Consider the following 57671-nt stretch of genomic DNA (forward strand, 5'->3'; position numbering starts at 1 on the left):
TCTGCCAGCAGATCCGCCGCATTTTTGGCGATCATCACGACGGACAGTCGGGTCGACATCAGTGGCTCCGCTGCGGCAGATAGGGTTGCAGTAACTGTAGCAGACGCGAGAGCGCGCCCTGGTTTTGATGCAAGACTTCCACCGCGTGGCGGCCATACCACAGACGATAGTCTTCATCGGTGAGCAGATTGGAGACCTGGGTGACCAGCGAATTGACGTCGGTGACCGTAATCAGGCCATCATCCTGCTGCAACCTGGCGCAAATATCTTTGAAGTTGAACGTGTGCGGACCCATCAGTACCGGGATGGCATGCGCCGCCGGCTCCAGCGGGTTGTGACCGCCGCGCTCAACCAGACTGCCGCCGACGAAGGCGAGGTCGGCAATGCCGTACAGCAGCATCAGCTCGCCCATGGTATCGCCGATCACCACCTGGGTGCTGTTCGACGGGATTTCGCCGGTGCTGCGTAGCGTGAAGCTCATCCCCGCTTTCTGCACCATTCCTCGTGCGTCGGCGAAGCGCTCAGGGTGGCGAGGGACGAGAATCAACAGCAGGTCAGGGAAGGTATCGAGCAGCTTCCTGTGCGCCTGCAGAATAATTTGTTCTTCGCCGTCGTGAGTGCTGGTGGCTATCCAGACTTTGCGGTGCGGCGCCCACTGGCGGCGGAGAGTAATCGCGCGTGCGGCCAGCTCTGGCGTCACGGAAATATCAAATTTGAGGCTGCCGGTGACCGCCAGCTGATTGCGCTTCAGGCCCAAAGCCAGAAAGCGATTGCCGTCTTCTTCATTCTGCGCCGCAATCAGCGTGATGCGACTGAGCAGCCGACGCATAAATTTCCCCAGTCTGGCGTAGCCTTTGGCGGAACGTTCCGACAGACGGGCGTTGGCGATGACCAACGGGATTTTACGTTTATGCAGCGCGGCGACCATATTCGGCCACAGCTCGGTTTCCATGACGATAACCAGCTTCGGTTGCACCGTGTTGAGGAAGCGGTTCATTGCGCAGGGCAAATCGTAAGGCAGATAGACATGGTGAACATCTTTGCCGAAGGCGGACATGGCGCGCTCTGAGCCGGTCGGCGTCATGGTGGTGACGGTGATCGGCAGCGAGGGGTAGCGGTGGCGCAGCGCACGCACGAGCGGGATAGCGGCAAGCGTCTCACCCACGGAAACGGAATGCAGCAGAATCCCATCCGGCGCTACCTTGTTTTGACAGAAGCCATAACGTTCCGCCCAGCGTTTACGATAGGCAGGGGCTTTACGGCTGCGTAATAATAGTCGCAGCCACACCAACGGCTGTATAAGGTAGAGTAAAGTGGTATAAAGCAATTCCAAAGGATATATCCGTTTTTTTGTTTCAGCGGGCAAATTCTAAGCATTTAGTGTGCTTAAAGCTATCTCTTAAGGCGCTTTTGCCGACGGTGAGCGCAGGGCATCTACCGTAGCAGCATAAACCTCGGCAATGCTGACGCCTTTTATCCCGCTTTGATCTTCTGGCGAGCGAATGAACTGATGGATCGCCTGATCCTGAATCGGGGCGGCGCCATCGATAGCACTCTGGCTTCCATACAGCCCCACGCTGGGTGTTTTCACGGCAATGGCAATATGTAACGGGCCGGTATCGCCGACGACCAGGGCCTTAAACCCAGCCACTTTTGCCGCCAGCTGGATAAGGTTTGTTGTGCCGGCGACATTTTTAACTCTGTCGCTCGCGACCGACATGCCTTCAATAATGCGCTGATTCAGGGCCTTCTCGCCCGCCGCGCCGATCAGCTCAATCTGAATAGTGTCATGATTGCTGATAAGTTGCTCGATCAACCGTGAAAAATTTTCCTCCGGCCAACATCTTTCAGGCGTGGATGCCCCGGCATGAATCCCGATAACGGGGATATCGTGATGCTCAGGCGTAAAGGGTGCCGGAATAAACATCTCTTCTGATGGCGTGTCGATGCCAACGGCGTTCAGCAACTGGGTTTTCTGATGTATCAGATGGATATTGCCATTTTGCCTGTTATCGTAAAACGCGGACAGATACGGCGCCAGGAGGAAATCCGCTCTTCCCTGATAATCGTTGTAATACACGTCTTTCAGGATATAGCGGGAGCGAGCCAGAGACGCGGCGATGATATCGTAGGGGGTGTGTGAATGCAGAATAAATGTTGCATCAACGCCATGGCGACGCAACGTTTTTGCCAGCGGCAGCATGCCGTTGACTTTGCCGTTCCAGTACAGAATCTCATCGAAGAGCGGGCTGCCGGTGGCCAGGTCCTTGTTACGCTGATTGATAACCAACAGCAGCTTTGCATCCGGCCAACGGGCTTTTATGGCCCCGATGGCGGGCGTATTTAACAGGAAATCCCCTAACGCCGTTGTCGAGAATACCGCAATGGTATTCAGTCGTTCCTGCGCTGAAAAACGGGCAATTTTTTTTACGCTATAGCCGGTTGCCTTCAGGATAGTGAGGAAGACGCCAGCGGCGACTTGTTTCGCAATTTTACTCATACATCTCCAGAATATACTGCTCTTTTTCCGGCGGGTTACGGGGCACGGTACTTAGTTTGCCAGCCTTTTCTTCAAACGGAAATAACGCCGTCCCAGCCGCCAGCGCAAGCGCAGGTCGTGGGCATTTTTCCAGATGAGCTGCCATATGCCGCGCGCAAAAAATTCGGCAATCAGCTGCCGTTGTTTTTCGCGATCTTTCATCTCGTCTATCGTATGGATGATCCCTAACCCCTCTTTCGCTATTTGCCAGCGACAGGCGGAAATATCGCGAACCTTGTCCGGGTAGCGCTGGTTGATAGCGTCCAGCATCTCCAGAATTTTCATGTAGTGGCGCGCTGAGCGCATCAGCGTGTCGTCGTTGTCCGGTTTGTGCGACACCGATTGCGAGTGAATGTAGTAATCGTAGAACTGTTCGCTGGTGTACTGCACGCGTTCAGCCGCCAGTAGCACTTCCGTGGTCCACGGAATGTCCTGATGACGTAATCCGGGCTCGAAGCGGAACTTGTGCCGCATGATAAATTCGCGGCGATAGATATTCAGCCAGGTCACATGCAGGAACTTACGCGAATCCAGCGCCTGCTTTAACCACACGTGACCGGGCAAAACGCCGGTCGACTGCAGCCGGTCCAGCGGAAAAATGGGATGGATATCTTTTTTCGTCTCGTAGACGTAGCGGCCGTTGCAGGTGGCCACGTCAAGGTTGCCCTTTTCCGCCATCTCCAGCAGGGCGTGGTACATTCCGGGGTAAATATTGTCGTCGATATCCGGAAAGGTCAGGTACTTACCCGTTGCCACGGCGAGGCCGGTGTTACGCGCCACCGAGACGCCCTGGTTTTCCTGCTCCAGCACGATAATATGCGGTAAGCGCGCCTTCCATTCGTTGATAACCGCCAGGCTACCGTCCGTCGAACCGTCGTTGACCAGGATCAGCTCATAGCTTTCCAGCTGCTGTTGCTCAATGCACGCAAAGAATTGTGCAAGGAATTTTTCGCCGTTATAAACGGCAGCCACAATGCTCAGTAAAGGCGTTTGACTCATAAATCATTCGATCCTGGTTAAATAGCGGCATCAGCCGCGACGCAGCTGACGGTACTGCTGACAAATCGCATCCACGCTGAATCTTTCCAGCGCAGAAGGGTCGATGGCTGGTGGGTTATGGTAAATGCTTTGCATCGTCCGGGCCAGCGCCGGGCTGTTCAGATCGGCCAGGCCGCGGGCTAATTCGCCGGTGAGGATTTCCGTCACCCCGCCAGGACAGCGGGTACTGGCGACCGGAGTATCCAGCAGAAGAGCCTCAACCACCACGTTACCAAAGCCTTCGCTGTCGGAGCTGAGCACCAGCATCCGCGCGTGTTTAATCCACGGCAGCGGGTTTTTCTGGAAGCCTTTAAACAGAACCCTGTCGCCAACCTGTAGCTGCTGCGCCAGCTGGCGCAGGCGCTGTTCCTGCTCCGGTTTTCCCTGCCCCAGCAGCACCAGCGGCGCATCGATACCGCTTTGCGCGTAGGCTTCGATCAGGCGATCGTGGCGTTTGCCTGGGTGGAAGCGACCGACGTGAATAATATAGTCCCCCGCCGGCTGCTCGCCAGGCGCTTCGGCCCCGGCGCGCAGAGCGGGAATGTCGAACGGGTTATAAATGGTTTTTAACTGTGCCGGGCGTATGGCGAACTGTTCCACCAGATCCTCGCCAACCGCCGCGGAGACGGTGATGACGTTGCGTCCCTGGTAGACACGCTTAATCTTCCGCTGCTTCATCCAGCGATCGAAGCCGGTGCGATGGCCCAGATACGATGTGGAAAAGACACCATGCAGACAGAACCAGACGTTCCGGTTTTTCAACGTCCGGCTACGGGCGACAATACGATCGGTTTTATGCAGGTTGGAGAGCACCAGATCGAATTCACCCGCCTGCTCGGCTTTGACTATGGCTGCATCCAGCTGACGGGCGCGGCGCGAAAGTTCGGTGATTTTGCGCCACGGTTTGCGGCAATGGTCGCTAATGACCTGATAATCCAGCCCGTCCGGCAGAGGGTAATCGCAGACGTCACGCAGGGAAAACAGCGAGACCCGATCGCCCTGACTCAGAAAATGCTCTGCCAGCGTCAGCACCACTTTTTCCGCACCGCCGCCGGGCAGCCCGTCGATCACAAACAGTATACGCATCGTTATTTCACCAGATCCTGATAGAGGGAGAGCAGCTGCGTCGATAACCGTGCGCTGGTGCAGTCCATAATGCGTTCCCGGGCGCGGTTCCCCTCTGCGGAGCCCAGCGCGCGGGCAGGAAGCGCCGTCACCGCCTGTTGAAGCGCCGGAATATCGAGCGCATCGCAGACAAAGCCATTGCTTCCCTGGACGATAAATTCCGCGCCGCCGCAGCCGGTAGTGGTGATCACCGGCAGGCCGCAGGCCATGGCTTCCAGAATGACGTTCGGGAACGGGTCGTACAGCGTTGGCAGCAGCAGGCCGTCGGCCATTTGATAAAACGGCAGGGTTTCCGACTGCATGCCGAAAAAGCGCACCCGCTCCTCGCAGTGCAGCGTTTTCGCCAGCTGCTGATAACGGCCCTGCTCTTTATCTTTACCCACGACCAGCAGATAGCGGTTGGTCGGCGCGATGGCGCGAATCGCTGCATCCAGCCCCTTGCGCTCAAAGCCGGAGCCGACGTAGATCAGGCAGGTCGCCTGCAGCGGCAGATTCCATTGGTTACGGAGCGCGACAAAGGCCGCTTCCGTAGGCGGCAGGAAACGCTGGTTATCGATGGCGTTATAGATAACGTGGATTTTTTCCGCCGGCAGGCCGAAGTCTTCAATAATCTCGCGCTTTATCATTTCCGCGTTACAGATGACGCCGCGCAGGCGTGAATCCCGATACATCTCGCGTTCGGCCTGCATGACATAGCGGTGGTAGCGGTCGGCAAACAGCAGGCGGCTTTTCCAGCCGGGCAAAATACGCGAGCGCTGCTGCAACCAGCGACGGTGGACGCCGTCACCCGCGCGATACAGATCGCACCCGGGAATGCGCTCATGGCTCTGCACCAGATCGAAGTTTTCGCGCTGCCACAGCTGACGTGCGGCATCGGCGAAACCGCGTTCACGGCTGATGCGCCCCCATTTACGCGGGTTGCAGATGTGAATATTCCAGTCGGGTTTCACCGGCCCTTGCCATTCGCGAGTAATCACGTTCAGTTCAAGATTGCTGCTATCAAGGGCTTCCAGCGCGCGGGCGACAAAGCGCTCCGCGCCGCCGTCCGGGCGATATTTCTGGCGCACCAGGGCCAGCCTGAATTTGCTCATGCCAGTACCTTCTTCGCTGCCGCGATAACGGCATCGGTGGGGATTAAATCGAGGTAGCGTTCTTCCGTGCCGGTATCAATGTCATCCGGGTCGGGCAGAGGACCGAAATCACCCGCCCAGATGACTTCGCCTTTGGCCTGCCAGGGACGCCAGAAGGTCAGCTTTGACGGCCCGAACAGCGCCACCAGCGGCGTGCCCAGCGCGGCGGCCATATGCATTGGCACGGAATCGACGCCGATAAACAGACGGGCGTGGTCGATGACGGAGGCCAGCTGGCGAAGGGTTAGCTGCCCGGCCAGCGAGTGCAGGAGAGCGTTGGGGCAGCCCGCCATAATGGTTTCGATCATCTGCTTCTCTTTGGCATCAGGACCGGAGGTCAGCACGACCGGGTGGCCCGCGGCAGAGAGGGCGTTAATCAGGGCGCTCATCCGATCTTCGCGCCAGCATTTAAAGAACCAGCGGGAGGTCGGTTGAATGACGATATAGTGGTCCTGAAATCCTTCCGGCAGCAGCGCGCGGCTGGCGCTCCAGTCCTGTTCGCTGTAGCCCATCTTCGCCGGCGCATCATGGCTATCCAGCCCCGTCGGCACCAGAATCGACAGATTCTGTTGCACGGTGTGCAGCTGGTTATGCTGCTCGGTTGAGGCGAGGGCGGTATGGCAAAAACGCCATGCCGGGTGACGTCGTTTCGGGAAGTCAAAACCGATGCGGGTTGGCGCGCCGGTCAGTTTAGTGATAATCGCGCTTGGCCACTGATCGGCAAGATTGAGCACCATATCGTAGCGCTGCTGGCGCAGGGTGCGGATTAGCCTGAACTCCATCTTGAGCTGGTGGCCTTTCCCCTGTTTTTTCCAGCGCCGGTCAATGGCGAAAATCTGGTTGATATCAGGGTTAGCGGCGAGCATATCCCGGGTTTCTTCATACAGCAGCACATCGACGCTGGCCGCGGGATAGTGCTGTTTGAGGGTGTGAATGAGCGGCGTGATCAGCAGCATATCGCCATGATGGCGCAGCTTAATAACCAGGATTCGCGTCGGGGTCACAGGGCCGGAAGAGCGGGTTTCAGACGTCATTCTCTGTTCTTCATTCAATATCAGGTTTCCGATTCTAGGGGATCAGACAGATTGAGAGAAGCGTTGTATTGCTCTACCATGACCGGATACGTATGGTCTGAGGACGTTTTCGTGCACAATCCCGCATTTCTCATCACGATTGATACAGAGGGCGACAACCTCTGGCAAAAACATGACAGCATTACCACCGAGAATGCGCGCTATTTACCGCGTTTTCAGCAGCTCTGCGAAAAGTATGGCTTTAAACCCGTCTATTTAACGAACTATGAAATGGCGATGGATCCCTTCTATATCGAATTCGCCAAAGATGTGATTGCCCGTGGGACGGCGGAAATCGGCATGCATCTCCATGCCTGGAACAGCCCGCCGACGGACCCGTTGACCGATGACGACTGGCGCCATAAGCCCTATCTGATTGAATATCCCGTGGCGGCGATGCGCGAAAAAGTGGCTTATATGACGCACCTGCTGGAAGACACTTTCCAGACGAAAATGGTCAGCCATCGCGCCGGGCGCTGGGCGTTTGATGAGCGCTACGCCCGTCTGCTGGTGGAGCATGGCTATCTGGTGGACTGTTCGGTTACGCCGCGTGTCAACTGGAAGACGGCGAAAGGCGCCCCGCAGGGCGATGGCGGGACCGATTACCGCCGCTTCCCGCAGCAAGCCTATTTCCTCGATGAGAATGATATCAGCCGCGAAGGCCGCTCTTCGCTGCTGGAAGTGCCGATGAGTATTCAGTATAAGCACTCCGGCTGGATGAACAGCGTGAAGCAGGGCTACGATCGCTTGCGCGGTAAAGTGCGCTCGCCTTCCGTTCACTGGCTGCGCCCGATGGGGGGAAATGTCGACACCATGAAGAAAGTGGTGCAGCAGACCCTGGCTCAGGGCAACGACTATGTCGAATATATGCTGCACTCTTCTGAATATATGCCAGGCGGTAGCCCGACGTTTAAAAACCAACAGGATATCGAGCGTTTATATGACGATCTGGAGGCTTTTTTCAGCTGGCTGGCGCCGCAGGCAAAAGGGATGACATTGGCTGAATATTATCAGACCAAAATCTAGCTTATCGCCCTTTCCGTAACATCTGGCGGAGCCGGGAGGTTTTCTTCCAGATGTTCGGGTATCGCAGATGAAGCCGTCGCTTCAGAGACATCCCGTCCGCTGTCAGGAGTTTACTGGCAGCGGTGAGTGCCGCCATTGTCTCATCGCTGTAGTTATAAAAGCCGTAGATCTTGTCGTGCAACCCTTTTATCTCATTGAATAAATTGTTAATCAGCGCGGTGATCAATCGCGGCGGTAACTCAGATGGCGGTTGCGTGGCCACCTTCTCAATCAGCTGATTGAGTGCAAAGACCATATCGCTGATATCCGAGGTCTGAATATTGCGGGTAATGCCGAAGGCGTTATCGCGATACCAGTAGAGCGTCTCCTCCAGGCAAATAATGCGTCTGGCCTCGAGATATAACCAGGGGGTAAACATCATATCTTCATAGCGACGGCCAACATGGAAGCGATGGTTACCGATGAGTTCGCGCCGGTAGACCCGACTCCAGATATGCCAGTGGGAGCGGCGGAAGACGGCATATAACGCATCATGCTGTTTATCGGCGATCGTTGTCTGCTGCCCTGGTGCCGTTTGCGTGGGCGCAGGCAGCCGGTCTTTAAAATAGTGATAATGAAAGTCGATTAAATCACTATCGCCTTGCTGGAGGAGCGGTTTTATTGTTTGCCAGAAATGAGGGCTCCAGAGGTCATCGCCATCAATAAAGCCAATCCAGGCACCCTGTGCTTTATCCAGGGCACGATTACGCGTGCTGGATACGCCGGTATTCTCGTGGCTGTAAAAATGGATCTGGCCTGCGCCGCGATATTCATCAATGGCCTGCTGGATAACCGCTTTGCTATTGTCCGTCGAGCCGTCATTGCTAATGATGACTTCGACATCGCTATCAATTTGGGCAAACACCGAGTCCAGCGTCTGCCTGATATATTGCGCATTATTAAAGACCGGGATAATAACGCTGAACAGGCAGTGAGGGTTACGCATGCGCTTTATCCTGCCCGATGGCGATTTTCTGCTGTAATACGGAGAGTATCAGGGCCATTGAGAAGACAATCACCGCTTCTTTACTAAAGAAAATCACGTCGCTTAATCCGTAAACTATCACCGTTAGCGTGAGAACGCCTTGTATCGCGTTACGTTTGCGCCAGGCGTTGAGCAATAATACGGCGTATAAAAGGATCAGCGTGGCAACGCCGCCAATGCCGCGCAGGGAGAAGTTTTCAATAAACTCGTTGTGCATATGGACATTGATAAAATCCAGCGCCCCGGCAAGGCCAGGATTAGCCTGCACTTGCTGCTTGATATCGTTCCCGCGTCTTTCCGCTGACTCGCCGAATGGGGCATCAAGACCTGCCTGTAATCCCGTTTTAAACATGACTAAACGCGAACCGACGGAGGAGACACTATTGTGGTCCTGGTACTGGGTGATATCAGTTTGCATCTCCTGATAGCGGGCGATCAGTTTTTGATGGAACAGGGCGGTCAGCAGAACCAGTGCAATAACAAAGGCCGCACACAGCTTCAGCAACTGCTGTTTACTCACCTGCGGGTGCACAAAGAGCAGCAGGATAATCAGTACCGGGCAGGCCAGCAGCGCGGCTCGCGTTTCGGTAAACGCAATCGCCGCCAGCCCGGTCATCGCGCAAACCAGGAACAGGACGTAACGATATTTATTTTTCAGTTCCAGAATGGTTCCGAGCAGCACGATATTGGTCATGGTGAAGATATAGGCGATGACCGTGGCCCGTTCGAGCGTAATCTGAATCCGGAAAACGTGCAGCGTCAGCCCCTGGTAGATGGCATAGAGGTTGGTGACCAGCCCCGCTGCGATAAGCAAGTAGTTGAACCATGTTGCGTTAAAGGTAAACCGGAGACTGGAGAGCAGAAACACCACGATGGCGCTCACCGCCAGCACTTTGGCGGTGTCTTTGTAGGAATCGTAAATATCCCAGTACTCGCCATGCGCGTAATTTAATCCGTACCAGGCAAACAGCCCCAGGGCAAAGAGGGCCAGCGCACCGGCAAGATCCCAATTCTGGGTCCAGGTTTTCGTTGTCCGGATGCTGAGCAATGCGCTTAACACCGTCAGATAACCAGCCAGGTAGTACACTTTTCTGATTTCTGCGGGATTAATGTAATACAGTGCAAAAGCAAGGAGATACAGTGAAACAACCAGGTTAAGTATTGTTTTTCTGATTTTTGAGCTGTCTAAGGTCACGCTATGCATCCACAAGTTCGCTGATGGTAGAGTTAAAATCACGGACAAAGGTCGTGGCATCGAAATGCGCTTTTACGTGCTCAAAAGCATGTTGGCGGAAAAGCTCGTAGTCGTTATTCACGATGTATAGCACCGCGTCGGCGCATTTTTCCGGCGATAACAGCCGCGGGGGAAGTAGCGCGTCTTGCTGCGGATAATAAACATCGTGGGGGAAGTTGACGTTCACACCGCAGAGTCTGAAATGCTCCTCCGGCGTCACGTCCGGCGTAATACCAATGCCGCAGTATCCGTTCTTAACCACTTCCGGTTGCCCGTCAATTAACGGGTAAATAACCGGCACGCCGTAAAACAGAGCTTCCAGGCAGGACAGACCAAAGGGTTCTGTAACCGGTGTGCTGAGATAAATATGAATATTGTTGAAAAAATGACTTAAGTCGTCGTGGAAACCGAGAAAATTGACGCGATCGGCAATACCTGACTTTTCGGCAAGCGCTTTAAACTGCTGCTCATCTGGCCCTTTACCGACAATATCGAGGGTGACGTTGGTACCCCGATCGAGAAGATTTTTTAACGTTAACAGCGCGACGCTTATCCCCTTCAGACCAACCAGCCTTGCCGCTACGCCCAGACGCAGGGGGGCAGAGAGGGGCTTATCGCCGGTAAAAATATTGTCAGGCGGCGTAATGCGGTTGGTGAGCACCCTGGAAGGACACGGCAGGTTGAAGCGTAACGTCATGACCCGCTGAGAGGCATAGGATGCGGAAATATAGCCGCTCAGGGAGGCAAAGAAGCCGGACGTTTTTTTATTGTGAGGGTAGCGCCAGGAGCAGCCATGATCGTAATAAATCACCTTTCCCCGGGACGGTCTGGCAGCAAATACGGGGACCAGATCCCAGACGATTATAACGTCTGCATTGGCCAGCCAGGTCCGGGTCTGCAACGCATACTTGCGCAGGAACGGCGGAAACTTCACCGGACAGCCGTTGATTATCCGGTTTACGAAGGTGATATGACGGCCCTTCAGATGCTGCGCGATTTCCGGACCAATATTGTTGCTGATGCAAAAAATACGATCCTGTCCGGCGGTGATATCATGAATGTACTGTAAGAAGAGGCGCTCGACGCCCCCCATCTTTTCCAGATTAATCACATGGATTTTGCGCATTAAACCACTCCTCTTATCGCCCGCCATATCGTCTCTGCACTTATATCGCTGGTTGCTTTCGTTGGTGATATGAGCGTGTGCTGGTTTTTACCATATCCGCCAATCAGCCCCGGATCGGTCGGGCCATACAGCGTAAAGTTGGGTTTATCGAGCGCAGCGGTAAGATGGCTTAGTCCGGTATCGACGGAGACAACCGCGCGAGCGCCCGCCAGCACCTGAGCGACCTGCTCAAGACTCATGCGCGGCAGTACGTCGACAAAGGCGTGACCCTCCGCCAGGCGCTTAGCCCGCGCTTCTTCATGCGGCGCTCCCCACGGCAGCTTAATACGTAGCCCGCTGGCGGCCAGCAGGTCGATCAGCGCCCGCCAGTTTTCTTCCGGCCAGTGTTTGTCATCACGCGTCGTCGCGTGCAGAAACACCAGATACGGCTCGGCAGAGGGGTTATCCAGGTGCATAAAATGGCGTGCAATGGCGTAATCGCCCTGCGCGTCGGGTTTGGCGTAGCCCAGGCTTTTGGCGAACAGTTCGCGGGTGCGCTCAACGGCATGCTGCTGTTTCGCAATATGGTGGCGGCGATTGTAGAACAGGCTTGCCAGCGGCTCGCGAGCGGTTTGCCAGTCCATACCGTGCTTCACGCCGTGCGCCAGCCGGGTGACCAGCGCGGCGCTTTTGACCAGACCCTGGGCGTCGATAATCGCGTCATATTTGTGCGCCCGTACGGCGTCGCGAAAGGCCTGGCGTTCGGCCTTCACCGGCGCGGAAAACCAGGCTTTACGCCAGCGGCGAATGGCGACGGGAATCACCCGATCGACCGCTTCATGCCAGGACGGAATCTGTGCGAACCCCTCCTCGACGACCCAGTCAAAGCGAATACCGGGAAACGCCTGCGCGGCATCGGTCAGCGCGGGCAGCGTATGCAGGACGTCGCCCATGGACGAGGTTTTTACGATCAATACCCGCATCCGTTACGCTTCCTCTTTATCGGTTTTTTCCTGCAGGAGCGCGTTTAGCTCTTCCTGTACGCGCTGCGGCGTAATATCGATCAGACTCTGATGATACCCTTGTGCGGCATCGCCCTTACGTACCTTGTGGTAGCCGCTAATCAGGCGAATCACCCGCGCTTTATGCGACAGCGGGGGAGTGAAGTCCGGGCTGCTTGGGCCATACAGCGCCACCAGCGGGCGGTCCAGCGCGGCGGCGACGTGCATCAGGCCGGAATCGTTGCTGACCACCGCTTTACAGGCGGCAAGCAGAATGACGGCCTGCTCAAGCTGGGTCTCCCCGGCCAGATTGCGACACCAGGCCTGCTGTTCGCTGCTCAGCGCGGCGATGATCTCTTTGCCCGCTTCGTTATCTTTGGCCGAACCGAACAGGACTATCTGGTAACCGTCGTCGATAAGCTGTTTCGCCAGCTCAGCGTAGTGATAGTGCGGCCAGCGTTTTGCCGGGCCAAACTCTGCGCCGGGGCAGAAGCCGATCATTGGGCGATCGGCTGAGAGATTAAACGCGCTACAGGCCTGCGATTTTTCGCCTTCATGAACCTGCAGTTGCGGCCACAGCAGCGGCTGCGGCAGGTCTTTGGCGCTGCGCATGACGCCCTTGTCATAGGCCAGCGCGACATAGCGTTCAACCATCAGCGGCCAGGCGTCTTTATCCAGCGCCCGCGCGTCGTTCAGCAGACCGTAGCGCATCTCGCCGCGCCAGCCGGTGCGGTGCGGGATGTTGGCGAAGAACGGCACCAGCGCCGATTTAAACGAGTTGGGCAGCACATAAGCACGATCGTAGCGACGCTCGCGCAGGCTGTGCCCCAGCTTACGTCGTTCGCCGATAGCCAGCGCGCCATGGCCGAGCGGCATCGGGATTGCTTCGTTAACTTCCGGCATGCGCGACAGCAGCGGACGGCACCACGCAGGTGCCATCACGTCGATTATCGCCTGGGGATAGCGCGCCCTGAGCGTGCGATAGAGACTTTGCGACATCATCATGTCGCCCACCCAAGACGGGCCAACCACCAATATTTTCATGTTATGTCTTACGCGTCGCGGTTGAGCCAGGCCATATATTCCGTTACGCCCTCGGCAACGGTTTTAAACGGTTTGTCGTAGCCTGCTGCGCGCAGGTTGGTCAGATCCGCCTGGGTAAATGCCTGGTAGCGGCCTTTCAGCTTCTCCGGGAACGGGATGTATTCGATGCTGCCTTTCTGGTGATATGCCAGCGCGGCATCGGCTACCGCCTGGAAAGATTCCGCGCGGCCGGTGCCGAGGTTGAAAATGCCGGATACGCCGTTTTCCCAGAACCACAGATTCACCGCCGCCACGTCGCCCACGTAGACGAAATCGCGTTTGAAGCCATCGCTGCCTTCGAACAGTTTCGGACTTTCGCCATTATTCAGCTGGGTATTGAGGTGGAAAGCCACGCTCGCCATGCTGCCTTTGTGGCCTTCACGCGGCCCGTAGACGTTGAAATAGCGGAAACCGACAATCTGCGAGTCGGCTTCCGGCAGGATCTGGCGGACGTATTCGTCAAACAGGAATTTGGAGTAACCGTAAACGTTCAGCGGCTGCTCATATTCACGGGATTCGATAAAGTCGCTGGTGCGACCGCCGTAGGTGGCCGCCGACGAGGCGTACAGGAACGGGATCTGACGCTCCAGGCAGTAGTGCAGCACCTCTTTAGAGTACTGATAGTTGTTATCCATCATGTACTTGCCATCCCACTCTGTGGTGGAAGAGCAGGCACCTTCGTGGAATATGGCTTCAATTTCGCCGAACTCTTCCCCGGCCATCACCTGAATCAGGAAGTCTTCTTTATCCATGTAATCAGCGATATCCAGGTCTACCAGGTTAGCAAACTTGGTGCCGTCTTTCAGATTATCTACGACCAAAATGTCGGTAATGCCTTTGTCATTCAGGGCTTTAATGATGTTGCTGCCGATAAAGCCTGCGCCGCCGGTAACGATGATCATAACTGTAACCTTTAAAGTATGGCGTCCAGAGACAATCCGGACACGGATACTCATATCATATCACCACATGGAGCAGGCTTCAGCCATTCGCCGTAACGCGGGGTGGTGAGCGTGATTTATGCTGCAAATAATTCATTCAGGAATGCATCATCTCGTATCAGCGTATAGCTTTGGGTAATATGTGCCAAATTTTGCCAAATCTGGAGAGTTGCAATGCGTGGTGATTTTTACGAACAGTTGACCAATAGCCTCGAGACCGCTCGTGCGGAAGGGTTATTTAAAGAAGAACGCATTATTACGTCGGCGCAGCAGGCGGATATAACCGTCGGCGGCAGCAACGTGATTAACTTCTGCGCCAATAACTATCTGGGTCTGGCTAACCATCCGCAGCTGATTGCCGCCGCGAAAGCGGGGATGGACAGCCACGGTTTTGGTATGGCTTCGGTGCGCTTTATTTGCGGGACGCAGGACAGCCACAAAGCGCTTGAGAAGAAGCTGGCGGAGTTCCTCGGCATGGAAGATGCGATTCTCTACTCCTCCTGCTTTGACGCCAACGGCGGTCTGTTTGAAACCCTGTTAGGCCCGGAAGATGCCATTATTTCCGATGCCCTGAACCACGCCTCCATCATCGACGGCGTACGTTTGTGTAAAGCCAAACGCTACCGTTATGCCAATAACGACATGCAGGAGCTGGAGGCGCGTCTGAAAGAGGCCCGTGAAGCCGGCGCGCGTCATGTGTTGATCGCCACCGACGGCGTATTCTCCATGGACGGCGTGATTGCCAACCTGAAAGGCGTCTGCGACCTGGCGGATAAATACGATGCGCTGGTGATGGTCGACGATTCCCACGCCGTCGGCTTTGTCGGGGAAAACGGTCGCGGCTCTCATGAATACTGCGCTGTGATGGGCCGTGTCGATATCATCACCGGGACATTAGGTAAAGCGCTGGGCGGCGCGTCCGGCGGCTATACCGCCGCGCGTAAAGAGGTGGTTGAATGGCTGCGCCAGCGCTCGCGTCCGTATCTGTTCTCCAACTCGCTGGCCCCGGCGATTGTCGCTGCCTCCATCAAAGTGCTGGAGATGGTGGAGTCCGGCGCCGAACTGCGCGATCGCCTGTGGGCCAACGCGCGCCTGTTCCGCGAAAAAATGACCGCTGCGGGCTTTACGCTGGCCGGCGCCGATCACGCGATTATCCCGGTCATGCTGGGCGACGCCGTGATTGCGCAAAACTTTGCGCGCGAGCTGCAAAAAGAAGGGATTTACGTGACCGGGTTCTTCTATCCGGTGGTACCAAAAGGCCAGGCGCGTATTCGTACCCAGATGTCGGCGGCGCATACCCCTGAACAAATTGAACGTGCGGTGGAAGCCTTTACCCGCATCGGTAAACAACTGGGCGTGATTGCCTGAGGGCGTGAGATGAAAGCGTTATCCAAACTGAAAGCGGAAGAAGGCATCTGGATGACCGACGTACCGGAACCGGAAGTCGGCCATAACGATCTGCTGATCAAAATCCGCAAGACCGCGATTTGCGGTACCGACGTACACATCTATAACTGGGACGAATGGTCGCAAAAAACCATCCCGGTGCCGATGGTTGTAGGGCATGAATACGTCGGCGAAGTGGTGGGTATCGGCCAGGAAGTACGCGGCTTTAAGATTGGCGATCGCGTGTCCGGTGAAGGGCATATTACCTGTGGCCACTGCCGCAATTGCCGCGCCGGGCGCACGCACCTGTGCCGTAATACCATCGGTGTGGGGGTTAACCGTCCGGGCTGCTTCGCGGAATATCTGGTGATTCCGGCTTTCAACGCCTTCAAAATCCCCGACAACATTTCTGACGATCTGGCGTCGATTTTTGACCCGTTTGGCAACGCGGTTCACACGGCGCTCTCTTTCGATCTGGTTGGCGAAGATGTGCTGGTTTCCGGCGCGGGACCGATTGGCATCATGGCGGCGGCGGTCGCTAAACACGTCGGCGCACGTAATGTGGTTATCACGGACGTTAACGAGTATCGACTGGGCCTGGCGCGTAAAATGGGCGTGACGCGTGCCGTTAACGTCGCCAGGGAGAGCCTGGCCGATGTGATGGCCGAACTGGGGATGAGCGAAGGGTTCGATGTGGGTCTGGAAATGTCCGGTGCGCCGCCAGCGTTCCGCACCATGCTGGACACCATGAACCACGGCGGTCGTATTGCGATGCTCGGTATTCCGCCGTCGGATATGTCGATCGACTGGACCAAAGTTATCTTCAAAGGGCTGTTTATCAAAGGGATTTATGGCCGGGAAATGTTTGAAACCTGGTACAAGATGGCGGCCTTGATCCAGTCTGGACTGGATTTGTCACCGATCATCACCCACCGTTTTGCCATTGATGAGTTCCAGCAGGGCTTTGATGCGATGCGATCTGGCCAGTCCGGTAAAGTGGTTCTGAGCTGGGATTAACCTCAGAACACGGCAGCCCGGCTGCGGCCGGGCTATAGGCAATCTTGTACAGTGTTATGAAGTATTTGAAAGCCTGGTATGCTTTTGACGATAAACGGGAATCTGTCGCGGAACAACGAACAGATTCCCGATCCGCTTAGTTCGTCGGGTTGTCCCAGCCCTGCCATTTCAGCTGGTAGTACTGCACCAGAGGGCTGTGGCTGATACTTTCGCTCAGGACGCTGAAGAAGCGGCTGGCGTACACCGGCTCCGGCGGATGCTTCGTCTTACAGAACTTCACGCCGCGGAACGGATTACGCGGCGACGTTGGCGGCGTGGTTGCCGACGGCGGCAGCCCGCTGTCCGGCCTTGAGGTATCGATCTGCGGCTCGTTCAGCAGGTTGCTCGGACGCACCAGGGTGATATCCGGCGGCAGGTTATAGACCATTTGCTGCAGGACGCGCACCGTGGTGGGATGCGGGTGACCGATAGCAATCGCGGAACCGTTGCGGCGCGCCAGCGCGATGGCGCGGTTGAACTGGACGCGAATATCGGCCTCATTCTGCGTGTCATCGAGGAACACTTTGCGCTTGATAACCTTCACCCCGGTGCCCTGCGCCGCGCGCATGGCCTGGGTATTGCCGATGGTGACGCTGTCGAGGAAATAGAGATTGTAGCGCTCCAGCGCCTGCATCACCTTTTGCATCCCGAACAGGCTGGAGGTCATCGCGCTGCCCATATGGTTGTTCAGGCCAACGGCGTACGGTACTTTGCCATAGGCGTCGCGGATGATGCGCTCGATCTCATCGCTGCTCATATCCGGGCGCAGGGTGTCTTTTTCCAGCGGTTGCTTGCTGAGCGGCGCCATTGGCAGGTGGATGAGGACCTCGTGACCGAGATTATGCGCCTTGCTCGCCATTTCACGGGCGTGAGGGGCGTTGGGTAATACGGCGACGGAGATCGTTGCTGGCAGCGCCAGTACCTGATTTTCGGTTTGTGGACGATAGCCAAAGTCGTCAATAACGATCGAGAGTTTGCCGGCAAATGCTGGCGAGGCCATAGCCAGCGTACCGGCTACCGCGAATGCAATTCTGCGAAATTGAAGCAAAACTTATCTTCCCAACCACGGCTGTGGATTGACCGCCTGACCCTGGCGACGAATTTCGAAATAGAGCGACGGACGGCCCTGACCGCCGCTGCTGCCTACGAGAGCAATCGGCTGGCCCGCCCGGACCTGAGTGCCGACGCTGACCAGCGCGCTTTGGTTATAGCCGTAAAGGCTCATATCGCCTTTACCGTGTTCAACGACCACCACCAGGCCGTAGCCCTGTAGCCAGTCGGCGAGAATCACCCGGCCATCGGCGATTGCCTTGACCTCGGTGCCTTCAGACGCAGCGATAACCATCCCTTTCCAACGTAGTTCACCTTGCAGCTGTTCGCCATAACGATGAAGCAACGTTCCGCGTACCGGCCAGTAGGCCTGACCGCGCGGAGAGCCGAGACCGCCGGTGCGGGACATCAGCGAACGTTCGCTTTCGGTCGGTTTGTAGGTGGTGCCTTTCCGCGAGGCATCCTGCTGACGATCGCGCACGGCCTGTGCCTCGCGAGCCTCACTCTCAGCGCGGGCCTTCGCGGCGGCTTCTGCCTGCGCGATCCGACCGCGCAGGCGCGATTCGTTAGCCCGCATTTCGCCCAGCTGCTGTTGACCTTGCTGAATAGACGATTCAAGGCCTGAAAGGGTTTTCTTACGTTCGTTACGCGCCTGTTCCAGTTTGGCCTGCTGTGCGCGCTGCTCGTAAACCAGCGTTTGCTGTTGGCTCTGCTTTTCTTCCAGCTGCGCTTTTTGCGCGGAGACCTCTTCGCGCGTCTGTTTCAACTGGGCGATCGTCTCCTGGCGGGCCTGGTTCAGGTAACCGTAGTAAACCTGCATGCGCTGGTTACGCTGACCCTCTTCACCGCTGAGGATCATTTGCATCCCGGTATGCGGCCCCTGGCGGAACGCGGCATCAAGCTGCGCGGACAGGTTGCGCTCCTGAGTGGCGCGCTGACGCTCCAGTTTAGCGATGGACGCGTTCATCTCGTCAATCTGCTTGTTCAACTGGTTCAGGGTATCCTGAGTTTCGCGTAATTTGCGGGTGGCCGCAGAGATAGCTTCTTCCTGAGCCCTGAGCTGGGCGAGCAGGGAAGAACGTTGCTGCTGTTGCTGCTGTATCGCTCTCTGCTTGGCGGCGATATCGGCCTGAATTGATTTGAGCTGGTCGCGGTCATCCGCCTGAGCGGGTGCGGCGCACAGCAATACGCCAGCGCTGAGTGCGCTGGCGTAAAGGACGGATCGAACAGCCGTTGCGATCCATGTATTTGAATAAGTCGCCTTTCCCCTCATGGGGAAGGATTATTCCACGATGAACAGCGGCTTGCCAGTCATCTCTTGCGGGATTTCCATTCCCATCAGCGACAGCATGGTTGGCGCGATATCGGAAAGCTTGCCGCCTTCGGCGACTTTCACCGATTTATCGCCAACGTAGATCAGCGGCACCGGCAGGTTGGTGTGGGCCGTATGGGCCTGGCCGGTTGCCGGGTCGCGCATCTGCTCAGCGTTACCGTGATCGGCGGTAATCAGCAGCTGGCCGCCGACGGATTCTACCGCTTTGGCGACCTGATCGATGCAGTTGTCCAGCGTTTCAACGGCTTTAATTGCCGCTTCCATCACACCGGTATGACCGACCATATCGCCGTTCGGATAGTTACAGATGATGGTATCGTACTGACCGCCCTTGATGGCGGCCACCAGTTTTTCGGTCAGCTCGGCGGAGCTCATTTCCGGCTGCAGGTCGTAGGTGGCGACTTTTGGCGAGTTGATCAGAATACGCTCTTCGCCTTTGAACGGCTCTTCAACGCCGCCGTTAAAGAAGAAGGTCACGTGGGCGTATTTCTCGGTTTCGGAGATGCGCAGCTGAGTCTTGTCGTTCTTCGCCATCCACTCGCCGAAGGTGTTGGCCAGGGATGCCGGCGGATATGCGCAGGCGACTTTGATGTCGGCGGCATATTCGGTCAGCATCACGAAGTCGAGTTTGACCTCTTTCTTACGGGCGAAACCGTCGAAATCGGCGTTTACGAAGGCACGGGTGATTTCACGGGCGCGGTCAGCACGGAAGTTCATGAAAATCAGCGCGTCGCCGTCTTCCATCGCGGCATCGGCCTGGCCGTTGGCACGGATGACGGTCGCCTTCACGAATTCGTCGTTTTCATCGCGGGCGTAGGCGGCCTGCAGACCGGCAACGGCGCTGTCGGCCTGGAACTCGCCCTGCGCCAGAGTCATCAGATCATACGCCTGCTCAACGCGGTCCCAGCGATTGTCGCGGTCCATGGCGTAGTAGCGGCCAATAATGGAGGCCACGCGGCCTTTACCCAGCGCGGCAAATTTTTCTTCAAATTTCGCCAGCGAGTTTTCAGCGCTGCGCGGCGGGGTGTCGCGACCATCGAGGAAAGCGTGCAGGTAGATTTTTTCTGCCCCGCGTTCGGCGGCCAGCTCTACCATCGCCATGATGTGGTCTTCGTGGCTGTGAACGCCGCCTGGAGACATCAGGCCCATGATGTGCACGGCTTTACCCGCAGCAACGGCTTTGTCGACCGCGGCGGTCAGCACCGGGTTTGCAAAGAACGTGCGTTCTTTGATTTCGACATCGAGACGGGTCAGATCCTGGTAAACGATACGACCGGCGCCGAGGTTAACGTGACCCACTTCAGAGTTGCCCATCTGGCGATCCGGCAGACCGACCTCGAGACCAGAAGCATCAATCAGCGTATGGGGACGTTTCGCCCACAATGCGTCCATGACTGGCGTTTTCGCGCTATAAATCGCGTTATCCTGCTGGTCTTCACGATAGCCATAGCCATCCAGAATGACCAGTACCATCGGCTTTTTAGAATTCGACATTGCGACAACCTCATGCTCAAAGACAGAAAATTTGCGTAATTTTACTACAGCTGAATCGTTCAAAGCACCGTAAAAGATCAAAGAAAGAGAGCGTCGGGCCCGCGCGAAAGTCGTCGGAAGGGGATTTTTTCGTGACGGGCCGCAGAAAATACATTACATCGCGCTCACTGGCTGTATTTGCCGCAATGCACAGGTATACTCCTTCCCTGGTTTTTTTATCACTTAGTCGGGAGTTGTAACCCCCCATGCAAGAAATTATGCAATTCGTCGGCCGTCACCCCGTCCTGAGCATCGCGTGGATCGCGCTGCTGGTGGCGGTGCTGTTCACCACCTTTAAGGGGCTGATGTCGAAAGTTAAAGTCATTACCCGTGGCGAAGCGACGCGTCTGATCAACAAAGAAGATGCCGTGGTTGTCGACCTGCGTCAGCGTGACGACTTCCGTAAAGGCCATATCGCGGGCTCCATCAACCTGCTGCCGAGCGAAATCAAGGCAAATAACGTTGGTGAGTTGGAAAAACACAAAGCACAACCCATTATAGTGGTAGATGGTTCCGGTATGCAGGCGCAAGAGCCTGCCAGCGCGCTGAATAAAGCCGGATTTGAAAAGGTCTTTGTACTGAAAGAAGGCATTGCTGGCTGGAGCGGCGAAAACCTTCCGCTGGTACGCGGCAAATAAATTTACCCACGTCTTTATGACGTAGCCAGGTTTCCCCCACTGCGGCGAGCCGTCGGGGGGCAGCCTTGTCTGCGGCGTAAAATCCTGCGGGTAAAAACAGGAGTGAAGTCATGGCCAATATTGATATCTACACCAAAGCGACCTGTCCGTTCTGTATTCGTGCAAAAGCACTGCTGAACAGTAAAGGCGTAACGTTCAATGAACTGCCGATCGATGGCAATGCCGCGAAGCGTGAAGAGATGATTGAGCGCAGCGGTCGTACGACGGTTCCGCAGATTTTTATTGATGAGCAGCACATTGGCGGCTGTGACGACTTGTATGCGCTTGATTCACGTGGTGGACTTGATCCCCTGCTGCGCTAATTTTGCGTCTGCCCAGGTCGGGTAGGCGTATTTAAGGACAACACGAAAGGGTTTTACTATGTCAGAACAAAACAGCACCGAAATGACGTTCCAGATCCAGCGTATCTATACCAAGGATATTTCCTTTGAAGCGCCGAATGCGCCGCAAGTTTTCCAGAAAGACTGGCAGCCGGAAGTTAAACTTGATCTGGACACTGCTTCCAGCCAGCTGGCTGAAGGCGTCTACGAAGTGGTGCTGCGCGTAACCGTAACCGCTGCGCTGGGCGAAGAAACCGCATTCCTGTGCGAAGTACAGCAGGGCGGCATCTTCTCCATCGACGGCATTGACGGCAACCAGATGGCGCATTGCCTCGGCGCATACTGCCCGAACATTCTGTTCCCGTATGCGCGTGAGTGCATTACCAGCCTGGTGTCTCGCGGTACCTTCCCGCAACTGAACCTTGCGCCAGTGAACTTCGATGCGCTGTTCATGAACTATCTGCAGCAGCAAGCTGGCGAAGGTGCCGAACAACATCAGGATGCCTGATGAACGCACTTAATGCTGCAATGACTGTGATCGGTGCCGGCTCATACGGCACCGCTCTTGCCATCACCCTGGCAAGAAATGGCCACGATGTTGTGCTCTGGGGCCATGACCCGAAACATATCGCGACGCTGCAACATGACCGCTGCAACGCCGCTTTCCTTCCTGACGTCCCTTTCCCTGACACGCTGCATCTTGAAAGCGATCTATCTGCCGCGCTGGCGGCCAGCCGCGATATTCTGGTTGTGGTGCCCAGCCATGTCTTTGGTGAGGTTCTGCGGCAGATTAAACCGCTGATGCGCCCGGATGCGCGCCTGGTCTGGGCGACAAAAGGCCTTGAGGCCGAAACCGGTCGCCTGTTGCAGGATGTCGCGCGCGAAGCGCTGGGCGACACGATCCCGCTGGCGGTCATTTCCGGCCCGACCTTTGCCAAAGAACTGGCGGCAGGGCTGCCGACGGCCATTTCGCTGGCGTCCACGGAGCCGCAGTTTGCCGACGACCTGCAGCATTTACTGCACTGCGGTAAAAGCTTCCGCGTCTATATCAACCCGGACTTTATCGGCGTGCAGCTTGGCGGGGCGGTGAAAAACGTTATCGCCATTGGCGCCGGGATGTCTGACGGCATCGGCTTTGGCGCCAATGCGCGTACGGCGCTGATAACCCGGGGTCTGGTTGAAATGTCTCGTCTCGGTACCGCGCTGGGCGCCGATCCGGAAACCTTTATGGGGATGGCGGGGCTGGGCGATCTGGTGCTGACCTGCACCGATAACCAATCGCGTAACCGCCGCTTCGGCATGATGCTCGGTCAGGGTATGGATGTGCAAAGCGCGCAGGATAAGATTGGCCAGGTGGTTGAAGGCTATCGCAATACCAGGGAAGTTCGCGTTCTGGCACAGCGTTTAGGTGTCGAAATGCCAATAACCGAGGAAATTTATCAGGTATTGTATTGCGGAAAAATTGCGCGCGAGGCAGCATTGACTTTATTAGGCCGTGCGCGCAAGGACGAGCGCAGCAATTAATCTTAAAGGAACCTTTGTCACCTCGATGACCCGGTCAGCGTAGAACTGGCCGGTCATTCTGCTATCGCCTGGAGTCAGCAATGCCGTGTGAAGAACTGGATATCGTCTGGAATAATATTAAAGCCGAAGCCCGGGCTCTGGCCGACTGTGAGCCTATGCTCGCCAGTTTTTACCACGCAACGCTACTCAAACACGAAAATCTGGGCAGCGCCCTGAGCTATATGCTGGCGAATAAGCTGGCTTCCCCCATTATGCCGGCTATCGCTATTCGTGAAGTGGTGGAAGAGGCCTATGCCGCTGACCCGGAAATGATCGCTTCCGCCGCCTGCGATATCCAGGCTGTGCGCACCCGCGATCCGGCGGTCGATAAATACTCGACGCCGCTGCTGTACCTGAAAGGTTTCCACGCGCTACAGGCCTATCGCATTGGCCACTGGCTGTGGAATCAGGGGCGCCGCGCGCTGGCGATTTTCCTGCAAAACCAGGTTTCCGTTTCTTTCCAGGTGGATATCCATCCGGCGGCGAAAATTGGCCGCGGGATTATGCTCGATCACGCTACCGGCATTGTGGTCGGCGAAACGGCGGTGATTGAGGACGACGTGTCGATTCTGCAGTCCGTCACCCTCGGCGGGACCGGTAAAACCAGCGGCGACCGCCATCCGAAAATCCGTGAAGGCGTGATGATTGGCGCCGGCGCGAAGATCCTCGGCAATATCGAAGTGGGTCGGGGGGCGAAAATTGGCGCCGGTTCCGTGGTGTTACAGCCCGTACCGCCGCACACCACCGCAGCCGGTGTACCGGCGCGTATCGTCGGTAAGCCAGAGAGCGATAAACCCGCGATGGATATGGATCAGCACTTTAACGGTATTCACCATACCTTCGAGTACGGCGACGGTATCTAGAATCGGGTTACGGTCTGGTGCCGGTATGTAGCCCGGATAAGGCGCGATGCGCCGCCATCCGGGAGCTTCCCCGGCTGGCGCTGCGCTTAGCCGGGCTACGGTCTGGTGCTGGTATGTCGCCCGGATAAGGCGCAGGCGCCGCCATCCGGGAGTTTCCCCCGGCTGGTGCTACGCTTAGCCGGGCTACGGTCTGGCGCTGGTATGTCGCCCGGATAAGGCGCGATGCGCCGCCATCCGGGAGTTTCCCCCGGCTGGCGCTGCGCTTAGCCGGGCTACGGTCTGGTGCCGGTATGTCGCCCGGATAAGGCGCGATGCGCCGCCATCCGGGAGCTTCCCCCGGCTGGCGCTGCGCTTAGCCGGGCTACGGTCTGGTGCCGGTATGTCGCCCGGATAAGGCGCGATGCGCCGCCATCCGGGAGCTTCCCCCGGCTGGCGCTGCGCTTAGCCGGGCTACGGTCTGGTGCCGGTATGTCGCCCGGATAAGGCGCGATGCGCCGCCATCCGGGAGCTTCCCCCGGCTGGCGCTGCGCTTAGCCGGGCTACGGTCTGGTGCCGGTATGTCGCCCGGATAAGGCGCGATGCGCCGCCATCCGGGAGTTTCCCCCGGCTGGCGCTGCGCTTAGCCGGGCTACGGTCTGGTGCCGGTATGTCGCCCGGATAAGGCGCGATGCGCCGCCATCCGGGAGCTTCCCCCGGCTGGCGCTGCGCTTAGCCGGGCTACGGTCTGGTGCCGGTATGTCGCCCGGATAAGGCGCGATGCGCCGCCATCCGGGAATCGCGGAGGCTAACTGCGCAATACCGCGCCAGGATACCCCAGCTGGCGCCAGGCCTCGTACACGACCACCGACACCGCATTTGACAGGTTCATGCTGCGGCTGTCCGGCATCATCGGAATACGGATTTTCTGCTGCGCCGGCAGGGCATCAAGAATGCTGGCCGGCAGGCCGCGCGTTTCCGGGCCAAACATCAAGAAATCGCCATCCTGATAGCTTACCGCGCTGTGAGCCGGCGTACCCTTTGTGGTCAGGGCGAACAGGCGCTGCGGCCTGGCGCTTTCGACGAAGGCCGCATAGTCGCGATGACGCTGAACGGCGGTAAATTCATGGTAATCCAACCCGGCGCGGCGCAGGCGCTTATCATCCCAGGTGAATCCCATAGGCTCGATAATGTGCAGATTGAAGCCGGTGTTGGCACACAGGCGGATGATATTCCCGGTATTCGGCGGGATCTCAGGTTCGAATAGTACAATGTTCAGCATGCTGCCCTGTCTCATTAGGCTCTTAATCGCGCGGGCAGAATAGCAGATATTTGCCCGGCCCTCATCCTCGTGGGAGAGCGCCGGGCGGGGGATTAGGCAGCGTTACCCTGCTTAATCGCATTGAAGGTTTGCAGCGCGTCGGCGTTCTGCACCAGCGAGTCGCGGCTGATTTCGCCGATGGTTTTGGTTCCGGTCAGGGTCATGGCCACCTTCATCTCTTTCTCGATAAGATTCAGCAGGTTGGCTACCCCCTGCTTACCGTGGGTGGCCAGCGCGTAGAGATAGGCGCGGCCCAGCAGTACGCTATCGGCACCCAGCGCAATCATCCGCACCACATCAAGACCGTTACGAATACCGCTATCGGCGAGGATGGCGATATCGCCTTTGACCGCATCAGCGATCGCCGGTAGCGCGCGGGCAGAGGAGAGAACGCCGTCGAGCTGGCGACCGCCGTGGTTGGAGACCACGATCCCGTCGGCGCCGAAGCGTACCGCATCCCGCGCATCCTGCGGATCGAGGATCCCTTTGATCACCATCGGACCGTCCCAGAATTCGCGGATCCACTCAAGGTCTTTCCACGAAATCGACGGATCGAAGTTGTTAGCCAGCCAGCCGATATAATCCTCAAGACCGGTAGGCTTGCCGAGATAGGCGGAGATATTGCCGAGATCGTGAGGGCGACCGTTTAAACCGACATCCCACGCCCACTGTGGGTGAGTCATCGCCTGCCAGTAGCGGCGCATCGCCGCGTTCGGGCCGCTCATCCCGGAGTGGGCATCGCGATAGCGGGCGCCGGGGGTGGGCATATCAACGGTAAACACCAGGGTGGAACAGCCCGCCGCTTTGGCGCGCTCCAGCGCATTGCGCATAAAGCCGCGATCGCGCAGGACGTACAGCTGGAACCACATCGGACGCTTGATGGTCGGCGCGACCTCTTCTATCGGGCAGACGGAAACGGTGGAGAGGGTGAACGGAATCCCTTTATCATCCGCGGCACCTGCCGCCTGCACTTCACCGCGGCGAGCGTACATTCCGCACAGCCCGACCGGCGCCAGCGCCACCGGCATGGAGAGCTTTTCTTTGAACAGCGTCGTCTCCAGGCTCAGGTCCGACATATTCTTCAGGACCCGCTGGCGGAGCGCCACATCAGACAGGTCTTCAACGTTGCGGCGCAGCGTGTGTTCGGCATAGGCGCCGCCGTCGATGTAGTGGAACAGGAACGGTGGCAGGATACGCTGTGCGGCTGCGCGATAGTCGCTGGCGGCTGAAATAATCATCACGGGTTCTCCCTGGCGTTTTCATTGTGGTCACCGGGCAGACGGGTAATTCGCGCCTGGCGGGCCTGGTCTTCATCAAAGTGTTTAATCGTGGCGTGGACAAAGCCTAAATGCGCCATCATCGCCTGCCGTGCGCCTTCGGCGTCACCGGCGAAAATGGCCTCCATCACGGCCTGGTGCTGTTCGGTCAGACGGGCGAATACCGGCGGGACAAGGTACATCCGCTGGCGGCTCTGTTTGACCGAGGATTGCAGGAGGTCGAAAAAGCCGCGCATGGTTTGTAGCAGCACCACGTTGTGCGAGGCTTCGGCGATCGCCAGATGAAAGCGCACGTCGGCCTGCGAGGCGAGGTCCGGGTCCTCGCTCTGGGTGGCTTCAAAGCACAGGCGAATGCGCTCTTTTTCGGCATCGGTTGCCCGCATCGCCGCATGCCAGGCCGTGCTGGCTTCGATGGCGTGGCGGGCTTCCAGAATATCAAAGCTGTAATCGGGGTCGTCGGCGAGCAGCGTTTTTAGCGGCTGAACGATATTCTGTTCCGACCACGTCTCGTGCTGCCAGCGCACGAAGGTCCCGCCGCCGCGACGGCTGACCAGCAGACCTTCGTTCACCAGCATCGCCAGCGCTTCGCGCAGCGAGTTGCGCGATACGCCAAGCTGCGCGGCCAACTGGCGCTCGGCGGGCAGTCGCATGCCCGCCTCCAGCTTTTGTTCTTCAATCAGCGCCCGCACACGACGGACTACATCGTCTGCGAGGCGCCGGGGCATCACTATCATGGGATCATCCAGGTTAAGACATAGGCCTGTAGCGTGGTGATAACGCCAACCATGCAGGTAAAGATCAGGCTGTGTTTTACGGTAAAGCGGAACAGGTCCGACTCTTTCCCCACCAGCCCTACCGCCGCACAGGCGATGGCGATGGACTGCGGCGAAATCATTTTACCGGTGACGCCGCCGGTGGTGTTGGCCGCGACCAGCAGAATATCGGAGACGCCGATCTGCTGTGCCGCGGTCGCCTGCAGCGCGGCGAACAGCGCGTTAGACGAGGTGTCCGAACCGGTCAGGAAGACCCCCAGCCAGCCGAGGAACGGCGAGAAGAAGGTAAACGCGTGGCCGGTATGCGCTAGCGCAAGGGCCAGCGTCGATGACAGCCCGGAATAGTTAGAGATAAAGGCGAACGCCAGCACCATGCCGATAGAGTAAATCGGCAGAGCCAGTTCTTTTAACGTGCTGCCAAAGGTCACCAGCGCGTCTTTCGGTTTCATGCGCAGCCAGACGATGGAAAGTAAAGCCGCAAACAGGATGGCGGTGCCGGTAGCAGACAGCCAGTCGAACTTATACACCGCAGCGTAAGGCGTGGCGGCGCTGACAACCGGCGGCATGCGGGCCACCATCTTATCGAGGAACGGGACGGAGATATTGATGACGAAGTCATACATCGCGCCGCCGGGGGCAAACAGGGCCTTAAACGGCGGAATGCTCCACAGGGTCACGGTGGCGGTCAGGAACAGGAAGGGCGACCAGGCGCGGGCGATCTGCCCGGCGCTGTAATGGGTACGCGCCAGCGTTTGATCGACCTGCGCGGCGCCCATATCGCCAAAGCGGAAGATACGCACCGGCTGCCAGCGTTTGAGGAACAGGGTCAGGCAAACCAGCGACACCAGGGAAGAGATGATGTCCGGCAGTTCCGGGCCGAGGAAGTTGGAGCTGAGGTACTGCGCGATGGCGAACGAGCCACCGGCCACCATGACCGCCGGCCAGGTCTCTTTGACACCGCGCCAGCCGTCCATAATCGCCATAATCCAGAACAGGACGATAATGGTCAGGAACGGCAGTTGACGACCGACCATCTGGCCGATGGCAAAGCTGTCGATACCGGTCACCTGGCCGGCGACCAGAATGGGAATGCCCATCGCACCGAAGGCAACCGGCGCGGTGTTGGCGATCAGACACAGGCCCGCCGCATACAGCGGGTTAAAACCCAGGCCGACCAGCAGCGCGGCGGTAATCGCCACCGGCGCGCCAAAGCCGGCCGCACCTTCGAGGAAAGCCCCGAAGGAGAAGCCGACAATCAGCATCTGCAGGCGCTGGTCAGGGGTAATCGAGAGAATCGACGAGCGGATAATGTCGAACTGCCCGGTCTTGACCGAAATTTTATAGACGAATACCGCGGCGATAATAATCCACGCGATGGGCCACAGGCCGTAAAAGAAGCCGTAGACCACAGAAGTCAGCGCGCGGTCCACCGGCATTTTATAGAACAGCAGCGCGACCGATAGCGCAATGGCCACGGTCCATGTCGCCGCCAGGTACCCTTTGAGCTTGAGCTTTATCAGGGCAAAAAAGAAAAACAGAATCGGTAACGATGCGATAAGACTTGAGAGCCAGATATTACCGGCCGGATCGTAATTTTGTTGCCAGAGGTTCATGCAGGTCTCCATCGGGCCACAAAGATGCGGTGCTGAGTCTGCGCTCCTTGCAGATCACATCTTTTGTAAAACTGGCCCAGCCAAAATTGAGTTGTAGGGTTAACGACAATGAATGGTTAATCAAATGTTATTATCAGGCAATACGTCTGTGACCAAAAATGATGGATATGTGAACCGTTGAGCGGTTTAGGAAATAATTGGTTGGGCCAATAAGAGAGAGGAGTTCATGGACGTGAGTGATATGTGAATCAGCGCCTGCCCGGCTACCAACCGCCAGCGGACACGATTCCGTCGCCCCGGCCAGCGTAGCGCCACCGGGGATTTTCCCGGATGGCGGCGCGAGCGCCTAATCCGGGCTACCCGATCGCACAATTCCGTAGCCCCGGTCAGCGCAGCGCCGCCGGGGATTTTCCCGGATGGCGGGGGGAGCGCCTGATCCGGGCTAGCCGATCGCACGACCCCGTAGCCCCGGTCAGCGTAGCGCCACCGGGGAGGTTCTCGGGACTAAAGGATTAGAACTCGGTTTTAGAGAAGCCGGTCATTTCTTTGAGGTTCATTTCGCGACCAAGGGCGGTCATCGGATGCACAATCACCAGTCCGCGAACGCTTTTCTTCAGCTTGCCCATATCGGCCTGCTCTTTTTTGGTGATTGCGCGACGATGTGGCAGGCTCATCAGCTTCTGGGCTTCTTTGCTCAGTTTCTGGCCCTGAACTTCGCGCAGGCGAATAATTTCGGCTTCGAGGGTGGTTTTTTCTTTTTCCAGCTCGGCGTATTTGTCCGCAGCTTCCACCAGCGACAGGTCTGCCTGCTGATGGCGGATGGCGTCGAGGCGGTCGCTCAAACGCTTGATTTCATTCTTTTCGACTTCTTTCATGATGACTTAATCTATTAATAAAGGGATTTCGACAACATATAGTATGTGCTGTGACTTCTGTTGTGGGTAGTCATTTATCAAAAGCACGGCGTTTTTTCCGCGGAAGTCTCAGGCGTAATGATTTATAATTATATGAATGTAAATAATATTATTACTAATAGCCGCCTGTTTTTCATCTCTGTGAAGTCTGTCATCAATACCGCACGTTTTCCTCAACCCTGGCCTCATTTTTCGCTAATCCTTTACAGGATAATCCCTGAAAACAGGAGGGCGAGATGGCAAAAATCGGTGACGGCGTACCGCGTATTATCGACAAGACAGTTGATTTTATGGCTTCAAGCCAGGCTTTTATGGAGTATTTGAAAAAATCCCCGCGTTTGCAGCACGTGCCGCGGGAAATCCCGCAGAACAAAGAGGCGCTGTTCCTGAGTCGTCTGGAGTATTACAGGCAGCTTTACCGGCCGACTTGTGACCAGGTGTAACCCGGGTCAGAGCGTTGATTTCTGAAAGGCTTTTTTCAAGCTGATTCGGGAAATCAGCTCGGTCAGAGACAGCATCATTGTTGAACGTACAACCTGCTGGTAGCGCAGCTTCTGCATTGCCAGCAGTTCTTCGTCGCTCTCATCAAACAGCGGCGTCGGCGGCAGAGCGGTCACGCAATGCAGTTCGCCGAAAGGCCCAAGAATCTCATCATCGGTAAAACCGTACTCATTTCCGTCGTGATTCAACTCTTCGCGCAGAGCCATCAGCAGCTCGGCGTCTTCGTATTCGGCGCGGCTAATCACCCCAAGGCCGTAAATCAGCTTCAGGCGTACAGAAAGGTCTCCCAGCGGCCCATCGCCATCCAGCAAGGGCTCCACTGCGTATTTCACCGCATAGTCGTCTTTACGGAACACCTGAAGCACCAGAATATTGACCGCTTCCGTGAGTAGCTCGACGGTGGTGATCAGGAAGCTTCGTACGGTTTTGCCAGCATTCAGACGCTCAAGCACGCGGTTTTCAAATGCCTGTGTTTCTTCCATTATGGCCTGCATATCTGACAGGAGTAGTAATGGGCGCGGTTCGTACCGCGCCAGGTCTTGCCTCATTTGGTGGCGTTGTAGTCGTTAACGGCCTCGGTCACCACGGCGCTTGCTGCATCCAGACCGGAAATTTGTGCCAGCGCAGCCTGGGGACCCTTCTCGTTAATCAAGGCTGCCAGCTCCTGCGCCTGCGGGTCTTCTTCGCTGCGGAAATGCATTGCCGCCGCGATCCCTTTGACCAGGTTAACGTGCGGCAGAGCATATTCCAGCGTACCAAGCAGCGGCTTAATCAGACGATCGCCCGCGCTCAGTTTACGCAGCGGCTGACGGCCCACGCGCTCAACGTCATCTTTCAGGTACGGATTCTCGAAACGGCCGAGGATTTTCTGGATGTAGGCGGCGTGCTTCTGCGCATCAAAGCCGTAGCGTTTGATCAGTACCGCGCCGCTCTCTTCCATGGCCCCCTTCACCACGGCGCGAATGTTCTCATCGAGAATCGCCTCGCGGATTGTCTGGTGCCCGGCCAGTTTCCCGAGGTAGGCGGTTATAGCATGTCCGGTGTTTAAGGTGAATAGCTTACGTTCGACAAATGCCATCAGGTTGTCGGTTAATTCCATGCCAGGGATCGCCGGCAAGGTCCCTTTAAACTGGGTTTTATCGACGATCCACTCGCTAAAGGTTTCCACGGTCACTTCCAGCGGGTCATGCGTCGCAGAGGCGGACGGGGGCACAATACGGTCAACTGCGGAATCGACAAAGCCGACGTTGGCTTCTACCCAGGCTTTATCTTCTTCCGCCAGGGCGTTAAATACGTGGCCTTTAAGCTGTGTGGTCCCGCGCACCATGTTTTCGCAGGCAATGATGTTTAGCGGGGCGGTTATCCCCTGCGCTTTACGCTGCGCCAGTCCTTGCGCAATAGCCGGCGCAATGCGCTCCAGTACCACCGGGCCGACGGCGGTGGTGATCAGGTCAACGCTGGCAATCAGGTCAATGACTTCATCGCCGATGCTGCTGACGGCATTGACGCCGGAGACGGTATCGACCTGCTCGTTTTCACCGACGACATGAACCTGATAGCTATGACGGGCATTCAGGGCATCAAGTACCACCTGATTCACATCGGCGAATGTTAACGCGATCCCCGCGTCAGCCAGCAATTTGCCGATGAAGCCACGTCCGATATTACCTGCGCCAAAATGTAATGCATTCATAGTATTAGCCTTCATTAATGTTTTTACCTGAGAGGGTTCGGGTGAGGCGGGTCCCTCAACCGAACCCTCTCCCCACGTATGAGGAGAGGGTGGACGTTCCCGGATTGCGGCGTGAACGCCTTATCCGGACTCCAGGTTACACTTTCAGCAGAGACAGCACTTCCTCAACGCTGGTGGTGTGGGTCAGGCGCTCAATCACCGACTCATCATCCAGCGCGTTAGTCAGGCTGGTAATCACTTGAATGTGCTCGTTATTGCGTGCCGCGATACCGATAACCAGACGGGCGACGTCATCTTCGTCTTCGCCAAAGCGGACCCCTTCCGGATACTGGCAGAACACCACGCCGGTCTTCAGGACACGGTCTTTTGCTTCGATGGTGCCGTGCGGTACCGCGATGGACTCGCCCAGGTAAGTGGAGGTCAGTTTTTCACGGTCCAGCATCGCCTGCACATATTCCGGCTCAACATAGCCGCCTTTCACCAGCTGCTCGCCCGCAAAGCGGATCGCCTCTTCTTTCGTCGCCGCTTTGCGACCGAGGAAGATGTTCTCTGCGCCAAGCTTGAACAGATTGGTTTCCGGTGCATCAAAGCTGTCTTTCAGGCTACCGTGAACTTTCTTTTCGTTATCAGTATGGCGCTGCGCCGCAACCAGACGCTCGGTCAGGTTGGTGTACAGGCCGCTGTCGAGGAAGTTGGTCAGCGAAATGTGCTGGGCCTGCGGTACCTGGCGCATCGCCCGCTCGGTCAGATCGCGGTGGGTAATCACCAGGTCGACATCCGGCGGCAGGTTGTTAATGGCGCAGTTGGTGACGGAGATATTGCTCAGCCCCGCATCCTGCACTTTTTTACGCAGTACCCCGGCACCCATGGCGCTGGAACCCATGCCGGCATCGCAGGCGACGATGATTTTGCGCACATGGCTCAGATCGTTAGCCACGGTACCTGCAGACAGAGGTGTGGCCGCGCCTTTGGATTCGGCTTTCATATCCTGCATGCGACGGGTCGCAGCATCGATGTCATCTTCTTCTTTCACTTTGCTGGTTTTCAGCAGAATGGCGGAGATCACAAAGGAGACGACCATGGCCGCAATAATTGCCGCGATGTTAGCGAAGTACGCCCCTTTCGGCGTCATCGCCAGCACCGCCAGGATAGAACCTGGGGAGGCAGGAGAAACCAGACCGCCGTTGAGGATAGTCAGGGTGAACACGCCGGTCATACCGCCGAGAATCACGGCAAGGATCAGACGCGGGTTCATCAGCACATACGGGAAGTAGATTTCGTGGATACCGCCCAGGAAGTGGATGATTGCGGCACCGCCTGCGGACTGCTTCGCGTTACCGCGACCAAAGAACATGTATGCCATCAGCACGCCCATCCCCGGACCCGGGTTGGCTTCAATCAGGAAGAAGATGGATTTACCCAGCTCATGAGATTGCTGGATACCCAGCGGCGAGAAGATACCGTGGTTGATGGCGTTGTTAAGGAACAGGATTTTCGCTGGCTCAACGAAGATTGATGCCAGCGGCAGCATGTCATGGACAACCATGAAGTTAACGCCTGCCGCCAGAATTTTAGACAGAACTTCAACCGCCGGGCCAATGCCGAGGAATGCCAGAATCGCGAGGATCATCCCGATAATACCGGCGGAGAAGTTGTTCACCAGCATCTCGAAACCGGACTTAATCTTACCGTCTACCCAGCTATCGAAATGTTTAATCGCCCAGCCGCCCAGCGGACCTGCGATCATCGCGCCGAGGAACATCGGCATGTCCGCACCGACGATGACGCCCATTGTGGTAATAGCGCCGACGACGCCGCCACGCTCACCGCCAATTAACTTACCACCGGTATAGCCGATAAGCAGCGGCAACAGGTAGGTGATCATCGGACCGACTAATTTCGCCAGCGTCTCGTTCGGTAACCACCCTGTCGGGATGAATAATGCGGTAATGATACCCCACGCGATAAACGCGCCGATGTTTGGCATCACCATATTGCTGAGGAAACGACCAAAGCTTTGCACCTTGATCTTGATATCGGATGACATAAAACACCCCTTCTTCTGTTTTGCTTATCGCGTAGGCTAAAAGCCTGAGGCTTGTTGTGAATATGGCGGCAGAGGTCGCCGGACTCTGATTGATAAAGCGAATCTGGCACTGAATCATTAAACTGTCCAGTTGGTGGGTTTTTGTGTGATCTTGATCGCATGAATATAGGTATCTGACAGCTATTTATAGTGATTCTCATCACAAAATTGGTGTGCAAAAAAAACTCAACGGGTCAAAATTAACCCGATTAGGTTAATTAATGTGAATTGCATCACATAATGTTGTTTCTGGTTTGTCTCTATATTGTGATGTTGTTCACAAAAAATAACAGGCTGAATTTTGCGGATGTGATCGCCGACAAACTCTGCGCGCCCGATTGATCCCGTGCGCTATCAGGCCCGGGTCGACAAACTGCAGGCCGAGCTGCACAGCATCAATACCCTGAAGGCACAGCTTTCTGAAGCGCAGGCGAACACGGTGCGTGTTTCCGCCGAGCGCGACCGGCTCTACAAAGACTACCCGCGCTATCGGAAAGGCAGCCAGGCGATTAACGTGAAGTCTGACCTGCCTTTTGCCTGCGCCTGACCCATACTTATCTTTTTGTTGGCGAAAGGAGCAGGCAATGAAACTGATCGGCAGCTACACCAGTCCCTTTGTGCGTAAAATCTCCGTCATTCTGCTGGAGAAAAACCTCCCCTTCGAATTCGTCAATGAATATCCCTACCAGGAGGTGAATGGCGTCGGGAAATACAATCCCTTGGGTAAGGTGCCGGTGCTGGTCACGGACAGCGGCGAATGCTGGTATGACTCCCCGATCATCGCGCAATACCTTGATCAGCTCGGCGCTGCGCCGGCAATGGCGCCATCGGACCCGAAAGAGGCGTTGAAAATGCGCCAGCTGGAGGCGCTGGCCGACGGCGTAATGGAGGCGGCGCAGGCGCTGGTGCGCGAAAAGACCCGTCCGGCGGCGCAGCAGTCAGAAAGCGAGCTGCTGCGCCAGCGGGAGAAAGTAGCCCGTGGCCTTGATGAACTGGAAGCCCGTGTAGCCGATGGCAGCCTGCGGATCGATGAGGTTAATCTGGCGACGATTTCAGCGGCGTGCGCGATTGCCTATCTCAACTTTCGGCGGGTTGCACCCGGCTGGTGTGCGACCCGGCCTCAGCTGATTAAGCTGGTCGACGCGCTGTTTCAGCGCGCCAGTTTCGCCCGTACCGAACCGCCAAGGACTTGACCCAGGCAGGTAACAGTTTCTTTCCGGAGACGTTACAATCAGCGCTGATTTGTTGACTCCCTCTCCCGCCGGGAGGGGGTAAATAACTTACCGCCAGGTCCATTCATGACTACCGATATTCGTGCGCTTTACACCCGGCTTCCGGCCACCGACCGTTTGCTTCGCGACCCTGCTTTTTCTACTGTGCTGGCCCGCTATGGTCATGCTCAGGTGGTGGCGCTGCTGCGCCAGATGCTGGAGGAGGCGCGGGAATATATTCGTCAGGAACAGGCGCTGCCGGGCTGGTGCGATGACTGGCCGCAGGAGACCGGGCGGCGGCTGGCGCAAACCGGGCAAAGCGCGCTGCGTCCGGTGTTCAACCTCACCGGCACGGTGCTGCATACCAACCTGGGGCGCGCTATCCAGGCGGAAGCGGCGGTTGAAGCGGTCGCACAGGCGATGCGCGCTCCGGTCACTCTGGAGTACAGCCTGGATGATGCCGGGCGCGGGCACCGCGATCGGGCGCTGGCGGATCTGCTGTGCCGCATCACCGGCGCGGAAGATGCGTGTATCGTCAACAATAACGCCGCGGCGGTGCTGCTGATGCTGGCGGCCACCGCCGGCGGTAAAGAGGTGGTGCTCTCGCGCGGCGAGCTGGTGGAGATCGGTGGCGCATTCCGCATTCCCGATGTGATGCGTCAGGCGGGCTGCATCCTGCATGAGGTCGGCACCACCAACCGCACCCATGCCAAAGATTATCGCCAGGCCGTGAATGACAATACCGGGCTGTTGATGAAGGTCCATACCAGCAATTACAGCATCGAGGGCTTCACGACAGCCGTCGATGAAGCCGGGCTGGCGGCGATTGGCCGCGAAACGGGTATTCCGGTGATCGCCGATTTGGGCAGCGGTTCGCTGGTTGATTTGAGCCAGTATGGCCTGCCGAAAGAGCCAATGCCGCAGGAGATGATTGCGGCGGGCGTCAGTCTGGTGAGCTTTTCCGGCGATAAGCTGCTGGGCGGCCCGCAGGCGGGGATTATCGTTGGCGAAAAGGCGATGATTGCTCGTTTGCAGCAGCATCCGCTGAAGCGCGCCCTTCGGGCGGATAAAATGACCCTTGCCGCGCTGGAAGCCACTCTGCGGCTCTATTTGCATCCGGAAACGCTGGCCGATCGGCTGCCCACGCTGCGCTTGCTGACCCGCACGGCGGAGGCGATTCAGGCGCAGGCATGGCGCCTGCAGCCGTTGCTGGCCGCCCACTACATGCAGTTTGAGGTGCGGGTGGAGCCGTGTCAGTCGCAAATTGGCAGCGGTTCGCTACCGGTGGATCGCCTGCCTGGGGCGGCGTTGACCTTTACACCGCGCGATGGTCGCGGCAGTCAGCTGGAGGCGCTGGCGACCCGTTGGCGTGGGCTGACGATCCCGGTTATCGGACGGATTTACGATGGCCGTCTGTGGCTGGACTTGCGCTGTCTTGAAGATGAACCCCGGTTTATGGAGATGTTATTACAATGATTATTGCCACCGCCGGACATGTTGACCACGGCAAAACGACGTTGCTGCAGGCGATCACCGGCGTGAATGCCGACCGCCTGCCGGAAGAGAAATCACGCGGGATGACGATCGATCTGGGGTACGCCTACTGGCCACAGCCCGACGGTCGCGTACTGGGGTTTATCGATGTGCCGGGCCACGAAAAGTTTCTGTCTAACATGCTGGCGGGCGTGGGCGGTATTGACCACGCGTTGCTGGTGGTGGCCTGCGATGATGGCGTGATGGCGCAGACTCGCGAACATCTGGCCATCCTGCAACTGACGGGAAAGCCGTCGCTGACCGTGGCATTGACCAAGGCCGATCGCGTTGATGCGGCGCGCGTGAGCGAGGTGCATGCCGACGTGGTGGCGGCGCTGGCCGAATTTGGCTTTCCCCAGGCGACGTTGTTTGCCACGGCGGCGCCGGAAAACCGGGGCATTGACGCGCTGCGCGAACATCTGCGCCAGTTACCTGAACGCAGCCACCCGCAGCATCAGCGTTTTCGCCTGGCTATCGATCGCGCCTTTACCGTAAAAGGGGCGGGCCTGGTGGTGACCGGCACCGCGCTCAGCGGTGAGGTCAACGTCGGCGATACGCTATGGCTGACCGGGGTGGATAAGCCGATGCGCGTGCGCGGGTTGCATGCGCAAAACCAGCCGGTCGAGCGGGCGCGGGCCGGTCAGCGCATCGCGCTGAATATTGTCGGCGATGCGCAGAAAGAGGCGCTGAATCGCGGCGACTGGCTGCTGTCCGTTCAGCCTCCCGAGCCGTCCGGACGGGTGATTGTTGAATTACAGCGCCACACGCCGTTGACGCAGTGGCAGTCTTTGCATATCCACCATGCCGCCAGCCATATTACCGGACGCGTATCGCTGCTGGAGGGGGATCTCGCCGAACTGGTACTCGATACTCCGCTGTGGCTGGCAGATAACGACCGCCTGGTGCTGCGCGATATCTCCGCCCGCGCGACCCTGGCGGGGGCCCGCGTAGTGACGCTAAATCCGCCGCGGCGCGGGAAACGGAAAGCGGAATATTTGCAGTGGCTTCATGCGCTGACGGCGGCTGCGGATGACGCCCAGGCACTGGAGACGCACCTGCAGCGCGACGCGGTACGTGTGGATGAATTTGCCTGGGCCCGCCAGCTGAATGAAAATGGCCTGGCGGCGCTGACCCGCAACGCTGGCTATCTGCAGGCGGGTCATAATCTGCTCAGTCCTGCGCTGGCGGCGCGCTGGCAGACAAAACTCCTTGATGCGCTGGCGCGCTATCACGATCAGCATCGCGACGAGCCTGGACCGGGCCGCGAACGTCTGCGGCGCATTGCGCTGCCGATGGAGGACGAAGCGCTGGTGCTGCTGCTGATTGAACAGATGCGCGCCAGTGGGACCATCGACAGCCATCACGGATGGTTGCATCTGCCGGAACACAAAGCGGGCTTTACCGAAGAGCAGCAGGCCATCTGGCTGCGGGTTGCCGACCTGTTCGCCGATGAGCCCTGGTGGGTACGCGACCTGGCGAAAGAGGCGGGCGTTGAAGAGTCGCTGATGCGCGCGGTGCTGCGTCAGGCGGCGCAGCAGGGCATGATTACCGCGATCGTCAAAGATCGTTATTATCGCAACGATCGGATTGTGACCTTTGCCAGCATGATCCGCGATTTGGATCAGTTGCGCGGTTCGACCTGCGCGGCAGACTTCCGCGATACGCTGAACGTCGGCAGAAAGCTGGCGATCCAAATCCTCGAATATTTTGACCGGACTGGCTTTACCCGCCGGCGCGGTAATGACCATATTCTGCGCGATAAGGCGTTGTTCCTGTAAGTCTCTTCAGGCGTTTTCGGACAGCACAGCGCCGACGGGGATTCTCTGGTTGAACTCCCTCGGGGCGCTGCGATACCTCCCGCGCTTATTCGTCCGTTTCTTTCACCCAGATGCGCATCTCTCCTTCGCCGCGATTGGCCCAGCTAAACCACGGAATAAAGGTTAAGGTCTGCGGCTGGCGTGAGGCTGGCGTGCGGTCGTAATTCCACAGCGCCTGACGTTCCGCATTCTCCGCCGTTTGCTTATAGCCCGGCGCCTGGAGAAGTATCTTGTGAGCAAAAATCCCTTTGCCTTCAAAAGCGCTGAACCGTGCGTGACGCGGCAGCTGTAGGTTATGCAATTGCTCGCCGTTGTCCGCCTGCTCCAGACAATAAACCAGCGGCCCTCGCTGTACGGCGACCTGGCCTGCCTGATGGCGCACCAGCGAATTACCGTAAACGCGGCGCACCGGCATAGGCAGCGTTAGCAGGATAGTGTCGCCTTCCTGCCAGCGACGGCTGATGTGCAGATAGCCTTTGCGTACATCCTGTGGAACGGGCACACCGTTCAGCGTCACCTGCGGCTTGTCGCACCAGTCCGGGAGGCGTAACGCCAGGCTATGGTCGATTGGTATGGGCGAGTCGATTGCTATTTTCACCTGCTCCTGCCACGGATAGTTACTGCTGATACGCAGCCGCAAGGTCGTATCGCCAACCGGGATCTCCGCGCTGTTGCCGACATACAGATTGATGTAGAGCGCTTCTTCACGCGGCGTATAGATATAGTGCCCCAGAGACGTGAGTACGCGGGCGATATTCGGCGGGCAGCAGGCGCAGCCGAACCAACGCTGACGAACGGGCTTCACGTGGTCATAAATATGATTGAATTTTAACGACTTCGGGTGCACTTCCAGCGGGTTAACGTAGAAGAAGTGCTTGCCATCCAGCGCCATTCCTCCCAGCACGGTGTTATACAGCGCGCGTTCCATCACGTCGGCGTACTGGCTGTCGGCCTCCATTTCCAGCATTCGGCGAGCAAACATCATTAAACCGATGGATGCGCAGCTTTCGGCATAGACCGTGTCGTTTGGCAGGTCATAGTCGCTGCTGAAGGCCTCACCGCTGCTCTGCGAACCAATGCCGCCGGTAATATACAGCTGACGCTGGGCCATATTGTTCCACAGGCGCAGGCAGTCCTGACGTTTGCCTTCGTCCTGGCTTAAGCGGGCGAGATGGGCGATGCCGGTCATCAGGTAAACAAAGCGAACCGCATGACCGATGGCGACGGGCTGTTCAGAAATCGGCTGGTGCGCCTGGCTGTAGGGCTTATCCATCACCATCCACGCCGGGCCGTAGGTATTCCAGTAGGACGTTTTGCCGCGTTTCGCATATTCGATATCGTAAAAATGCGGCTGCGTTCCGCGCGTTTCGACGAAATAGTTCGTCAATGCCAGATAGCGCGGCTCCTGGGTCACGTCATACAGGCGCATTAACGCCAGCTCGATCTCCGGGTGCCCAGGATAGCCGTGCAGCTGATGTTCTCCGGGGCCAAACACGCTGTCGATATGGTCGGCGAGGCGGCAAACCACCTCCAGCAACCGACGCTTACCGGTCGCCTGGAAGAAGGCGACGCCCGCTTCAATCATGTGCCCGGCACAGTATAGTTCGTGGCACTCGGCGAGGTTAGTCCAGCGTTCTGCAGGCGCTTTGACCGTGAAGTAAGTGTTCAGATAGCCATCTTCACACTGGGCGGCGGCCACCAGTTCAATCACCTCATCGGCGGTTTTTTCCAGCCCGGCGTCCGGCTTCTGACACAGCGACCAGGCCACGGCTTCCAGCCATTTCGCCACATCACTGTCCTGAAATACCATCCCGTAAAACTCCCCCTCCTGCAGCCCTGCGGCAATGCGAAAGTTTTCGATCGCATGGCTTGGATCGGCTTCGTCGATGCGATCGTTCAGTGCATCCCATTGGTAGGGAATCACCACATCGCGCACCAACTGCTGGTACTGACCGAGGAACGGGTCGCTGATTTTCAGTTTGCGTAGATTGACTTCCATTACAGACATGACGGACTCCTTAAGGCTGAACATGACGCGCATGCAGGTCGGTGGCAATGCGCACCATCATCGGATTATTGAGCTTGCAGACGCGGATCGAAAAGGCCAGCAGCAGGTGGAACAGGGCGGGCAGCAGGGTTTCCATTGAGGCGATCCCGGACAGCGACAGGGCCGTTTGGTTGCCGGCGCCCGGCTGATAGGCCACGTAGATAAAAATCAGGCTGATAATTCCGGCGCTGGAGGCCCACGCCAGCTTGATGAAGAACAGGTTGAAGGCAAAGTTCATACCGGAAGAACGCACGCCGGTTTTCCATTCGCCGTAGTCGTCAGAGAAGGCCATCAATGAGAAGTGCAGCGGCAGGGTGAAGCCGAGAATAATACCGTTGCTGAGGATAACCACCAGCCACAGGGTCTGGTATGCCTGGCCGGTTGGTAAAAACCACATCGCGATGGCCAGGGCGGCCAGCACCAGGTTGGTGTAGTAGTAGAGCTTGATGGTATCGAAGCGGCGTGAAAGCAGGTTGATGATGATGGAGCCGAAAATCGATGCGAAGGTCACCATGGTGAAAAATAGCGAAGTGTAGCCGGTAGACCCTTCAAGGACGTAGGTGATGAAGTACATATAGCCGCCGCCGCGGATATTAAAGACGTTGATCAGCAGGAACGACATCACCAGCATCAGCAGCAGCTGGTCGTTTTTACGCAGACCGGCGATATGCTCCCGCAGTGTAAATTTACCCATCATGTCTAGCGAGACGCGCTCGCGGACCCAGAAGAAGCAGCACAGGAACATCACCACCGCAATGGCGCAGAGTACGCCGACGCCATACTGATAGCCTTGGGCTGTGTTGCCCTGACCGAGCGCTTTTACCAGCCACGGCAGCCCGACGGAGACCAGAAACCCCGCTACGCCGCACAGGACAAAGCGCCAGGACTGGCACGAGATAACCTCGCTATGGCGAGTGGTCATGGTGTTGATCAGCGCGCAGTACGGCACGTTAATCGCGGTGTAGCTCATCGACAGCAGCAGATAGGTGCCGAATGCCCAGGCGATTTTTACCCCCATGCTGGCATCAGGCACGGTAAACGTCAGTACGCCGATAATACCGATCGGCACGGCAATCCACAGTTGCCAGGGACGAAAGCGCCCCCAGCGGCTTTGAGTTCGGTCGGCGAGAACACCCATAATGGGGTCGGAAATCGCGTCGAAAACGCGCAGGGCCAGGAACAGGGTCCCGACCAGCGCGGGCGTTAGCCCAAAGACATCGGTATAGAAAAAAGTTAAAAAGTTCATGATCAGGCAGGTAATGACCGTTCCGCCTGCATCCCCCAGCCCATAGCCTACTTTTTCACGTACGGATAATTTATCGTCCAGCGCTTTTTGCGCCGGATCGGTAGTGGAAATTAATGTCGAAGTCATGGAGAACGCCTCACGTATTCGGAGATTTTGTTTCCAGAAAATAAGCCGCCTGGTTGTGGCTCTTGTTGTGTAGTTTGCAAAGTACCTTTTTATTTTGCATTGAATTCACCACACGACAAGGGAAGGGAAAAGTACAAAAAGGTGATGATTCCGACCTGATTGAGAAAATGTGATTTCGATCCGCTCAATCAGGCTGTTTTCGTTAATAATCAATAATAAGATGATTATTTTCATCACGTATTAGCGAGAGTTGACATAGTTATGCTCGAATTATCCATAGCGCTTCCGATCCGGGTGCAAAACGGAGGGTTATTTATTTCTCGCGGCGTGGGCAGCCACCCGTCGCGTACCCTGCATTCCTGGGAAGTTATTTTTGTTGAAAAGGGGACATTAACGATCCGTGAAGAGGATAAGATTTTCACGGTAAATTCAGGAGAAAGTTTATTACTCTGGCCGCAACGCCGTCATGTCGGCGTGGGGGAATTTCCGGCAGATTTAAAATTTTACTGGCTGCATTTTGAATTAACACCAGCGGTGGAAAAAAAAGCGCATCAATCGGTGTTGATGTTACCGCAGCACACAACGTTAAGTGACCCACAATATATGACCGGGTTATTTCGACAATTCTTAAATGAGCAGGAAAATGTGCATCGTAGCGTAGCGCTGGAATGTATTTTGCTGCTGATTCTACAGCAGATATCCGCCTCTGCTTTAAGCGAAAGCGCGGGGAATAACCCGGGTATTGCGCTGGCCTGGAAAGCTCGTCAGATGATCGGTACGCACTTTCATCTGCCCATTTCGGCGTCGCTGCTGGCGAAAGAGTTGCATTGCAATGTGGATTATTTAGGTCGGGTTTACCGACGGGCCTTTCGTCTGACGTTAACCGAAGCCATTCACCGTCAGCGTGTACGGGCAGCGGAGAAGCTGTTGATCAGCGATTCGCTGTCGCTAAAAGAGGTGGCGGAGCAGTGCGGTTTTCACGATGTGGGCTATTTTCGGCAGATTTTCCGCAAGCATATCGGCATAACGCCCGCCGCATGGAAGCGGCGGTATTGTAAGGAGCATATTAATTCGGAATAAGGCTCTGGCATTGCGTGGTCTGATACCCTGACAAGCTTCCGATGCTCTCCCGGCGGAAGCTTGTCAGGGGGCCGCAGAGGCGTCGCTCACTGCCCATAATAGGCATTTGCTCCGTGCTTACGCAGGTAGTGTTTATCCAACAATTCAGCCTGCATATCCGGCAGCTGTGGGGCCAGCTGGCGCGAGAACAGGCCCATATAGGCGCACTCTTCCAGCACCACCGCATTGTGCACCGCGTCATGGGCATTTTTACCCCAGGCAAACGGGCCGTGGGAGTGCACCAGCACCGCCGGAACCTGCATCGGGTTCAGGGCGCGCTCCTCAAATGTTTTGACGATCACCTCGCCGGTTTGGTACTCGTACTCGCCGCCGATCTCTTCAGCGGTCATCAGGCGGGTGCACGGGATCGTTCCGTAGAAATAGTCCGCGTGGGTGGTGCCCCAGGCGGGCAGGTCCAGTCCGGCCTGTGACCAGATGGTGGCGTGGCGGGAGTGAGTATGCACAATGCCGCCGATCTCCGGGAAGCGACGATAGAGCGCCAGGTGCGTTGGCGTATCGGAAGAGGGTTTTTTGCTGCCATCCACCACTTTGCCGCTGGCGATATCCACCACCACCATATCTTCGGCTTTCATCACGGCGTACTCCACGCCAGAAGGTTTAATCACCATCAGTTTGCCGCTTTCATCCACCGCGCTGACGTTCCCCCAGGTGAAGGTAACAAGCCCGTGAGCGGGCAGCGCCAGGTTTGCCGCCAGCACCTCGGCTTTCAGTTGCTCTAACATACGAATCCTCCTTCCTCCATACGGGCTTCAATCCAGCGGCGGGCCTGAATGATTTCCAGTACCGGCTCTTTGGCTTTTTCAGTCCACATCTCAATCAGAAATGCACCGCGATAGTTCAGGTTCTGTAATGTGCTGAAGAGATTGACGAAATCGACGCATCCTTCACCAAACGGCACATCACGGAACTGGCCTGGGCTGGTGTCGGTGACCGGCTGCGTGTCTTTCAGATGAATCGCGGCGATGCGGTCGATACCCAGAGCCAGCTCCGCCGGGACGTCATTACCCCAGGCACTGAGGTTGCCCACGTCCGGGTAGACGGTGAACCACGGCGAGGCGAGCAGTTGGTCCCATTTTTTCCACTTGGTGATGGAGTTCATAAACGCGGTGTCCATGATCTCCACCGCCAGCATCACCTGAGCCCCTGCGGCCTGTTCAACGGCCCACGCCAGCCCTTCGGCGAAACGCTGCTGAGTGCCCGCGTCATGCTCCTCGTAATAGACGTCGTAACCGGCGAGCTGGATGGTGCGGATACCCAAATCGCGCGCCAGCTTGATGGCTTTGCTCATGATATCCCTGGCCCGCTCACGCACGGCTTCGTCGCGGCTGCCGAACGGAAAACGGCGATGCGCGGAAAGGCACATCGACGGAACCGACACATTGGTTTCCAGCATCGCTTCCACTAACGAGGCGCGCTGGGCGGTGGTCCATTCGAGTCGCGACAGGCGCTCATCGGTTTCGTCGACGGACATCTCCACGAAGTCGAATCCGCAGCTTTTCGCCAGAACCAGACGCTCCGGCCAGGATAAGTCTTTCGGTAACGCTTTTTCATAAATACCTAATGGATGGTTACGCATAATTACGCTCTCCAGATGTCGCGAATGCGGGCGTGGAACTCTTCAGCCACCTGCTGCGGATCGGCGGCGCTGGAAAGGGCGCGTCCGGCAATAAAGGCCTTCACGTTAATCTCTTTGAACAGCGGCAGGTCGGCAGGGGTGATGCCCCCGGTGACGGAGAGCGCCAGGCCGATATCCGACAGCGCTTTCATGCGCGCCAGATCCACTTCACCCCACTGCTGGCCGCTCGCCTGAGCGTCGCGCCCACGGTGATAAATCGCCTGACGCACGCCGGCGCTGTACCAGTCGCGGGCATCGTCGAAGGTCCAGTTACCAAACAGCTCGATTTGGATTTCGCCTCCGCGCGCAGCAGCGACGGCGTGACCTTTCTCGATGGTGGCCAGCGGCGCGGCGCAGATGATGGTCATCCAGTTGGCCCCCGCGTCCAGCGCCTGCCGGGCCAGGGTTTCCCCGGCGTCGGCGACTTTCCAGTCGGCGACGATCAGTTTTTCCGGGCATTGGGCGCGCAGGGCGCGAATGGCATGTAGCCCCTCGCTCAGGCAGAGAATGGTGCCCGCTTCTACGATATCCACACGGTCTTTTAACAACGCAACATCGCGCTGGGCGGCGGCAAGGTCGGTGTGATCGAGCGCCAGCTGCAGTAATGGTCGGCTCATAAAGAGTGCTCCTTAATACGGGCGTGAAAGCCCTGAAGTGCTTCAATTAACATCTGGTAACGGCGGTATTTGCGCTGGTAGGCCGCGTGGGCGTTCATGTCCGGCGTCAGGGTGCGTATTTCGTAGCTGAAGGTCTGCTGGGCATCGGTGAAGTTTGCGTAAACGCCGGTGCCGACGAGAGCCGCAATGGCGGCACCAAAGCAGCCGGTCTCTTCCACCTGCGGCAGTTCAACCGGCAGGCCGCTGACGTCCGCCAGCATTTGCATCCACACGGGAGAGTGCGCCGGGCCGCCGGTGACGCGCAGGGAACGTACCTCGGTAAAGCGTTCGCGCATGCGGTTGAGGTGCGTCATGTGGCTAAATACGACCCCTTCATAGACCGCCTGTAGCAGGTGCGCGCGGGTATGCAGCGCCTGTATGCCATAAAAGCCGCTGGTCATCTCAAGCCCGGCGTTACTGCCGTACAGGAAGGGCAGGAAGAAGACATCGCTGGCGGCTTTCGGCAGGCTGTCGACGAGCTTGTTGATTTCATCAAAGCTGATGTCGCCAAGTTGTGCGGTCAGCCATTCGAGGTTTCCGGAGGAGGTAGGACTGGCTTCGTGGACGATGTACTGGCCAGCATTAACGTAGCGTCCGTAGACGAAGGGGTGCGCTTCGTTATCGCGCAGCCCTTCAGCGATGCCGCTGGTGACCGCCCAGGTTCCCATGACGGCGTTCAGCGTGTACTCGTCATCAAGCCCGGCGCAGAGCGCGGTAGAAACCACATCAAACAGACCGCCCACAACGGGAGTTCCCGCCGCCAGACCGGTCATGGCGGCTGCCTGAGAGGTGATTTCACCGCTGATTTGGGATGAACCGACAATGGGCGGCAGCGCAGCGTCGATTTCGCTGATGCCAAGCCACTGCGTCAGGCGGGGATCGTACCGCCCGGAGGTCATATGGTAGAGGTTGGATTCAGAGATATTGCTCTCTTCGCAGCCTTTCACGCCGGTGAGGCACCAGCGCAGATAATCGTGGCCCATCATCACGCAGCCAATTTGCGCGTAACGCTGCGGCTCATGCTCCTTCACCCAGCGCAACAGTGAAGCCGGGTGCCCGGTCCATAAAGTCTGGCGCGTTAACGGGTAGAGCTTTTGCGGAATGCCGTCCTGCTGCCAGCGTGTGACGATCTCCATCGCGCGGCGATCGGAAGAGAGGATCGCGGTGCCCAGCGGCTGGTCATTTTTATCCAACAAAAACAGCCCTTTGCCCTGAGCGGAAATCCCGATGCCATCGACTTGTTCACCGCGAATGCCGGTGCGTTGCAGCAGACGGGAAATGGTTGCCGCGCAGTGCTGCCACAATGCCGTCATGTCGCGCTCCGCCCAACCGGGCTGCGGGCTGAGGGTGTGAACGGACCGGCGTTCAATAGCGAATTCTTTACCCTGGCTGTTGTACAGGCCTGCTTTCAGATAAGTACCGCCACAATCGATACCCAGCCAGAAGGTCTCTTTTTCACTCATCTTTTTTTCCTGGTTTGCATCCCCTCCCGGTGGGAGAGGGTTGGGGTGAAGGCGTCAGATCGCGCGTTTCGGTGCGTTGACCGCGCCGATAGACGCACTGTTGGCATCGCACCGGGACGGCAGCAGCAGCGCCATCAGCGCGGCAATCGCCAGTGAAATCGCCAGGCAGTAAACGCCCGCATCTTTGCTGTAAAGCGTGATCAGCACGCCCACGGCATACGGGCCGCAGAAGCCGCCGAGGTTGCCGAGGGCGTTGATCACACCGCGTGCGCCGCCGGCCATTTCGGCGCTGAACAGACGGGCAGGGATGGTCCAGAACACCCCGGCAGCGGACTGCAGGAAGAAGCCACAACCGACCAGCGCGGTGTACGACAGCCAGACACTCTCTTTCAGCACAACGGAAAGGAACATGCAGGCGGCGAAACCAATCAGCGGCAGGGAGACGAACAGTTTGCGTTTGCCGGTGCGGTCAGACAGGGAAGAGAACAGGAACATCCCGGCAATCGCCCCCACGTAAGGCAGAATGGCGAGCATCCCGACCTGGCCCATACTGGTGTGGGTCAGCTCTTTCAGGATGGTCGGTAGCCAGAGGGTGTAGCCGTAAATCCCGGTCTGGTAGAAGAAGTTCAGGGCAATCAGTTGCCACATGGTGCGGTCAGACAGCACAGTGCCCAGAGAGGCATTCACCGTGGTTTTACCGGCAATGGCACGCTGTTCAGCGGCCAGGGTTTCCACCAGGTACTTTTTCTCCGCGTCAGAAATCCAGCGGGCTTCCTGCGGGCGGTCATAAATCGTCAGCGCCCACATCACCAGCACGACGAGGGAGAGCAGACCTTCGATGATGAACAGCCAGCGCCAGTCGAGGGCGGTGATTATCCAGCCAGAGAGTGGGGCGGTGATGATCCCGGCGATCGGCACGAACATGATGACGATGGCATTCGCGCGACCGCGTTCGGCATCCGGGAACCAGTTACTGATCATGGTGAGTACCACAGGCAGCATACCGCCTTCCGCCACACCCAGCAGAAAGCGCAGCGCCAGCAGCTGGTAGTGGTTGGTAACAAGACCGGTGAACACGGAAATCACCGCCCACGCGACCAGCGACCAGCCGATGAATTTTTTGCCGCTGCCGTGAACGGCGATTTTGCCGCCGGGAACCTGTAAGAAGAGATAGCCGAGGAAGAAAATACCGCCAGCCAGGCCTGCCATCGTCGCGGTGATGCCTAAATCCTGATCCATCCCGCCGGGCATAGCAAAGGCAATATTCACACGGTCCATATAAGAAATAATACAGGTGATAAGAATCGGAGGAATAATTCTTAACCAGCGTTGGCGCGGAATATCCGCGGTTGTAGCGTAAGAGGAAGTATTCATATTAATCTCGTGTTTAAATTGACTGACCTTGCGATGAAATTGACGCTTTATATTTATTGTCGGGCTATGTTTAGCGCGTGAATGCCATCGCGTAATATGGCTATGCGATGATTCGAATCAGCATTCGCATCAATTTCCAGTAACTTAATACCGGCAAACTGTAATTGTGCTGAATCAGCCACATTAAATAATTCTTTTGCGTGAGCCGCTGTTAACAGGCCTTGCGGGCAAAACGGGGCGAACGGTGCGTGCAGGTCAGTCCATTCGCCGTACGGCCCTTCGGTCGCGGTGCCAGAGAACATCAGCGCCCCCAGTTTGCCCGCGGCACGTGCCGCCTGAGTATGCGCCAGCGGCAGGGCGGCGTTACGCCCTTCAATCGCTGAACGCGCCCAGTTGATACAGATATCAATGCGGTAACCCGCCAGCACCTGCAGCACGTTTTCCAGCGGCAGAAAGCCTTTGCGTGGCGCAGGCTGGTTCATGGCATCACAATGTTCCAGCATGAGTGAGCATGACCAGTCCCAGTCCGCAATCTCTTTGATGGAGCGCGCGAAGGCATCGGTTGCCTGCTCTACGCTCGCATTACCCGCAAGCGGTGCAGCCTGCAGTTCAAGGGAGATGACCTTGCCGGCAAAACGTTTGTTTAGTGCATTGATTTTGTTGTGTAAATGACGATGGAATGCGACGCATGCCAGACGCTGTTCTTCATCGCTGGAGGCCAGGCCGAAAGCCGTGTTGCCACCGCCGCGGCGACGCATCGTTTCCGGGATGGCCGTCACCACCATCTTCCACTCCTGCGGCGTATGCTGGAGCAACCACTCATCGCCATAGGGATGAAAGTGCTCATGGCATGGTTGTTCCAGCCCACGGATGTGGGGCGTATCCGCGAGTAAGCGCCAGAATTCCGTCTCTTCTTGATCGCTCTTTTGGTGAAATGAGGGCGCGCAAGGGTATGCGCCGATGATATAACCGGCGTCATTTCTTTCCATTTTTCACTCCTTTTATTTATCGGTGTTCGATAAATAAATGACGGATTAATCTAAAGCGGAAATAGCAACTTTAACCACTATTTTCCTGATTTCCGTTTCCCGGTGTTTTTTACAGGCCGGACGGTGAACATCCTGCGGGAAAAATATGGCATAGTTCCCCGGTCTCATTTCTATTAACGATTCGTTTTCGCTGTCGTGATAGAAAATAATATCCCGCTGCTCAAGTAATTCTTCACTTACTACATTATTGCCGGTATCGATAGCGACACCGATCTGCTCTTCACCGGAATATAAATACTGGATATCGAGGTAACGGCGGTGCACCTCCGGGCGCAGTTCATCGTGCGGACGGGTGGTCAGGTCGAGGATCTGCGCGAAGATCGTGCGCCCCTCGATTTCGACCACCCCGGTCTCCAGCTTGCTGAAGTCCGTGGTGCGCAAAAATTCCAGCGCTTTTTCAATCGCTGCCGGATACCGGCAGGCGTTAGGTTGAGAAATATGTCCATAAATCATGATGATATTCCTTACAGCGCTTTGATTTTTGCCCACACGCTGTCATCAACGGTGATTCCGTTGCGGCGGTTCTCTTCCAGCAGACGAGCAAACTCATGACCGGGCAACCGCACCGGCACGTTTTCGTCGGCCCGTTCGGCGCTGGTGATGTAATCCATGATGCGTTGCAGCTTGGCGTCGCGGGTGGCGCCATCGATCAGCTTGTCCACTTCGATAGCAATAAAGACTTGCGAAATGTTGAACTCGTCGCTGTTGTCTTCAGTGACCGCAGCAACGGAAGAGCCATCGGAGAGCAGGGTGGCGATCATGTCCAGCACGATGGAGAGGCCTGAACCTTTCCAGTAGCCCATCGGCAGAATACGGCGGTTTTTCTCGATGGGCGCCGGGTCTTTGGTCAGGTTGCCTTCGTCATCGAAGCCGCCGTCAACCGGCAGCTGGCGGCCTGCCAGGCGGTTCACTTCCAGCATGCCGTAGGAGAACATCGACATGGACATGTCCACCATGGTAATCGGCGTAGACGGAATGGCGACGATCAGCGGGTTAGTCCCGATGCGGCACTCTTTGGCGCCCCACGGCGGCATCACGGCAATGGAGTTGGTCCAGCAGATGCCGATGTAGCCTTTTTCCGCCGCCTGCCAGCCGTAGCTGCCGCCGCGCATCCAGTGGTTGGCGTTGCGCACAGCAACCAGGCCAATACCGTGGTCAGAAGCCAGTTCAATTGCCCGGTCCATCATTTTTTTGGCGGTCAGGTTGCCGATAGATCGCCGGGCATCCCACTGTTCAATCGCCCCCAGTGAAGCGGTGCGTTCTGGCAGGGCCTCAGGGATGATATCGCCGTTTTCCAGTTGCTGAATAAAGCGTGGGAAACGGTTGACGCCGTGTGAATAGACCCCTGACTCGGTGGTGCGGGCGAACATTTCCGCACAGGCATCGGCGGTTTCAGCCGCCACACCGCGTGCCAGCAGGACGCGGTTAAACTCATTTTTAAGGTCAGAAAAACTCAATAACATACGCTTTCTCCATGACAACTTTTCGTTTCACATAGTGGAATGTTATTCCACTAAATGGTGTTGGGTTGCAAAAACACGCCGGCAGGACCGGTGTGTTTCGGCGTTACTCCGGTTTATCCCTGAAGGCGGGATGGGGCGAGGGTCACCCGGTACAGCGATGTCGTCGCCGTAATAAAAAGCGTATTCCCGTCGGGGCCGCCAAAAGTGCAGTTAGAGACGCGCTCGGGGACCGCAATGGTGTCCAGTAATTCGCCTGCGGCGGAGAAAATCAAAATCCCTGTCTCGCAGCTGCAGTAAATATTCCCGTCCCGGTCGACGCAAAATCCGTCCGGAATACCCGGTTTAACCTGGGTTACGACGTGGGAAAATAACGCGTTATCGCCTTCAAGGCGGTAAGCACGAATTTCCCGGCGGCCCTGGCTCGGAAAATCAATAACCGACATATCTGCCACGTATAGCCATTTATCATCTGGCGAAAAGGCCAGCCCGTTGGGGCGCTGGGTATCGCTGATGGCAATAGCGACCTGGTTTCGTGCTTCATCAAATCGGTAGACGTAGCAGCCAATGACCTGGCTTGCGGCGCGATAGCCCTCTTCGTCGCTGATGATGCCGTAGGGCGGATCGGTAAACCAAATCGACCCGTCCTGGCGCACCGCGATATCGTTGGGGGAGTTAAAACGCAGCCCGTCGACTTTATCCACCAGCAGAGTGTGATTGCCTGCGGCGTCGGTACGGCTGATACCGCGCCGACCGTGCTCGCAGGTCAACAAACGCCCTTGCAAGTCCCGCGCGTTGCCGTTGGCATAGTGGGATTCGGCGCGGAACACGCTGACCCCATTTTGCGCATCCCAACGGAACATTCTGTTGCCCTTCACATCGCTGAAAATCAGGCACTGCTGGTCTGCCAGCCACACCGGGCCCTCTGCCCAGATCGCCGGTGAGCACAGGCATGCAAAACTTCCCGTGACGACTAACATCTCACTTCACTCCCCAGATGGCTTTGTAGCGATCGCGATAATGGTTGTCCGGGTCAAATTCGTTGTTCTGGCCGCCGTCGGCGCCGATGTTCTCTTTGGTCACCAGATGCGCCGGGGTGACATAGCCAGACGGCTCTTTACCGGCGAAGGCGCGGTTTAATTCATCCAGCAGCTGCCAGCCGTGCAGTTTCAACGGCTCGGGTACGGTTGCTACCTGCGCTTTGCCTTCACGCACGCGCTGGTAGGCGGTGACGGAACCGTCGCCAGCGGAGATGTTGTACGGCGGCTTATCTCCGGTGCCTTTGCCCGCGGTTTGCAGGGCTGGAGCCATAAAGTCGAAGTACAGGTCGTTAATCGCCAGCGAGTATTCGAACCTGTCGCCATATTTTTGGATCAGGCTGTAGGTCATGCCCGGCATGCGGTTGGAGGTGTCGGCAAGCGGGGTATCGATAAACTCCACCACCTGGCAGCCGCTGCACTGCTCAATCACCTTCTTCATTGCGTTGGCTTTATCCAGCGCGATTTGGTACAGCGAGTCGGTGAAAATAAGCACTTTGGCGGTACCGTTGGATTTCGCCACCGCATACAGCGCCGCCATGCGCGAGACTTCGTTCGAGTCGGAGGTCACGTTGTAGAAAATGTTGTAAGCCGGAACCGGGCCAGGCGCGGGCACCGCGTGCCAGGCGGTCAGCACGATGCCCTCTTTCACGGCTTTTTTCAGCGGAATTTTGGCGACGTTGGGGTTCCAGCCGCCAATGACGATACCGTCTGGTTTGCGGGCGATCGCCTGGTTAAGCGCCGCCAGTTGATCTTTCACCGAACCTGCGCCATCCAGCACATCCAGCTGCCAGCCTGCGGCTTTCGCCGCTTCTTCCAGACCTTCTTTAACGCCCAGCACGCCGCCGTTTTTCATGTCCGAGGCGATGAAAATGATCTTCTTATCAGGCTGCAGCGTCGGGCCCTGGGTTGGGCCATCCCAGGCGGTGACTGGCGCGGTCGCTTTGGCAATCGCCGTTTTCGCCTGCTGAACAAAGGTATCGTCGGCGATGCTGAAACCACTTGCCATCATCAACCCGGCAGCCAGACAGTACTGAACTATTTTGTTATTCATTTTCAGTTCCTTACGCGAGAGTCATTGGGTAACGGAGGAGCCTGATGCTGGCGATTGTGCCCGCTGCACCAGTTTTTTATTTAATGCCCGACGGCGTTGAGCATAGCCCGCCAGGGTAATCGACAGCAGCAGCGTCGCACCGTTGAACAGCGGTTCGACCCAAAACGCGCCGCCGAACTGCTGGATGCCCGCAATACCGATCGCCAGCACCGCAATACCGACCACCGTGCCCCAGACGTTCACCCGGCCGGGACGAATGGTGGTGCTGCCAAGGAACGCGCCCACCAGCGCCGGGAGCAGATAATCCATACCAACGCTGGCCTGGCCCACGCCCTGCTCGGCGGCGATGATCACCCCGGTAAAGCCGGTTAAAGTGCTGGAAGTGATAAATGCCCCGATGATGTAACGATTAACGGAAATGCCGTTGAGCGCTGCGGCGATCGGGTTACCGCCCACCGCGTACATGCAGCGACCAATCGGGGTATGTTCGGTGATAATCCACAGCACCACGGCGGCAAAAAGGACGTAGAAGGCCACCACCGGAATACCGAACAGGTCGGAGTGATGCAGGGCGATAAAGGCGTCCGGTAAGTCACCGACGATCTGCCGACCGCCAGAGTGCCAGAGCGCGATGGCGTACAGCACCGTACCGGAACCCAGGGTCGCAACAAAGCTGTCGATATCCGCCAGCGCCACCAGAATACCGTTCAGCAAACCGTAGAGCGCAGAGAGCACCAGCACGATCGCCACAGCGGCGGGCCAGGAGAAACCATATTCGACCTGCAAAGTAATGGCGAGGATGTGCCAGAGCACGATGCCGAAGCCGACGTTGAGGTCGATTTTGCCGACAATCATCGGGATGGTCGCCGCCAGCGCCAGCAGGGCGATTTTCGATTTGCTGTCGAGGATCGCCTGCAACGTCAACAGGGAAGCAAACGAAGGCGTTGTCAGTGAAAAAACGATAACCAGCACCACACAGATCGCGGGTAAACCGTAACGGGTGGTTAATTGTCCAAGCCAGGTGGCCACACCGTGTTCATGAAGTGATACGCGTGATTCGAGGGCCGTCGATTTCATTGATGTTTTAGCCATAACGCACTCCGACTTAATGTATGGTGCCGCTGCCCGATGCCAGCTCAAGCAATCTGGCAAAGGTGACATCCTGGTTGAGCAGTTCGCCGACGATCTGCCCGCGGTTAAATACCAGCGCCCGGTTACAGATGTGCGCCACCTCTTCCAGGTCGTTGGAAATGACCAGAATGGCAACGCCGTTTTGCAGCGCCTGATTGAGTAAATCGTAAATTTCTGCGCGTGCGCCCACGTCAACGCCTGCCGAAGGGTCTTCCAGAATGAGCAGAGGGGCATTGAGCGAGAGCCAGCGTGCCATGACCACTTTTTGCTGGTTGCCGCCCGACAGTGCACTGATTTCAATATTTATCTGCGAGGGGCGCACGTCGAACTGGCGGATTTTCTCCCGGCTCAGCGGCGCTTCGCTTTTTTCGTTATAGCGGGAAAGCGGCGCATGACCGTGTTTACAGGGGTTCATAAACAGGTTTTCACGCACCATCATGCCCGGAATCAGACTTTCATGAAGACGGTCGCCGGCGACAAAAGAGACGCCGGCGGACATCGCCTCCCCTGGTGTTGTCGCCGTAAACGGCACGCCATTTAAGGTGATTTGTCCACTTTCCTGCGTCCTGCAGGCAAACAGTAAACGTCCAATCTCTTCCTGACCGGCGCCACGCAGACCGGCGAGCGCCACCATCTCACCGGCACGCAGCTCGAAGGAGACCGGCCCGGTATCGCCCACTTTGACGTGGTCCATTTTCAACAGCACCGGCGCGCTGGCATCGGGTAAGGCCTGGCGCTGGTCATCACGCAGGTTTTCGCCCACAATCAGTTCGACCAGACCACGCAGGCTGTAGCGGCTGATATCGCCGCCTCCGGCGTAGCAGCCATCGCGCATCGCACAAACGGTATCCGCCATCTCCATCACCTCATCCAGGCGGTGGGTGATGTAAATCATGCCTACCTGCTTCTCGCGCAGGATGTTCATGACGCGGAACAGGTGGCGTACATCGTCGGCAGGCAGTGAGGCGGTCGGTTCATCGAGCACCAGTACCGAGGCGTCAACTGCCACCGCGCGGGCAATCGCCAGCAGGGATTTTTCGGTGCGAGAAAGGTCAAACACGCGGTCATCCGGGTCTATCTGAATGCCGATATCTTCCAGCGCTTTTTGCGCCTGGCGTTTGGTGGCCGCCCAGTCAATCAGACCGAAGCGACGGGGAAACCCCATCACCAGCGCCATGTTTTCGGCGACGGTCATCCACTCTACCAGGCCTAAATCCTGATGAATAAAGGCGATAGGCTGTTCGTTGCCCTGACGTAACGCGGCGGCAGAATCCACCGGCTGACCGCGAAACAGGATCTCGCCGCCATCACGGGAATAGACGCCCGCCAGCACCTTAATCAACGTCGATTTGCCAGCGCCGTTTTCTCCCAACAGCGCCACAACCTGGCCCGGGTAAATATCCAGACTGACGTTATTGACCGCCACATTGCCACCAAAACGCTTGATGATGTGGCGCATAGATAACAACGGAGACAACACTGCTGCTTCTGTCATTTAAGGTGACCTCCCGATGAGGGGGTGAGAACGTTTTGCACGCTATAAATTTCACTATGCGAAATTTGATTTCAAATATATCGATCATGATTTCACAAAGCAATCGGTGAGGATGTTTTTGAAATTCAATAAAATCAGTCAATTACAAAATTTATGTTCAGATCGTGAAGTGAAACACACTTTGCGCTACCATCAGGTCGCCACTGAATGGAGAGCGGAAGCGATGAACACAAAAGAGAGTGAAAACGCGCCGGAGAAAGAGCGGCCGGCTGGAAGCCAAAGTTTGTTTCGCGGTTTGATGTTGATAGAAATCTTAAGCAATTACCCGAACGGTTGCCCGCTGGCGCATCTTTCAGAACTGGCCGGGCTGAACAAAAGCACCGTGCACCGATTACTACAAGGGCTGCAATCCTGTGGCTACGTCACCCCCGCACCTGCCGCCGGGAGCTATCGTTTAACCACCAAATTTATTGCCGTCGGACAAAAAGCCCTGACGTCGCTGAATATTATCCACGTGGCGGCGCCGCATCTGGAAGCGCTAAACCTCTCTACCGGGGAAACCATCAACTTCTCCAGCCGTGAGGACGATCACGCCATTCTGATTTATAAGCTGGAACCGACGACCGGGATGCTGCGTACCCGCGCGTATATCGGCCAACATATGCCGCTGTACTGTTCGGCAATGGGTAAGATCTACATGGCGTTTGGTCAGCAGGAATATGTGAAAGAGTACTGGGAAACGCATCAGGAGCAGATTCAGCCTCTGACGCGCAACACCATTACGGGGCTGCCTGCGATGTACGATGAGCTGGCGCAAATTCGTGAAAGCGTGATGGCGATGGACCGTGAAGAGAATGAGCTTGGCGTTTCCTGCATTGCTGTTCCGGTGTTTGATATTCAACACCGTGTACCGTATGCCATCTCCATCTCACTCTCGACGTCACGTCTGAAACAGATTGGCGAGAAAAATTTGCTTAAGCCGCTGCGCGACACGGCACAGGCCATCTCTAACGAACTGGGATTTACCTTACGCGTGTAGGCAAAAAGCCCGATGCGGTTGGGCAGATGACAGATCTGGCAACAATCCCCGCCAGGATCAAAGCGAAGGCGGTTCGTTTTCTGGCACTCTGACGCTAATCAACGTCAGGCGGGGGTGGAAAATGAACCGTTTTATCATTGCGGATTCGGCCAAATGCATTGGCTGTCGTACCTGTGAAGTCGCCTGCGTGGTGTCACACCAGGCAAATCAGGATTGCGCCGCACTTTCTCCAAAAGCCTTCAGCGCACGCATTTGGGTGGTGAAGAGCGGGTCTTTTACCACCGCCGTGACCTGCCATCATTGCGAAGACGCGCCCTGCGCCAACGTCTGCCCCGCGGGGGCGATTAGCCGGGTCAGCGGTAGGGTGTACGTTGAACAATCCCTTTGTATTGGCTGCAAAAGCTGCATGCTGGCCTGTCCGTACGGCGCGATATCCGTGATGATGACCGACAATGGCGTGCAGGCGTTGAAATGCGATTTGTGCGGCCATCGCGAAGACGGCCCGGCTTGTGTGGCGGCCTGTCCGACCCAGGCGCTGTACTGCATGACGCCGGCGGAGCTGGAGAGATTAAGCGGCCAGCGCCGTCTGCGGACGGCGCTGGCGATTCAGGCGGGCGACAAAACGCGCGATTACGCGCCCTGCTCACCCCAGGCGCGTTCAACCTCTTCGGCGAGGATTTTCACGCCCGCTTCAATTTTCTCCGGGTCTGGCACGTAGTTCATGCGCATGCACTGGTGGGTATGCGGCCAGGGCTTATCAAGGCCCGGGAAGAAGTAGTCGCCTGGCACCATCAGCACGCCGCGTTTTTTCAGCCGCTGGTACAGCAGTTCGGTGGAGATCGGCAGATCTTTAAACCACAGCCAGAGGAAAATCGCCCCTTCAGGTTTATGAATCAGGCAGCG

General features: G+C 57.1%; 53 protein-coding genes and 2 pseudogenes (2 of these 55 running past the window's edge). 16 read left to right on the forward strand and 39 right to left on the reverse strand.

Annotated features, from left to right (window positions below; translation table 11 throughout):
* The 7 genes from CWM52_RS03985 to rfaQ all read right to left on the reverse strand — a co-directional run.
* Nucleotides 1-59: the 5' portion of a glycosyltransferase family 2 protein gene (locus CWM52_RS03985; RefSeq protein ID WP_100682897.1), read on the reverse strand. The gene continues 712 nt to the left of window position 1, outside the view; only the first 59 of its 771 coding nucleotides appear in the window; it begins with the start codon at nt 57-59; the stop codon falls past the left edge of the window.
* Nucleotides 59-1333 (reverse strand): lipid IV(A) 3-deoxy-D-manno-octulosonic acid transferase, encoded by a 1275-nt coding sequence (gene waaA, locus CWM52_RS03990; RefSeq protein ID WP_100682898.1) that lies wholly within the window; start codon nt 1331-1333, stop codon nt 59-61. The genes CWM52_RS03985 and waaA overlap by 1 nt, the downstream gene beginning before the upstream one ends.
* Before the next feature lie 66 nt (nt 1334-1399).
* Entirely contained in the window at nt 1400-2500 is a 1101-nt protein-coding gene (locus tag CWM52_RS03995) for a glycosyltransferase family 9 protein (protein WP_100682899.1), read from the reverse strand.
* 51 nt (nt 2501-2551) lie between these two features.
* The gene (locus tag CWM52_RS04000) at nt 2552-3538 is read right to left on the reverse strand and encodes a glycosyltransferase (RefSeq protein WP_100682900.1); all 987 of its coding nucleotides are present in this window, start codon (nt 3536-3538) and stop codon (nt 2552-2554) included.
* A gap of 30 nt (nt 3539-3568) precedes the next feature.
* Complete coding sequence (locus tag CWM52_RS04005; protein WP_100682901.1) at nt 3569-4663, reverse strand: glycosyltransferase; 1095 nt, start codon at nt 4661-4663, stop codon at nt 3569-3571.
* A gap of 2 nt (nt 4664-4665) precedes the next feature.
* Complete coding sequence (locus tag CWM52_RS04010) at nt 4666-5793, reverse strand: glycosyltransferase family 4 protein (protein WP_100682902.1); 1128 nt, start codon at nt 5791-5793, stop codon at nt 4666-4668.
* On the reverse strand, nt 5790-6866 hold the full coding sequence (gene rfaQ / locus CWM52_RS04015) for a putative lipopolysaccharide heptosyltransferase III (protein ID WP_100682903.1): 1077 nt from the start codon (nt 6864-6866) through the stop codon (nt 5790-5792). Before rfaQ ends, CWM52_RS04010 begins: the two co-directional genes overlap by 4 nt.
* 111 nt (nt 6867-6977) lie before the next feature.
* Here rfaQ and CWM52_RS04020 point away from each other — a divergent pair, with 111 nt between their 5' ends.
* On the forward strand, nt 6978-7931 hold the full coding sequence (locus CWM52_RS04020) for a polysaccharide deacetylase family protein (protein WP_100682904.1): 954 nt from the start codon (nt 6978-6980) through the stop codon (nt 7929-7931).
* 1 nt (nt 7932) lies between these two features.
* On the opposite strand, the gene CWM52_RS04025 is transcribed toward CWM52_RS04020, so the two are convergent.
* The 6 genes from CWM52_RS04025 to rfaD form a co-directional block, all read right to left on the reverse strand.
* Nucleotides 7933-8916 (reverse strand): glycosyltransferase family 2 protein, encoded by a 984-nt coding sequence (locus CWM52_RS04025; protein WP_100682905.1) that lies wholly within the window; start codon nt 8914-8916, stop codon nt 7933-7935.
* Nucleotides 8909-10042, reverse strand: coding sequence for an O-antigen ligase family protein (locus CWM52_RS04030; RefSeq protein ID WP_227521257.1), 1134 nt, complete (start codon nt 10040-10042; stop codon nt 8909-8911). Before CWM52_RS04030 ends, CWM52_RS04025 begins: the two co-directional genes overlap by 8 nt.
* 109 nt (nt 10043-10151) lie before the next feature.
* The gene (locus CWM52_RS04035; protein ID WP_100682907.1) at nt 10152-11315 is read right to left on the reverse strand and encodes a glycosyltransferase family 4 protein; all 1164 of its coding nucleotides are present in this window, start codon (nt 11313-11315) and stop codon (nt 10152-10154) included.
* A complete protein-coding gene (gene rfaC, locus CWM52_RS04040; RefSeq protein WP_100682908.1) occupies nt 11315-12277 on the reverse strand; it encodes a lipopolysaccharide heptosyltransferase RfaC in 963 nt (320 codons plus the stop codon). The genes CWM52_RS04035 and rfaC overlap by 1 nt, the downstream gene beginning before the upstream one ends.
* A gap of 3 nt (nt 12278-12280) precedes the next feature.
* Nucleotides 12281-13339: an ADP-heptose--LPS heptosyltransferase RfaF gene (rfaF, locus tag CWM52_RS04045; protein WP_100682909.1), complete on the reverse strand. Its 1059-nt coding sequence runs from the start codon at nt 13337-13339 to the stop codon at nt 12281-12283.
* An 8-nt stretch (nt 13340-13347) separates the two neighbouring features.
* A complete protein-coding gene (gene rfaD / locus CWM52_RS04050; protein ID WP_100682910.1) occupies nt 13348-14280 on the reverse strand; it encodes an ADP-glyceromanno-heptose 6-epimerase in 933 nt (310 codons plus the stop codon).
* 213 nt (nt 14281-14493) lie between these two features.
* On the opposite strand from rfaD, the gene kbl reads away from it, so the two are divergent.
* Both kbl and tdh read left to right on the forward strand, forming a co-directional pair.
* Nucleotides 14494-15687 (forward strand): glycine C-acetyltransferase, encoded by a 1194-nt coding sequence (gene kbl, locus CWM52_RS04055; RefSeq protein WP_100682911.1) that lies wholly within the window; start codon nt 14494-14496, stop codon nt 15685-15687.
* A 9-nt stretch (nt 15688-15696) separates the two neighbouring features.
* On the forward strand, nt 15697-16722 hold the full coding sequence (gene tdh, locus CWM52_RS04060) for an L-threonine 3-dehydrogenase (RefSeq protein WP_100682912.1): 1026 nt from the start codon (nt 15697-15699) through the stop codon (nt 16720-16722).
* A 136-nt stretch (nt 16723-16858) separates the two neighbouring features.
* On the opposite strand, the gene CWM52_RS04070 is transcribed toward tdh, so the two are convergent.
* The 3 genes from CWM52_RS04070 to gpmM are packed head-to-tail and all read right to left on the reverse strand — an operon-like array spanning nt 16859 to nt 20638.
* A complete protein-coding gene (locus tag CWM52_RS04070; RefSeq protein WP_165785338.1) occupies nt 16859-17809 on the reverse strand; it encodes a divergent polysaccharide deacetylase family protein in 951 nt (316 codons plus the stop codon).
* Nucleotides 17810-17812: 3 nt separating this feature from the next.
* Nucleotides 17813-19084: a murein hydrolase activator EnvC gene (gene envC, locus CWM52_RS04075; protein WP_100682914.1), complete on the reverse strand. Its 1272-nt coding sequence runs from the start codon at nt 19082-19084 to the stop codon at nt 17813-17815.
* Nucleotides 19085-19093: 9 nt separating this feature from the next.
* On the reverse strand, nt 19094-20638 hold the full coding sequence (gpmM, locus tag CWM52_RS04080) for a 2,3-bisphosphoglycerate-independent phosphoglycerate mutase (RefSeq protein WP_100682915.1): 1545 nt from the start codon (nt 20636-20638) through the stop codon (nt 19094-19096).
* Between the two features lie 245 nt (nt 20639-20883).
* On the opposite strand from gpmM, the gene CWM52_RS04085 reads away from it, so the two are divergent.
* The 5 genes from CWM52_RS04085 (at nt 20884) to cysE (ending at nt 24121) form a co-directional block, all read left to right on the forward strand.
* Nucleotides 20884-21315, forward strand: coding sequence for a rhodanese-like domain-containing protein (locus CWM52_RS04085; protein ID WP_100682916.1), 432 nt, complete (start codon nt 20884-20886; stop codon nt 21313-21315).
* A 110-nt stretch (nt 21316-21425) separates the two neighbouring features.
* Nucleotides 21426-21677 (forward strand): glutaredoxin 3, encoded by a 252-nt coding sequence (gene grxC, locus CWM52_RS04090; protein WP_100682917.1) that lies wholly within the window; start codon nt 21426-21428, stop codon nt 21675-21677.
* 58 nt (nt 21678-21735) lie between these two features.
* A complete protein-coding gene (gene secB, locus CWM52_RS04095; RefSeq protein ID WP_004868904.1) occupies nt 21736-22203 on the forward strand; it encodes a protein-export chaperone SecB in 468 nt (155 codons plus the stop codon).
* On the forward strand, nt 22203-23219 hold the full coding sequence (gpsA, locus tag CWM52_RS04100) for an NAD(P)H-dependent glycerol-3-phosphate dehydrogenase (protein ID WP_100682918.1): 1017 nt from the start codon (nt 22203-22205) through the stop codon (nt 23217-23219). The genes secB and gpsA overlap by 1 nt, the downstream gene beginning before the upstream one ends.
* A gap of 80 nt (nt 23220-23299) precedes the next feature.
* A complete protein-coding gene (cysE, locus tag CWM52_RS04105) occupies nt 23300-24121 on the forward strand; it encodes a serine O-acetyltransferase (RefSeq protein WP_004106845.1) in 822 nt (273 codons plus the stop codon).
* 784 nt (nt 24122-24905) lie between these two features.
* On the opposite strand, the gene trmL is transcribed toward cysE, so the two are convergent.
* The 5 genes from trmL to CWM52_RS04135 form a co-directional block, all read right to left on the reverse strand.
* Nucleotides 24906-25379 carry a tRNA (uridine(34)/cytosine(34)/5-carboxymethylaminomethyluridine(34)-2'-O)-methyltransferase TrmL gene (gene trmL, locus CWM52_RS04110; protein WP_100682919.1) on the reverse strand — a complete coding sequence of 158 codons (474 nt, stop codon included), beginning with the start codon at nt 25377-25379 and terminating at the stop codon, nt 24906-24908.
* A gap of 92 nt (nt 25380-25471) precedes the next feature.
* The gene (gene lldD / locus CWM52_RS04115; RefSeq protein ID WP_100682920.1) at nt 25472-26656 is read right to left on the reverse strand and encodes an FMN-dependent L-lactate dehydrogenase LldD; all 1185 of its coding nucleotides are present in this window, start codon (nt 26654-26656) and stop codon (nt 25472-25474) included.
* On the reverse strand, nt 26656-27429 hold the full coding sequence (gene lldR / locus CWM52_RS04120; protein ID WP_100682921.1) for a transcriptional regulator LldR: 774 nt from the start codon (nt 27427-27429) through the stop codon (nt 26656-26658). Before lldR ends, lldD begins: the two co-directional genes overlap by 1 nt.
* Entirely contained in the window at nt 27426-29081 is a 1656-nt protein-coding gene (lldP, locus tag CWM52_RS04125) for an L-lactate permease (RefSeq protein WP_100682922.1), read from the reverse strand. Before lldP ends, lldR begins: the two co-directional genes overlap by 4 nt.
* 512 nt (nt 29082-29593) lie before the next feature.
* A complete protein-coding gene (locus CWM52_RS04135; protein ID WP_100682924.1) occupies nt 29594-29956 on the reverse strand; it encodes a YibL family ribosome-associated protein in 363 nt (120 codons plus the stop codon).
* A gap of 275 nt (nt 29957-30231) precedes the next feature.
* Here CWM52_RS04135 and CWM52_RS04140 point away from each other — a divergent pair, with 275 nt between their 5' ends.
* Nucleotides 30232-30438: a hypothetical protein gene (locus CWM52_RS04140; protein WP_100682925.1), complete on the forward strand. Its 207-nt coding sequence runs from the start codon at nt 30232-30234 to the stop codon at nt 30436-30438.
* Between the two features lie 6 nt (nt 30439-30444).
* On the opposite strand, the gene mtlR is transcribed toward CWM52_RS04140, so the two are convergent.
* The 3 genes from mtlR to CWM52_RS04155 form a co-directional block, all read right to left on the reverse strand.
* The gene (mtlR, locus tag CWM52_RS04145; protein ID WP_100682926.1) at nt 30445-31044 is read right to left on the reverse strand and encodes a mannitol operon repressor MtlR; all 600 of its coding nucleotides are present in this window, start codon (nt 31042-31044) and stop codon (nt 30445-30447) included.
* Nucleotides 31041-32189 (reverse strand): mannitol-1-phosphate 5-dehydrogenase, encoded by a 1149-nt coding sequence (gene mtlD, locus CWM52_RS04150; RefSeq protein ID WP_100682927.1) that lies wholly within the window; start codon nt 32187-32189, stop codon nt 31041-31043. The genes mtlR and mtlD overlap by 4 nt, the downstream gene beginning before the upstream one ends.
* 136 nt (nt 32190-32325) lie before the next feature.
* Nucleotides 32326-34236 (reverse strand): PTS mannitol transporter subunit IICBA, encoded by a 1911-nt coding sequence (locus CWM52_RS04155; protein WP_100682928.1) that lies wholly within the window; start codon nt 34234-34236, stop codon nt 32326-32328.
* Between the two features lie 376 nt (nt 34237-34612).
* Between CWM52_RS04155 and CWM52_RS04160 the strand changes: the two are divergent.
* The 4 genes and pseudogenes from CWM52_RS04160 to selB form a co-directional block, all read left to right on the forward strand.
* Nucleotides 34613-34783 (forward strand): annotated as a pseudogene (locus tag CWM52_RS04160) (hypothetical protein); the annotation flags it as partial.
* A 76-nt stretch (nt 34784-34859) separates the two neighbouring features.
* On the forward strand, nt 34860-35468 hold the full coding sequence (locus CWM52_RS04165; protein WP_100682930.1) for a glutathione S-transferase: 609 nt from the start codon (nt 34860-34862) through the stop codon (nt 35466-35468).
* A 105-nt stretch (nt 35469-35573) separates the two neighbouring features.
* Nucleotides 35574-36962 carry an L-seryl-tRNA(Sec) selenium transferase gene (selA, locus tag CWM52_RS04170; protein WP_100682931.1) on the forward strand — a complete coding sequence of 463 codons (1389 nt, stop codon included), beginning with the start codon at nt 35574-35576 and terminating at the stop codon, nt 36960-36962.
* On the forward strand, nt 36959-38797 hold the full coding sequence (gene selB, locus CWM52_RS04175; protein WP_100682932.1) for a selenocysteine-specific translation elongation factor: 1839 nt from the start codon (nt 36959-36961) through the stop codon (nt 38795-38797). The genes selA and selB overlap by 4 nt, the downstream gene beginning before the upstream one ends.
* Before the next feature lie 85 nt (nt 38798-38882).
* Here the strand turns inward: selB and CWM52_RS04180 are convergent, their stop codons facing one another.
* The gene (locus tag CWM52_RS04180) at nt 38883-40844 is read right to left on the reverse strand and encodes a glycoside hydrolase family 127 protein (RefSeq protein WP_100682933.1); all 1962 of its coding nucleotides are present in this window, start codon (nt 40842-40844) and stop codon (nt 38883-38885) included.
* Nucleotides 40845-40854: 10 nt separating this feature from the next.
* Nucleotides 40855-42255: an MFS transporter gene (locus CWM52_RS04185; RefSeq protein ID WP_100682934.1), complete on the reverse strand. Its 1401-nt coding sequence runs from the start codon at nt 42253-42255 to the stop codon at nt 40855-40857.
* Between the two features lie 261 nt (nt 42256-42516).
* Here CWM52_RS04185 and CWM52_RS04190 point away from each other — a divergent pair, with 261 nt between their 5' ends.
* Nucleotides 42517-43335: an AraC family transcriptional regulator gene (locus tag CWM52_RS04190; RefSeq protein WP_100682935.1), complete on the forward strand. Its 819-nt coding sequence runs from the start codon at nt 42517-42519 to the stop codon at nt 43333-43335.
* Between the two features lie 86 nt (nt 43336-43421).
* Here the strand turns inward: CWM52_RS04190 and araD are convergent, their stop codons facing one another.
* From araD to CWM52_RS04250, 12 genes are all read right to left on the reverse strand, one after another.
* Nucleotides 43422-44117, reverse strand: coding sequence for an L-ribulose-5-phosphate 4-epimerase (gene araD, locus CWM52_RS04195; RefSeq protein ID WP_100682936.1), 696 nt, complete (start codon nt 44115-44117; stop codon nt 43422-43424).
* A complete protein-coding gene (locus CWM52_RS04200; protein WP_100682937.1) occupies nt 44111-44971 on the reverse strand; it encodes an L-ribulose-5-phosphate 3-epimerase in 861 nt (286 codons plus the stop codon). Before CWM52_RS04200 ends, araD begins: the two co-directional genes overlap by 7 nt.
* 2 nt (nt 44972-44973) lie before the next feature.
* Nucleotides 44974-45627, reverse strand: coding sequence for a 3-keto-L-gulonate-6-phosphate decarboxylase UlaD (gene ulaD / locus CWM52_RS04205; RefSeq protein WP_100682938.1), 654 nt, complete (start codon nt 45625-45627; stop codon nt 44974-44976).
* Nucleotides 45624-47129 carry an FGGY-family carbohydrate kinase gene (locus CWM52_RS04210; protein WP_100682939.1) on the reverse strand — a complete coding sequence of 502 codons (1506 nt, stop codon included), beginning with the start codon at nt 47127-47129 and terminating at the stop codon, nt 45624-45626. Before CWM52_RS04210 ends, ulaD begins: the two co-directional genes overlap by 4 nt.
* Before the next feature lie 54 nt (nt 47130-47183).
* Complete coding sequence (locus tag CWM52_RS04215) at nt 47184-48503, reverse strand: MFS transporter (RefSeq protein WP_100682940.1); 1320 nt, start codon at nt 48501-48503, stop codon at nt 47184-47186.
* Nucleotides 48504-48556: 53 nt separating this feature from the next.
* Entirely contained in the window at nt 48557-49492 is a 936-nt protein-coding gene (locus CWM52_RS04220) for a DUF4862 family protein (RefSeq protein ID WP_100682941.1), read from the reverse strand.
* Between the two features lie 45 nt (nt 49493-49537).
* Nucleotides 49538-50005: a YhcH/YjgK/YiaL family protein gene (locus CWM52_RS04225; protein ID WP_100682942.1), complete on the reverse strand. Its 468-nt coding sequence runs from the start codon at nt 50003-50005 to the stop codon at nt 49538-49540.
* 11 nt (nt 50006-50016) lie between these two features.
* On the reverse strand, nt 50017-51015 hold the full coding sequence (gene yiaK, locus CWM52_RS04230; protein WP_100682943.1) for a 3-dehydro-L-gulonate 2-dehydrogenase: 999 nt from the start codon (nt 51013-51015) through the stop codon (nt 50017-50019).
* 113 nt (nt 51016-51128) lie between these two features.
* Nucleotides 51129-51992: an SMP-30/gluconolactonase/LRE family protein gene (locus CWM52_RS04235; RefSeq protein WP_100682944.1), complete on the reverse strand. Its 864-nt coding sequence runs from the start codon at nt 51990-51992 to the stop codon at nt 51129-51131.
* Between the two features lies 1 nt (nt 51993).
* Entirely contained in the window at nt 51994-53061 is a 1068-nt protein-coding gene (locus CWM52_RS04240; RefSeq protein ID WP_227521258.1) for a substrate-binding domain-containing protein, read from the reverse strand.
* A gap of 63 nt (nt 53062-53124) precedes the next feature.
* A complete protein-coding gene (locus tag CWM52_RS04245) occupies nt 53125-54195 on the reverse strand; it encodes an ABC transporter permease (RefSeq protein ID WP_100682946.1) in 1071 nt (356 codons plus the stop codon).
* Between the two features lie 13 nt (nt 54196-54208).
* A complete protein-coding gene (locus CWM52_RS04250) occupies nt 54209-55729 on the reverse strand; it encodes a sugar ABC transporter ATP-binding protein (protein ID WP_100682947.1) in 1521 nt (506 codons plus the stop codon).
* 223 nt (nt 55730-55952) lie between these two features.
* Here CWM52_RS04250 and yiaJ point away from each other — a divergent pair, with 223 nt between their 5' ends.
* On the forward strand, nt 55953-56768 hold the full coding sequence (gene yiaJ, locus CWM52_RS04255; protein WP_100682948.1) for an IclR family transcriptional regulator YiaJ: 816 nt from the start codon (nt 55953-55955) through the stop codon (nt 56766-56768).
* A 121-nt stretch (nt 56769-56889) separates the two neighbouring features.
* Nucleotides 56890-57375 (forward strand): annotated as a pseudogene (locus CWM52_RS04260) (4Fe-4S dicluster domain-containing protein); the annotation flags it as partial.
* A gap of 23 nt (nt 57376-57398) precedes the next feature.
* On the opposite strand, the gene avtA reads toward CWM52_RS04260, so the two are convergent.
* Nucleotides 57399-57671: the final stretch of a valine--pyruvate transaminase gene (gene avtA, locus CWM52_RS04265; protein WP_100682950.1), read on the reverse strand. It continues 984 nt past the right edge of the window; only the last 273 of its 1257 coding nucleotides appear in the window; its start codon lies off the right edge, out of view; it ends in the stop codon at nt 57399-57401.

Origin of the sequence: Raoultella sp. T31, from assembly GCF_002806725.1 — a bacterium.
In the GTDB taxonomy this organism is placed as follows: Bacteria; Pseudomonadota; Gammaproteobacteria; order Enterobacterales; family Enterobacteriaceae; genus Klebsiella; species Klebsiella electrica.

Excerpts from the sequence above, each read along its gene's own strand:
- CWM52_RS03995 (WP_100682899.1), bottom strand. The coding sequence starts at position 2,500 with ATGAGTAAAATTGCGAAACAAGTCGCCGCTGGCGTCTTCCTCACTATC.
- CWM52_RS04000 (WP_100682900.1), bottom strand. The coding sequence starts at position 3,538 with ATGAGTCAAACGCCTTTACTGAGCATTGTGGCTGCCGTTTATAACGGC.
- CWM52_RS04005 (WP_100682901.1), bottom strand. The coding sequence starts at position 4,663 with ATGCGTATACTGTTTGTGATCGACGGGCTGCCCGGCGGCGGTGCGGAA.
- CWM52_RS04010 (WP_100682902.1), bottom strand. The coding sequence starts at position 5,793 with ATGAGCAAATTCAGGCTGGCCCTGGTGCGCCAGAAATATCGCCCGGAC.
- rfaQ (WP_100682903.1), bottom strand. The coding sequence starts at position 6,866 with ATGACGTCTGAAACCCGCTCTTCCGGCCCTGTGACCCCGACGCGAATC.
- CWM52_RS04025 (WP_100682905.1), bottom strand. The coding sequence starts at position 8,916 with ATGCGTAACCCTCACTGCCTGTTCAGCGTTATTATCCCGGTCTTTAAT.
- CWM52_RS04035 (WP_100682907.1), bottom strand. The coding sequence starts at position 11,315 with ATGCGCAAAATCCATGTGATTAATCTGGAAAAGATGGGGGGCGTCGAG.
- rfaC (WP_100682908.1), bottom strand. The coding sequence starts at position 12,277 with ATGCGGGTATTGATCGTAAAAACCTCGTCCATGGGCGACGTCCTGCAT.
- rfaF (WP_100682909.1), bottom strand. The coding sequence starts at position 13,339 with ATGAAAATATTGGTGGTTGGCCCGTCTTGGGTGGGCGACATGATGATG.
- rfaD (WP_100682910.1), bottom strand. The coding sequence starts at position 14,280 with ATGATCATCGTTACCGGCGGCGCAGGCTTTATCGGCAGCAACATCATT.
- kbl (WP_100682911.1), top strand. The coding sequence starts at position 14,494 with ATGCGTGGTGATTTTTACGAACAGTTGACCAATAGCCTCGAGACCGCT.
- tdh (WP_100682912.1), top strand. The coding sequence starts at position 15,697 with ATGAAAGCGTTATCCAAACTGAAAGCGGAAGAAGGCATCTGGATGACC.
- envC (WP_100682914.1), bottom strand. The coding sequence starts at position 19,084 with ATGAGGGGAAAGGCGACTTATTCAAATACATGGATCGCAACGGCTGTT.
- gpmM (WP_100682915.1), bottom strand. The coding sequence starts at position 20,638 with ATGTCGAATTCTAAAAAGCCGATGGTACTGGTCATTCTGGATGGCTAT.
- CWM52_RS04085 (WP_100682916.1), top strand. The coding sequence starts at position 20,884 with ATGCAAGAAATTATGCAATTCGTCGGCCGTCACCCCGTCCTGAGCATC.
- grxC (WP_100682917.1), top strand. The coding sequence starts at position 21,426 with ATGGCCAATATTGATATCTACACCAAAGCGACCTGTCCGTTCTGTATT.
- secB (WP_004868904.1), top strand. The coding sequence starts at position 21,736 with ATGTCAGAACAAAACAGCACCGAAATGACGTTCCAGATCCAGCGTATC.
- gpsA (WP_100682918.1), top strand. The coding sequence starts at position 22,203 with ATGAACGCACTTAATGCTGCAATGACTGTGATCGGTGCCGGCTCATAC.
- cysE (WP_004106845.1), top strand. The coding sequence starts at position 23,300 with ATGCCGTGTGAAGAACTGGATATCGTCTGGAATAATATTAAAGCCGAA.
- trmL (WP_100682919.1), bottom strand. The coding sequence starts at position 25,379 with ATGCTGAACATTGTACTATTCGAACCTGAGATCCCGCCGAATACCGGG.
- lldD (WP_100682920.1), bottom strand. The coding sequence starts at position 26,656 with ATGATTATTTCAGCCGCCAGCGACTATCGCGCAGCCGCACAGCGTATC.
- lldR (WP_100682921.1), bottom strand. The coding sequence starts at position 27,429 with ATGATAGTGATGCCCCGGCGCCTCGCAGACGATGTAGTCCGTCGTGTG.
- lldP (WP_100682922.1), bottom strand. The coding sequence starts at position 29,081 with ATGAACCTCTGGCAACAAAATTACGATCCGGCCGGTAATATCTGGCTC.
- CWM52_RS04135 (WP_100682924.1), bottom strand. The coding sequence starts at position 29,956 with ATGAAAGAAGTCGAAAAGAATGAAATCAAGCGTTTGAGCGACCGCCTC.
- CWM52_RS04140 (WP_100682925.1), top strand. The coding sequence starts at position 30,232 with ATGGCAAAAATCGGTGACGGCGTACCGCGTATTATCGACAAGACAGTT.
- mtlR (WP_100682926.1), bottom strand. The coding sequence starts at position 31,044 with ATGAGGCAAGACCTGGCGCGGTACGAACCGCGCCCATTACTACTCCTG.
- mtlD (WP_100682927.1), bottom strand. The coding sequence starts at position 32,189 with ATGAATGCATTACATTTTGGCGCAGGTAATATCGGACGTGGCTTCATC.
- CWM52_RS04155 (WP_100682928.1), bottom strand. The coding sequence starts at position 34,236 with ATGTCATCCGATATCAAGATCAAGGTGCAAAGCTTTGGTCGTTTCCTC.
- CWM52_RS04165 (WP_100682930.1), top strand. The coding sequence starts at position 34,860 with ATGAAACTGATCGGCAGCTACACCAGTCCCTTTGTGCGTAAAATCTCC.
- selA (WP_100682931.1), top strand. The coding sequence starts at position 35,574 with ATGACTACCGATATTCGTGCGCTTTACACCCGGCTTCCGGCCACCGAC.
- selB (WP_100682932.1), top strand. The coding sequence starts at position 36,959 with ATGATTATTGCCACCGCCGGACATGTTGACCACGGCAAAACGACGTTG.
- CWM52_RS04180 (WP_100682933.1), bottom strand. The coding sequence starts at position 40,844 with ATGTCTGTAATGGAAGTCAATCTACGCAAACTGAAAATCAGCGACCCG.
- CWM52_RS04185 (WP_100682934.1), bottom strand. The coding sequence starts at position 42,255 with ATGACTTCGACATTAATTTCCACTACCGATCCGGCGCAAAAAGCGCTG.
- CWM52_RS04190 (WP_100682935.1), top strand. The coding sequence starts at position 42,517 with ATGCTCGAATTATCCATAGCGCTTCCGATCCGGGTGCAAAACGGAGGG.
- araD (WP_100682936.1), bottom strand. The coding sequence starts at position 44,117 with ATGTTAGAGCAACTGAAAGCCGAGGTGCTGGCGGCAAACCTGGCGCTG.
- CWM52_RS04200 (WP_100682937.1), bottom strand. The coding sequence starts at position 44,971 with ATGCGTAACCATCCATTAGGTATTTATGAAAAAGCGTTACCGAAAGAC.
- ulaD (WP_100682938.1), bottom strand. The coding sequence starts at position 45,627 with ATGAGCCGACCATTACTGCAGCTGGCGCTCGATCACACCGACCTTGCC.
- CWM52_RS04210 (WP_100682939.1), bottom strand. The coding sequence starts at position 47,129 with ATGAGTGAAAAAGAGACCTTCTGGCTGGGTATCGATTGTGGCGGTACT.
- CWM52_RS04215 (WP_100682940.1), bottom strand. The coding sequence starts at position 48,503 with ATGAATACTTCCTCTTACGCTACAACCGCGGATATTCCGCGCCAACGC.
- CWM52_RS04220 (WP_100682941.1), bottom strand. The coding sequence starts at position 49,492 with ATGGAAAGAAATGACGCCGGTTATATCATCGGCGCATACCCTTGCGCG.
- CWM52_RS04225 (WP_100682942.1), bottom strand. The coding sequence starts at position 50,005 with ATGATTTATGGACATATTTCTCAACCTAACGCCTGCCGGTATCCGGCA.
- yiaK (WP_100682943.1), bottom strand. The coding sequence starts at position 51,015 with ATGTTATTGAGTTTTTCTGACCTTAAAAATGAGTTTAACCGCGTCCTG.
- CWM52_RS04235 (WP_100682944.1), bottom strand. The coding sequence starts at position 51,992 with ATGTTAGTCGTCACGGGAAGTTTTGCATGCCTGTGCTCACCGGCGATC.
- CWM52_RS04240 (WP_227521258.1), bottom strand. The coding sequence starts at position 53,061 with ATGATGGCAAGTGGTTTCAGCATCGCCGACGATACCTTTGTTCAGCAG.
- CWM52_RS04245 (WP_100682946.1), bottom strand. The coding sequence starts at position 54,195 with ATGGCTAAAACATCAATGAAATCGACGGCCCTCGAATCACGCGTATCA.
- CWM52_RS04250 (WP_100682947.1), bottom strand. The coding sequence starts at position 55,729 with ATGACAGAAGCAGCAGTGTTGTCTCCGTTGTTATCTATGCGCCACATC.
- yiaJ (WP_100682948.1), top strand. The coding sequence starts at position 55,953 with ATGAACACAAAAGAGAGTGAAAACGCGCCGGAGAAAGAGCGGCCGGCT.